The 50,058-nt window shown below is 42.5% G+C and carries 34 protein-coding genes and 1 tRNA gene; 13 read left to right on the top strand and 22 right to left on the bottom strand.

Annotated features, from left to right (window positions below):
- Positions 1–175: 175 nt before the first annotated feature.
- The 4 genes from lpdA to ACIQ6T_RS07420 form a co-directional block, all read right to left on the bottom strand.
- A complete protein-coding gene (gene lpdA, locus ACIQ6T_RS07435; RefSeq protein ID WP_395785265.1) occupies positions 176–1,582 on the bottom strand; it encodes a dihydrolipoyl dehydrogenase in 1,407 nt (468 codons plus the stop codon).
- 45 nt (positions 1,583–1,627) lie between these two features.
- Positions 1,628–3,154: a 2-oxoglutarate dehydrogenase complex dihydrolipoyllysine-residue succinyltransferase gene (odhB, locus tag ACIQ6T_RS07430; RefSeq protein ID WP_395785264.1), complete on the bottom strand. Its 1,527-nt coding sequence runs from the start codon at positions 3,152–3,154 to the stop codon at positions 1,628–1,630.
- A 9-nt stretch (positions 3,155–3,163) separates the two neighbouring features.
- Positions 3,164–5,893 carry a 2-oxoglutarate dehydrogenase E1 component gene (locus ACIQ6T_RS07425; RefSeq protein WP_395785263.1) on the bottom strand — a complete coding sequence of 910 codons (2,730 nt, stop codon included), beginning with the start codon at positions 5,891–5,893 and terminating at the stop codon, positions 3,164–3,166.
- Positions 5,894–6,142: 249 nt separating this feature from the next.
- Positions 6,143–7,018, bottom strand: a complete 876-nt coding sequence (locus ACIQ6T_RS07420) for a type IX secretion system membrane protein PorP/SprF (RefSeq protein WP_395785262.1) — start codon at positions 7,016–7,018, stop codon at positions 6,143–6,145.
- A gap of 89 nt (positions 7,019–7,107) precedes the next feature.
- Here ACIQ6T_RS07420 and htpG point away from each other — a divergent pair, with 89 nt between their 5' ends.
- Positions 7,108–8,925 carry a molecular chaperone HtpG gene (gene htpG, locus ACIQ6T_RS07415; RefSeq protein WP_395785261.1) on the top strand — a complete coding sequence of 606 codons (1,818 nt, stop codon included), beginning with the start codon at positions 7,108–7,110 and terminating at the stop codon, positions 8,923–8,925.
- A gap of 248 nt (positions 8,926–9,173) precedes the next feature.
- Here the strand turns inward: htpG and ACIQ6T_RS07410 are convergent, their stop codons facing one another.
- Positions 9,174–9,551 (bottom strand): T9SS type A sorting domain-containing protein, encoded by a 378-nt coding sequence (locus ACIQ6T_RS07410; protein WP_395767286.1) that lies wholly within the window; start codon positions 9,549–9,551, stop codon positions 9,174–9,176.
- Positions 9,552–9,644: 93 nt separating this feature from the next.
- Positions 9,645–11,168 carry an OstA-like protein gene (locus tag ACIQ6T_RS07405; RefSeq protein ID WP_395767285.1) on the bottom strand — a complete coding sequence of 508 codons (1,524 nt, stop codon included), beginning with the start codon at positions 11,166–11,168 and terminating at the stop codon, positions 9,645–9,647.
- A 32-nt stretch (positions 11,169–11,200) separates the two neighbouring features.
- Here ACIQ6T_RS07405 and tilS point away from each other — a divergent pair, with 32 nt between their 5' ends.
- Positions 11,201–12,523: a tRNA lysidine(34) synthetase TilS gene (gene tilS / locus ACIQ6T_RS07400; RefSeq protein ID WP_395785260.1), complete on the top strand. Its 1,323-nt coding sequence runs from the start codon at positions 11,201–11,203 to the stop codon at positions 12,521–12,523.
- Between the two features lie 86 nt (positions 12,524–12,609).
- On the opposite strand, the gene ACIQ6T_RS07395 is transcribed toward tilS, so the two are convergent.
- The 8 genes from ACIQ6T_RS07395 to ACIQ6T_RS07360 form a co-directional block, all read right to left on the bottom strand.
- A complete protein-coding gene (locus ACIQ6T_RS07395) occupies positions 12,610–13,518 on the bottom strand; it encodes a DUF4835 family protein (protein WP_395785259.1) in 909 nt (302 codons plus the stop codon).
- Between the two features lie 22 nt (positions 13,519–13,540).
- On the bottom strand, positions 13,541–13,858 hold the full coding sequence (locus ACIQ6T_RS07390) for a DNA-directed RNA polymerase subunit omega (protein ID WP_395767391.1): 318 nt from the start codon (positions 13,856–13,858) through the stop codon (positions 13,541–13,543).
- A gap of 61 nt (positions 13,859–13,919) precedes the next feature.
- A complete protein-coding gene (locus tag ACIQ6T_RS07385; protein WP_395767282.1) occupies positions 13,920–14,810 on the bottom strand; it encodes an outer membrane protein assembly factor BamD in 891 nt (296 codons plus the stop codon).
- Positions 14,811–14,829: 19 nt separating this feature from the next.
- Positions 14,830–16,584: an ABC transporter ATP-binding protein gene (locus ACIQ6T_RS07380; protein ID WP_395767281.1), complete on the bottom strand. Its 1,755-nt coding sequence runs from the start codon at positions 16,582–16,584 to the stop codon at positions 14,830–14,832.
- Positions 16,581–16,727 carry a FeoB-associated Cys-rich membrane protein gene (locus ACIQ6T_RS07375; RefSeq protein WP_395767280.1) on the bottom strand — a complete coding sequence of 49 codons (147 nt, stop codon included), beginning with the start codon at positions 16,725–16,727 and terminating at the stop codon, positions 16,581–16,583. Before ACIQ6T_RS07375 ends, ACIQ6T_RS07380 begins: the two co-directional genes overlap by 4 nt.
- A complete protein-coding gene (locus tag ACIQ6T_RS07370) occupies positions 16,715–17,515 on the bottom strand; it encodes an inositol monophosphatase family protein (RefSeq protein WP_395785258.1) in 801 nt (266 codons plus the stop codon). Before ACIQ6T_RS07370 ends, ACIQ6T_RS07375 begins: the two co-directional genes overlap by 13 nt.
- Before the next feature lie 2 nt (positions 17,516–17,517).
- Positions 17,518–19,599 carry a carboxy terminal-processing peptidase gene (locus ACIQ6T_RS07365; protein ID WP_395767278.1) on the bottom strand — a complete coding sequence of 694 codons (2,082 nt, stop codon included), beginning with the start codon at positions 19,597–19,599 and terminating at the stop codon, positions 17,518–17,520.
- A 1-nt stretch (position 19,600) separates the two neighbouring features.
- Positions 19,601–20,362 (bottom strand): FKBP-type peptidyl-prolyl cis-trans isomerase, encoded by a 762-nt coding sequence (locus ACIQ6T_RS07360; RefSeq protein WP_395767277.1) that lies wholly within the window; start codon positions 20,360–20,362, stop codon positions 19,601–19,603.
- A gap of 223 nt (positions 20,363–20,585) precedes the next feature.
- Between ACIQ6T_RS07360 and atpA the strand changes: the two genes are divergently transcribed.
- From atpA to ACIQ6T_RS07325, 7 genes are all read left to right on the top strand, one after another.
- Entirely contained in the window at positions 20,586–22,166 is a 1,581-nt protein-coding gene (gene atpA, locus ACIQ6T_RS07355; RefSeq protein ID WP_395767276.1) for a F0F1 ATP synthase subunit alpha, read from the top strand.
- A 13-nt stretch (positions 22,167–22,179) separates the two neighbouring features.
- Positions 22,180–23,058, top strand: coding sequence for an ATP synthase F1 subunit gamma (gene atpG / locus ACIQ6T_RS07350; RefSeq protein ID WP_395785257.1), 879 nt, complete (start codon positions 22,180–22,182; stop codon positions 23,056–23,058).
- 4 nt (positions 23,059–23,062) lie between these two features.
- On the top strand, positions 23,063–23,884 hold the full coding sequence (locus tag ACIQ6T_RS07345) for a DUF2911 domain-containing protein (protein ID WP_395785256.1): 822 nt from the start codon (positions 23,063–23,065) through the stop codon (positions 23,882–23,884).
- A gap of 62 nt (positions 23,885–23,946) precedes the next feature.
- Positions 23,947–25,221 (top strand): GTPase HflX, encoded by a 1,275-nt coding sequence (gene hflX / locus ACIQ6T_RS07340; protein ID WP_395785255.1) that lies wholly within the window; start codon positions 23,947–23,949, stop codon positions 25,219–25,221.
- A gap of 223 nt (positions 25,222–25,444) precedes the next feature.
- Positions 25,445–25,516, top strand: a tRNA-Arg gene (locus ACIQ6T_RS07335).
- 349 nt (positions 25,517–25,865) lie between these two features.
- Positions 25,866–26,381: a hypothetical protein gene (locus ACIQ6T_RS07330; RefSeq protein WP_395785254.1), complete on the top strand. Its 516-nt coding sequence runs from the start codon at positions 25,866–25,868 to the stop codon at positions 26,379–26,381.
- A gap of 392 nt (positions 26,382–26,773) precedes the next feature.
- The gene (locus tag ACIQ6T_RS07325; protein ID WP_395785253.1) at positions 26,774–27,358 is read left to right on the top strand and encodes a Crp/Fnr family transcriptional regulator; all 585 of its coding nucleotides are present in this window, start codon (positions 26,774–26,776) and stop codon (positions 27,356–27,358) included.
- Between the two features lie 59 nt (positions 27,359–27,417).
- Here the strand turns inward: ACIQ6T_RS07325 and ACIQ6T_RS07320 are convergent, their stop codons facing one another.
- Positions 27,418–27,690, bottom strand: a complete 273-nt coding sequence (locus ACIQ6T_RS07320; RefSeq protein ID WP_395785252.1) for a hypothetical protein — start codon at positions 27,688–27,690, stop codon at positions 27,418–27,420.
- 109 nt (positions 27,691–27,799) lie between these two features.
- Here ACIQ6T_RS07320 and ACIQ6T_RS07315 point away from each other — a divergent pair, with 109 nt between their 5' ends.
- Positions 27,800–28,924: a GNAT family N-acetyltransferase gene (locus tag ACIQ6T_RS07315; RefSeq protein ID WP_395785251.1), complete on the top strand. Its 1,125-nt coding sequence runs from the start codon at positions 27,800–27,802 to the stop codon at positions 28,922–28,924.
- Positions 28,925–28,982: 58 nt separating this feature from the next.
- Positions 28,983–31,658 carry a bifunctional YncE family protein/alkaline phosphatase family protein gene (locus tag ACIQ6T_RS07310; protein WP_395785250.1) on the top strand — a complete coding sequence of 892 codons (2,676 nt, stop codon included), beginning with the start codon at positions 28,983–28,985 and terminating at the stop codon, positions 31,656–31,658.
- Here the strand turns inward: ACIQ6T_RS07310 and ACIQ6T_RS07305 are convergent, their stop codons facing one another.
- The 7 genes from ACIQ6T_RS07305 to ACIQ6T_RS07275 all read right to left on the bottom strand — a co-directional run bounded on the left by ACIQ6T_RS07305 (position 31,659) and on the right by ACIQ6T_RS07275 (position 44,413).
- Entirely contained in the window at positions 31,659–33,638 is a 1,980-nt protein-coding gene (locus ACIQ6T_RS07305; RefSeq protein ID WP_395785249.1) for a TonB-dependent receptor plug domain-containing protein, read from the bottom strand.
- 1 nt (position 33,639) lies between these two features.
- The gene (locus ACIQ6T_RS07300) at positions 33,640–36,069 is read right to left on the bottom strand and encodes a bifunctional YncE family protein/alkaline phosphatase family protein (protein ID WP_395785248.1); all 2,430 of its coding nucleotides are present in this window, start codon (positions 36,067–36,069) and stop codon (positions 33,640–33,642) included.
- 73 nt (positions 36,070–36,142) lie between these two features.
- Complete coding sequence (locus tag ACIQ6T_RS07295) at positions 36,143–37,408, bottom strand: metallophosphoesterase family protein (RefSeq protein WP_395785247.1); 1,266 nt, start codon at positions 37,406–37,408, stop codon at positions 36,143–36,145.
- A gap of 55 nt (positions 37,409–37,463) precedes the next feature.
- The gene (locus ACIQ6T_RS07290) at positions 37,464–39,140 is read right to left on the bottom strand and encodes a RagB/SusD family nutrient uptake outer membrane protein (protein WP_395785246.1); all 1,677 of its coding nucleotides are present in this window, start codon (positions 39,138–39,140) and stop codon (positions 37,464–37,466) included.
- Positions 39,141–39,159: 19 nt separating this feature from the next.
- Positions 39,160–42,174, bottom strand: coding sequence for a SusC/RagA family TonB-linked outer membrane protein (locus ACIQ6T_RS07285; protein ID WP_395785245.1), 3,015 nt, complete (start codon positions 42,172–42,174; stop codon positions 39,160–39,162).
- Between the two features lie 183 nt (positions 42,175–42,357).
- On the bottom strand, positions 42,358–43,710 hold the full coding sequence (locus ACIQ6T_RS07280) for a 3-oxoacid CoA-transferase (protein WP_395785244.1): 1,353 nt from the start codon (positions 43,708–43,710) through the stop codon (positions 42,358–42,360).
- A gap of 10 nt (positions 43,711–43,720) precedes the next feature.
- Positions 43,721–44,413: a 6-phosphogluconolactonase gene (locus ACIQ6T_RS07275; RefSeq protein WP_395785243.1), complete on the bottom strand. Its 693-nt coding sequence runs from the start codon at positions 44,411–44,413 to the stop codon at positions 43,721–43,723.
- Positions 44,414–44,494: 81 nt separating this feature from the next.
- Between ACIQ6T_RS07275 and ACIQ6T_RS07270 the strand changes: the two genes are divergently transcribed.
- A complete protein-coding gene (locus tag ACIQ6T_RS07270; protein ID WP_395785242.1) occupies positions 44,495–45,214 on the top strand; it encodes a hypothetical protein in 720 nt (239 codons plus the stop codon).
- Positions 45,215–45,227: 13 nt separating this feature from the next.
- The coding region (locus ACIQ6T_RS07265; protein ID WP_395785241.1) for a beta strand repeat-containing protein at positions 45,228–50,058 on the top strand (4,831 nt) is incomplete at its 3' end.

Here is a 50,058-nt window from a genome sequence, read left to right as displayed (position 1 = left end):
TGATGATCGTCAATAAATGCTTTAACACTTGAAAGCTTGAGATCGTAGGAGTACTTGATTTTTCTTGACATAAAAAAACACCCAATAAGTTGTCCAACTTTTTGGGTGCAGTTCATACCTCGCGTCTTAAATACAAATCAAAAAAATAGACGCGAAGTATCGCGTCTCTACAATTTTACGAATGAATAGACCTCTTCGCCGTTGCAGCCAAACAAGCCTCTTTCAAAGCTTCCGTGTACGTCGGGTGCGCGTGTGACATGCGAGCGACATCTTCTGCTGATGCGCGGTATTCCATCGCTACCACCGCTTCTGCAATAATATCTGCTGCACGTGCGCCGATGATATGAACACCTAAGATTTCATCTGTTGTGGCATCTGCTAGAACTTTCGCCAAACCATCCACATCGCCCGATGCAATTGAACGACCCAAAGCTTTGAACGGGAATGAACCTTCTTTGTAAGCGATACCTGCCGCTTTCAATTCTTGTTCCGTCTTCCCTACCGAAGCCACTTCTGGCCAGGTATAAACGACACCTGGAATCAAATTATAATTGATATGCGGCTTTTGGCCTGCAATAACTTCTGCTACTAAAGTTCCTTCTTCCTCTGCTTTGTGAGCCAACATCGCTCCACGAACCACGTCACCAATCGCATAAATTCCCGGAACCGATGTTTGAAGCGTATGCTCATCTACCGCAACCCGACCACGCTCATCGGCCGTTAAACCCGCCGCAGCTAAGTTCAATCCATCCGTGTACGGTCGGCGACCGATACACACCAAGCAATAATCTCCTTTTATCTCGACTTCCTTACCCGACGCATCTTGTGCTTTCACCGTCACTTCTTTCCCCTTCACCGATGCACCTGTCACTTTGTGCGACAAGTAAAAATCAGCGCCTAATTTGGCAATCGACTTTTGCAATTCCTTGCCCATCGTCTTATCCATCGTGGCAATCATGCTATCCGCAAATTCCACAAAGGAAACTTTTGATCCTAAACGTGCGTAAACAGAACCTAATTCAGCGCCGATTACCCCAGCTCCAATCACGATTAAGTGCTTTGGAACTTCCTTCATTTTCAAGGCTTCGGTCGACGTGATAATACGCTCTTTGTCCACCGGAATGAACGGCAGGATCGTTGGCTTAGAACCCGTCGCAATCACAATATTCTTTCCAGCAATCACCTCTGAAGAACCATCTTCTTTGGTCACTTTAACTGTTTTCGCTGAATCAAATGATCCCAAACCATGGAAGGTCGTGATCTTATTTTTCTTCATCAAATACGCAATTCCCGCGTTCAAATTCGAAACCACACCCGCTTTGCGTTTGATCATTTGGTCCATATTGACTTTCGGTTTTGAAATATCAATTCCATGATCTTGGAAGGTATGCACCGCATTGTGGTAGTGCTCAGACGAGTCCAACAATGCTTTCGAAGGTATACATCCCACGTTCAAACACGTTCCACCCATCACGGCATATTTCTCCACGATGGCCACTTTGAAACCCAATTGGGCCGAACGGATAGCCGAAACATATCCACCAGGACCCGAACCAATTACGACAACATCAAATTCTTGCATAAGGCGATTGAAAGCGAATAGGCCCCGCAAGGCCTATTCTAGTCATTAAATATCTAATAATAAACGAGCTGGATCCTCCAATAGTTGCTTTAAGCGAACTAAGAAACTCACCGACTCCCGGCCATCAATGATGCGGTGATCATACGATAATGCCAAATACATGATCGGACGAATAACGATTTGACCGTCAACCACTACCGCACGCTCAACGATATTGTGCATACCTAAGATCGCAACTTGTGGCGCATTGATGATTGGCGTAGAAAGCATCGAACCAAATACCCCACCATTCGTGATCGTAAATGTTCCGCCACTCATTTCTTCCAAACTCAATTTATTCTCACGTGCTTTTCCCGCTAAACGAACTACTTCAGATTCGATACCCGCAAGCGACAAGTTCTCTGCTGAACGAATCACCGGTACAACCAAACCTTTTGGTGCAGAAACCGCAATCGAAATATCGCAATAATCGTGGAACACGATTTCATCGCCATCGATCTTCGCATTTACCGAAGGGTATTCCTTCAAGGCCACGCAAACCGCTTTCGTGAAGAAGGACATAAAGCCTAAGCCCACGCCATGTTTCTCCTTGAATTTATCTTTGTATTTTCCACGTAAATCCATAACCGGCTTCATGTCTACCTCATTGAAGGTTGTCAACATCGCCGTTTCATTTTTCACAGCCACCAAACGACGGGCCACTGTTTTACGCAATGAACTCATTTTCTCACGACGTGTTCCGCCTTGTGCTACCGCTGGTGCAGAAGCCGGAGCTGCCGGAGCTGCCGGTGCAGCCGCCGCTGGTTTCGAAGCTGCTACGGCATCTTCTTTCGTGATACGTCCACCCACACCTGAACCCGCAACCGATGCTGCCGCAATTCCTTTTTCATCTAATATTTTTGCTGCTGCTGGAGATGGATGACCTGCTGCATACGTTGCATCTGAAGAAACTGCCGGAGCCGCTGCCGCTGGAGCTGGTGCCGCCGTTGGCGCTGCTGCTACGGAACCACCTACGGTGATTTTTGCCAACAAGCCTCCAATCGGAACAACAGAACCTGGCTGCGCAATCACCTCTAATACACCTGCTGATTCAGCTGGCAATTCGAAGGTCGCTTTGTCCGACTCTAATTCGCAAAGAACTTCATCCAATGAAACAACATCACCTGTTTTCTTATTCCAAACCGAAACGGTTACTTCGGCAATCGACTCACCTACTGCAGGAACTTTAACTTCCAACACGGTCGTTGGCCCTGCTGCTGGAGCCGGAGCTGCTGCGGGTGCAGGAGCGGCTACTACTGCCGGAGCGGCGTCTGCTACGGTAACCGATGCAGTTGCACCGCCCGCCTCAATCGTGCAAATTACTGCACCGATCGGCAAAACATCGCCTTCTTTTGCCACAATGTGCAAAATACCTTCAGCCTCAGCTGGCAATTCAAACGTGGCTTTGTCCGACTCTAGTTCGCACAATACCTCATCCAATTTCACGTGATCGCCTTCTTTTTTGTTCCAAGTGGCAACCGTTACTTCCGTGATTGATTCGCCCACCGCGGGCACTTTCATTTCTATAGCCATAATATTCGATTATTCAAATGCTCTGTTTATCAATGCTGCCTGCTCCTCTCCATGCACCTTCAAGAATCCTGTCGCCGGTGAGGCCGATTTCTTACGTGCGACTAATTTGGCAAAACGTGACCAACCAAACTCACGAATCACATACGACCAATAGCCCATGTTTTCCGGTTCTTCTTGCACGTAGAAAATTTCTGCCGATTTGTATTTTGCCAATTCCGCTTCCACTTGCTTCGTTGGGAATGGATGCAATTGCTCCAAACGGATAATCGCCACATCCTTACGCTTATCTTTTTCTTGACGATCCATCAAGTCAAAATATACTTTACCAGAACAGATCAAGACGCGTTTCACTTTCGCTTTATCTGCATAGTCATCCCCAATCACCTCTTGGAACGAACCTTTCGTAAAGGCTTCCAATTTCGAAACTACTTTCGGATGACGGAAAATTGACTTTGGCGACATTACCACGAGTGGCTTACGGAACTCCCAAGTTAATTGTCGGCGCAGCGCATGGAATATATTCGCTGGCGTCGTCAAATTCGCAATCACCATATTATTCTCAGCCGCTAATTGCAAGAAACGCTCTGGACGGGCATTCGAGTGCTCCGGTCCTTGACCTTCATAGCCATGTGGCAACAGCATCACCAACCCATTTTGTGTCCCCCACTTCGATTCGTGTGAAGAAACAAACTGATCAATCATCGTCTGCGCGCCATTGGCAAAATCACCAAACTGTGCCTCCCAAATAACTAAAGCATTCGGATTCGCTAAGGCATAACCAAATTCATAACCTAGTACGCCGTATTCCGACAATAATGAGTTATAAATCTGAGCTTGCTCCTGCTTATCTGAAATATGATTTAAGGAACTGTAATTTTCATTTGTATTGGCATCGTGCAATACCGCATGGCGGTGTGAGAACGTACCACGTTGGACATCTTGTCCCGATAAACGTACCGCTTTGCCTTCAACTAATAATGAACCATAGGCTAACAACTCAGCCGTAGCCCAGTTTAATTCACCTTTTTCGAAGAATACTTTACGATCAGCAATTACCTTTTCAATTTGCTTCAAGGCAACAAAACCTTTTGGCAAGGTCGTAATTGCTTTCGCTACCTGATCTACTACGGCTTGAGAAATGGCCGTTTTAGGCGATTTTTCGAAGTCTTTTTCGGTTGAGTAGCGCAATGCCGACCACGCATTATCTAATTTCAAAGGAATGTAAGGAGGGCGAACTTTTTGCTTCACTAAATCCAAGCGCGCTTGTAGCTCTGCCTTGAATTCAGAATCCATTTGCTCGGCTAATTTTGCCTCAATTTCACCCTGCTTGATTAATTTTTGAATGTAAATTTCGCGCGGATTTGGATGATTGGTTATGTTGGCATACAACGTAGGCTGCGTAAAACGCGGCTCATCTGACTCATTATGACCATTCCGACGGTAGCAAACCATGTCGACAAATACATCCCGACCAAATTCCTGACGAAATTCAGCAGCGATACGCGACACGAAAACCACCGCTTCTGGATCATCTCCGTTCACGTGGAATACCGGTGCGTCGATAATCTTCGCTACATCCGTGCAATAAATCGCCGAACGCGCATCTTCAAAATCGGTGGTAAAACCTACTTGGTTATTAATCACAAAGTGGATGGTGCCACCGGTTGAATACCCTTTTAATTTCGCCATTTGGGTCACTTCGTACACGATACCTTGACCGGCTACCGCTGCATCTCCGTGAATCAAAATCGGCATTACTTTCGAATAATCACCATTATAATGGGCGTCAGCACTTGCCCGACAGAAACCTTCTACTAATGGATTTACCGCCTCGAGGTGGGATGGATTGGGCGCTAATTTCAATGAAATTTCGCTACCGTTTGGTGAAATATGCTTCGAAGAATAGCCTAAATGATATTTTACATCACCATCGCCATGAATTTCATTGGGCACATTTCCTTCGAAACCATCAAAAATCGATTCGTATGATTTGTGCATGATGTTGGCCAACACGTTCAAACGACCGCGGTGCGCCATACCAATCATCGCTTCCTTCACGCCCAGATCCGCAGATTTGTTGATGATCGCATCCAAACCCGCAATGGTAGATTCACCACCTTCAAGTCCGAAGCGCTTTTGGCCTAAATATTTTGTACCTAAGAAATTCTCGAAAACGACTGCTTCGTTTAATTTCTCGAGGATATGTTTTTTCTTTTCAATGGTTGGGTTGAAAGCCAAAGCTTCCTTTTCAATCTTGTTGCGCAACCATTCCTTCGTATCCACCTCGCGGATGTATGAATATTCAAACCCGATGGTACCTGCATAGATTTTATGTAGGGCGTCTTGGATTTGACGCAACGTCGCTGGCCCGATTCCGAGGAAAGTACCTGCTTGGAAAACGGTATCTAAATCAGCATCTGACAGCGCGTAATCGGTTAAAGCCAAACGAGGCTGTCGATCTTTACGTACGCGGACAGGATTGGTATTGGATAACAAATGACCACGGGAACGGAAGGCTTTGATGAGTGAAATCACCGCCATTTCCTTCTGAATGTGACCTGAATCTGCAGATGCAGCGCCGGAAGACGCACCTTCACCTAACCAGGTTTGTGAAAAATCGAATCCCTTAAAGAAATCTCTCCAAGAGTTGTCTACGGAATTAGGGTCTTGTTTGTAGTTTTCATACAGGTCGGCAATGACCTGTGTATCTGCATTCGCAACGTAGGAAAATGGATCCATAATGTAAAATTCTAGCCGGTGACTAGAAAAAGTTTCAAACGTTATTGATTTGGTTAAGCACGCGTGTTTATCTCTGAAAAAAATCCCCGCAATTTACTATACTCTTTTGTATTTATTTCCAAAAAATTGGGTTTTTTACCTTATAAAGGCACAAATTTCTTTCGAAAAAATTCAATTTAAACATGATGAAAAAAAATCTTTATTTATTCCAATAATATCCTCTTAAAGTCAAAATAATTTCCTACTTCCTTAGGGTCTAAACTCGGCAATTTTCCCATTCCCGGTATCGATCTCATAGCGAAGAAAAATTTGATGAAATCCTGAGGCTACACCGGAGCTCATGGGCGTGGCCAAGGCTACTTGTTTTCCTAGTAAATCGTATGCATAGCCCACGCGGAAATTTCGTCCGAGTGCTACTTCTGCACTCAACAGTAACGCAGCATCGCCAAATTCCGATCCCGTTCCTTGATACCAAAGACCCGCACCCACTTTTTCGTGATACCATACCGTGGCGTGCGCGTCTACTTTTGTTTCACCCGATCCGAATCGAATCACGGATCCGAATTTGGTAGTAAAAGAATCATCTAAATTCATGGTATAGGTAGCACGAACATAGGTGGGCGCCTCGCGGGTGGGTTTACTAATGCCTACAACTAATTGATCATGTGTATACATCAGCCCCAGCCCAAAGCTGCTGCGCAGTACAGCGGTACCTGTTTTATCCAAAATAGGATATTGATCTATCCCTACTTGTCCTCCGAAACGCAGGGTATTCCCCCTTCCCCAATCGACAGCATACGATCCGACGGCCGATAAACCGAGGTTGGCCGCCAGTCCACCTTGTGGCAACAAATAGGATTGGTCGGTATTATAAGCCAAAAACCCAATCCCGCCTTTTCCTTGCGCGATGGGCATGTCGAAGCTGAAATATTGCTGCGAGGAACCTCCGAAATTTTGTTGGAATAGCGGTTTTTTGCGATAAATACCGGTTATTGACGCTACACCCCGTAGACCGGCTTCCGCAGGATTAATCCCCATGGGAATAAATGGATACACCATCCGCAGGGATTCTTGTTGGCCCAACGCCACCTGCACCATCAAAACGAGGAAAATAATTTTTTTCATAAAATCTGACAATATGACATTTCCAATCGGCTTGGAATATCATTTGATAACTAGTGGTTCAAATTTATGATTTTTAATCTCAATTAAACATGAAAGAAACAGGTAACATCTCCATTCACACCGAGAATATTTTTCCCATCATCAAAAAATTTCTCTATTCGGACCACGAGATTTTCCTTCGTGAGTTGGTTTCCAACGCAGTAGACGCCACCCAAAAAATCAAACGCTTGAGTTCTATTGGTGAATTCAATGGTGAATTGGGTGAGTTAAAAGTTAAGGTAAGCTTCGATAAAGACAAGAAGACAATCACGATTTCAGATAATGGAATCGGAATGACGGCCGAAGAAATTAAAAAATACATCAATCAAATTGCGTTCTCTGGCGCCACAGAATTTGTGGAAAAATACAAGGACCAGGGTGATGACAAAGGAATCATCGGTCATTTTGGCTTAGGCTTCTATTCCGCATTTATGGTTTCAAAAGAAGTTGAAATTATATCAAAATCGTATCAAGATGGTGCCGAGGCGGCGCGTTGGATTTGCGACGGATCCACCGAGTATTCCATCGCATCAGCGAAAAAGAAGACCCGCGGAACGGATATCATTTTACACATTGCGGAAGATTCTGAGGAGTTTTTAGAGGAGTACCGATTGAAATCAATTTTAGATAAGTACGGCAAGTTTTTGCCAATGCCGATTGAGTTTCAAGAGAAAATCATCAACAACCCAAGTCCGATTTGGACTAAATCACCCGCTGATTTAACGGATGAAGATTACTTGCAATTCTATGATGAATTGTACCCAATGCAAGAGAAACCGTTATTCTGGATTCATTTGAACGTTGATTATCCATTTAATTTAACGGGTATTTTGTACTTCCCGAAAGTGAAGAATGAGATGCAATTGCAGCGTGAGAAGATTCAATTATACAGCCGACAAGTATTCATCACGGATGAAGTAAAGGATATCGTGCCTGAGTTTTTGATGTTATTGCATGGGGTAATCGACTCACCGGATATCCCATTGAACGTATCGCGTTCGTTCTTGCAGGCGGATTCGAATGTGAAGAAAATCAACTCGTACATCACGAAGAAAGTGGCCGATAAATTGGCCGAATTATTCAAGGCGGATAGACCAGCGTTTGAGGAGAAATTCGCAAACATTGGCCTATTCATCAAATACGGTATGATTTCCGACGAGAAATTCATGGAGAAAGCCAAGGATTTCTGTTTGGTACAAGACATGGCTGGAAAATATTTCACGCTGGATGAATATGCGGAGGAGGTTCAGGCGGCACAGACCGACAAAGACGGCAATAAAGTATATTTATATACGACGGATGTTCAGCAACAAGATGCCTTTATTCAATCCGCCACACAAAAAGGCTATTCGGTGATCCGTTTAGATTCCTTGATTGACAGCCATTTTATTCAAGGGATGGAGGCCAAATTGGAAAAAACACAGTGGAAACGTGTGGACGCTGACCGCATTGAAAAGTTGATCGACACCGGTATCAATCTGGAAGCAATTCTGAGTGATGCGCAAAAAGAATCCGTAAAAAAGGTTTTCGAAGAAACCTTAAATGACAAACAAAAAGTCGTGGCGGTGGAAGCGATGTCACCAGACGAATTGCCTGCAATTGTAACGCAAAATGAATTCATGCGCCGCATGAGTGAAATGTCGAAGAATGGCGGTGGCGGTATGAGCATGTTTGGTGCGATGCCTACGACTTACAACATCACGGTGAATGCGAATCACCCGTTGATCAGCAAATTAGCTGAGCTTACTTCGGAGGATGAGCAAAAAGCGTTAGCGAAGCAAATCTCGGATTTGGCGCTCTTGTCGCAGAATTTATTGACAGGTGCTGATTTGACAGCGTTTATTAAGCGCACAATCGCCAAGCAATAAAATGTAGAGACGTGATACCTCGCGTCTAAAAAAGTAGAGACGCGATACCTCGCGTCTGAAAATGTAGAGACGCGATACCTCGCGTCTGAAAATGTAGAGACGTGACACCTCGCGTCTGAAAATGTAGAGACGTGACACCTCGCGTCTGAAAATGTAGAGACGTGACACCTCGCGTCTGAAAATGTAGAGACGCGATACCTCGCGTCTACAATAAAAAATCCCTGGCCGAAAGACCAGGGATTTTTTATTTACATACCCTTACGAACAATTAATTTCTTGGTGGCGACGGATCGACCATCGATCGTCAATTGGTACATATACATACCGTTATTAAAATCACGCATCGGAATTCGTGCGGAACGCTGATCACGTTCTAAGGTAATTTCTTTTATTTCTTGACCTAAAATATTGTAGAAGGTAAGCTTAACATCTTGCACACCCGCATTGATCTGAAAATCAATTTCCGCATAATCAACGGCCGGGTTGGGATATAAATGAGAAACTTGAACACGATCATTGACAAATAAATAATTCTCACCTGACTTAGCTACTTGCGCCTGTGCAGGCTTAGCTGCGGTCAAAAGACCTAGCACCAATAACCCTAAAAGTAAAAAGCGTTTGTTCATCGTAGAATTTCTAAAACGAAAATAGGGATACTTTATTGCAATGCAAACAAGGAAAAGGCCAAACAGGCCATTTACAGGATAAAAGGCCAAATTTTAAGGTTTTTTAACAGTACGAACCCGATCCAAGACCATCGGCAAGGTAATAATTTCTTTCGCACGCCAGTTGAACCCATCTAAATATTCGAGTTCCTCTTTCCACTCTTTAGGAGGCGCAAATTTGGCTTCAGGCTTCGTAATAAAGGCAATCCGTTTCACTTTATTATCATCGAAAAAAATGTTCATTCGGCTGCATTCAACGCGATTTAGTCCAGTGGTGACTTGTTTGTCGTCCATCACATAATAAACACTTTCTCCATTTCCATCCACTTGCACGCGCTTCAATTTAGAATCATCAGCAAAATGCACCCAGACTTTTCGGCCTTTAATTTGATTATAATGAGCCACAGAGTCTTTGGTAATGATAAAGGAATGTCCGCGCAAGCGCATCTCGCGCAGCTTTTGGTTCGTCATAAATAATGACATGGAATCCGCTTGCATCTGCGAGCCATTGGCCCAAAGAATCGGCTTTTGGTAAAAATGAATGGTTGAATCCTTCACATCGTAACCCAGAGAATCGCACTTCCCGGAGAGATCCGATTTATAAATCAAGACGTTTTTATAGGCAAATAATTTCCGGATCGAATCTTTCTGTATGTTGATGGACACCAAGGTGTCCGCCGTCAAAAACAAGGTGTCTTTCTCCAAAATATTCTTCATTAGCGCATGGCCAAACACACGGGTCACACCCGACTTCCCCGCATAACGCCCATGATCCCCCGTCAAAATCACCTTTTCTTTTTGACTCAAAAACTCCACATTTCCGCGTGCCACCCCAATCTGCGTGGGACTATCATAGAAAAGTGTATCAGCCGATAAAATATATTCGGCAGTACGCGCGGTAGACCGACCGGTAAAATTGGAGACTTTAGTTTGCGTATTATAAAAACCAGCTGTCGTCAAAACCGTATCTTTTTGGGTAATTATCTCCGTAGGACAAATGAAATAGGCCTCTTTGGAAGTGGTGTTATAGCGCAAAGAATCAGCTCGTACGAGCCCGCCTTCTTTGTCAACGACACGGACCTTTTCCTTAAATAAGAAGTTTTTCGTCACCGTATTATAGAAGCCTTCGCGACTTGTCAACGTAGATTTCTTGTCAATAATCTTCGCCCCCGTATGATAAATCGCCATACGCGAATTCATATCATAATCCAGTTTGTTGGTCGTTAAAATAATGGTATGATCATCCAACTTCACGCGCCCAGTGATAAAGGCTTGTCGGCTATCGCCATTATAAATCGCCGTATCGCCAAGTATCGTCACGGTATCCGCTTGCACAATTTTAACGTGACCATACGCCTCAACATTATTGGTTGTGCTATTTAAAACCGCTTGATCGCAACTTAACAAGGTCGTTCCTTGACGCAATTGCACACGACCAATTAAGGTTTTGCGCATAATTAATTCTTGTTGGACCCCATTCAAACTATCCGCCCGAATGACTTCCAATTGACTTTGCGCCTGCAGGATTGCAGGGAACACCAACAAGAAAAGCAGGAATATTCGGTATCTTTGCCGCATAGTAAAGTTTGAACGCGCAATTTACCAATTTTATGCTGGAAGATTTCATCCAATTTATCCAAAAAGAGAATTTATTTAAACCGGAAGATAAAATCCTTGTGACCGTAAGTGGCGGGATTGATTCCATGGTTTTGGCTAAATTATTTGCCCAAGCCAAATTTAATTTTGGCATAGCTCACGTGAATTTCAGCTTGCGCGGCGAGGAGTCAATTGCGGATGAGGTGTTCGTCAAAAAGTTTGCCAAAACCCTGAAAGTCCCCTATCATTCCATCGTTTTTGATACAAAAGCCTTCGCAGAAAAAGAAAAGATTTCGACCCAAATGGCCGCGCGCTTATTGCGTTACAATTGGTTCGAAGAAATTAGACAACAAGAAGGATATTCATACATCGCTACGGCGCACCACCTGATGGATAGCGCAGAAACGGTACTCATAAACCTGACACGCGGCAGTGGATTAGCTGGTTTTCACGGCATACCCCTTAAAAATGGGCACGTGATTCGTCCTTTGGCCTTTGCCACACAAGAGCAAATTTTTGATTTGGTAGTTGCGAATCGGATGGCTTGGCGGGAGGATTCGTCCAACGAATCCACGAAGTACCAACGCAATTTCATTCGCCACGAAATCGTTCCCAAGTTTCAGGAAATGAATCCATCATTCGATCAGACCTTGGCCCAAACGAGTGCGCGCATTCGAGCTGTCGAAGATTGGATTTCAGATGAATTTGACGCCTGGAAATCTACTAATTGTACCACAGATACCTCCAATAATCAGTTCGTCAAATTAGCCGAATTAAGCTCCAAAGAAAAAGTTATGCAGCAACGCTGGTTGCAAGGCTTACATTTTCATCCAGATCAAATCGAGCAAATTATTCAGCACCCTGCCGACAAAGTAGGTAAGATTTTCGAATCACCTTTGTTTACCTTGAACATAGATCGGGCGCAATGGGTGATCAGTCCGAAAGATCAATCCGAATTTAAGCCGATTCTCATTCAAGAAGAGGACGAAGATATTCAAGTAGGGAATAAAATGCTGCACATTTATGTGGAAGAAAAAACACCTGATTTCAAAGTGCCCACCGATCCGAATATTGCGTGTTTAGACGCAGATAGCCTGACTTTTCCGTTGGAGATCCGCAAGGCGCAGGAAGGCGATTGGTTCTGCCCACTCGGTATGAATAGCAAAAAATTGATTTCGGATTTTTTAACGGACAAAAAGGTGCCGGTGAATTTGAAAAAGAAGACAAACTTATTACTTAGTAAAGGTTCCGTTGCCTGGATAGTTGGGCAGCGAATTGACAACCGATTTAAGGTAAGTGAAAAGACCGAAACGGTCATGATTTTCGAGATCAAATAACTGATTACCACCTACCTTTGGCAAACCTTGGAGGATTGCCAAAGGTAAGGGGGAAAAAGATTTTTTGGGAGTAAAAAACTGATATTCTATCGAATCAGTTTCCGATACATTTCCGTACGAATCGGATCCAATAAACTCAAATAAGCAAAGGCCTGCTGCCGCTCAGAAGGCGACGCTTCATCCATAATAGAAAAAATCTCATCCGATTTGGAATCGAAAAACACGCGAATGGAAGCGGCACCCGGCCGAACTTGATTAATCTGACGAATCTGCATTAACAATTCTAAAATCCCTTTCCGCGCATCATCGGGCTTATCCTTAAACGCATCTAAATGAATGCGATGGTACGTATAATAAACCTCACGCAAGCCTTGCATTTGTTGGTTCAGCAAACCTTCCGCAATCGCAACCCGCGATCGTATATCATTCATGGTTCCCCAGCCAGAACCTGAGTTTTGGGCGAGGTTGGTTAAATTTGTCAACTTCTGAACAAAAAAATCACCGCCACGTAAACCCATCGAATCGTAATGATAGGCCAGGGATAGATTCGCGTAATAGGCCAACATCGAACTAAAATTATCCATATAACTATTATCGTTATAGGTGATCGGCGTTCCAGTCAAGTATTTGAAATTAAAATTCTTGTCAATGACATTCAAAATCACCGTCTCATACGAAGTGCCAAAAACCGGCCGCAAAACTTGCAAACGCGCATTGGCCTCAAAGTCTCCTTGTGAGCTGGCTTTCGTCAACAATAAATTAAGATTCACCTTAACTTTTTCCTCGGGAGAAAAAACGTCATTAGACCAACGTCTACTCGATAAAAATTCTTGGATGGTACGCTGCAACTCCGCATAAATCTGGGACGTGCCACGTTGCTGATCGAGCTGAATTTGCTCCGTATTAATTGTAACAGAAACTTCAAGTTCTTGGGCACATAGCACCCAAGAACCGAAGCATAAAATACTTACTAGAAAAGCGCGGAAAGATTTCATATTGAAATCAAACGAAGAAAAATTAGTTTCCGTCTGTAGATTCCTCGCGTGCTCTATAATCAATCTTGTCTGCCAAAAACTCATCAATCGCCAAAGCGCTTGGTTTAGGCATACGCTCATAATATTTTGAAATTTCGATCTGCTCACGGTTCTCGAAAATCTCTTCCAAGTTATCAACCGAAGAAGCAAACTCCGACAATTTGCCAGACAATTCCTCTTTCATTTTGCTTGAAATTTGACGCGCACGCTGGCCAATAATCGAAATTGACTCATACGTATTCCCCGTCTTAATAGCAATTTTATCTACATCACGCGTAATGATGGATGGATTTGTTTGGATCTTAGACATCTCGTTAATTTTAAATTAAGGTTGCAAAAATAAAGTATTTTTTCGAATAAAACTATTGTGGACTCGTCGTCACCTTCGACGTATTCGACTGCTTTTTCTCCTGCAAAGCTTTCTGCTCCGCCTCCACAGCCGTCAAACGAGCCACTTCCTTCAAACTAGTCGTGTACATCTTTTCAGATAACTTCAAATAAGCACTACTAGGATATTTATCAATTAATTCTAAATAGAATTTTACTGCATCTCCATAACGTTCCCGCTGCCTCGACTCAATCGTACTCTCCGCCAAATCAAATTGCGAAACGACCTTTAAATACGCGATTTCTTCACTGTAATCCGAATCCGGAAAATCACGTTGGAAATTCGTTATCTCAATAACCGAAGACTTCAACGACAAAATATTAAACGGCGATGTCTTATAGTACAACTTCGCCTTCTCATACGCTTTCCGCTCCAACTTCTTACGCAAATCCTTAATCATCTGCGTACACTCATCCTTGTACTTTGTCTCCGGATAATTATTCAAATAACCCTGCAACTCATTAATGGCTGCCAAAGTCCCTGTTTGGTCCAAATTGTAATTCGGAGAGTCTTTGTAGAGGGAGAATGCCGACATATATATCGCCTCCTCCGCAAATTCACTACGCGAAAAAACTTCGGCAAATTTCTTAAAATGAGAATTCGCAACCGCATAATTACTCAAATTGAAGTCACAATAAGCTTGATAAAATGTAGCCAACTCCTGCGTCGAATCCCCCTTCAATACAGGTAGAATTTCATCAAATAAAATTCCAGCCTTATCAAATTCCTTCTTCTTGTAGTAATCCATCGCAGCCTTGTACTTCAAAGGAACACTAGCGCTTTTTCTAAATTTCTCAAACTTACCGCATGAACTCAACCCGATCACTGCGATTAATAGAACCAATAAATAATTTTTCAACTTCATAAGCGCGCAAAGATAAGGATTAATTACGACTAAATTGTAAATGATACAGCGTCGAATATAAGCCTCCCTGATTCAATAACTCTTCATGATTTCCCCGCTCTTTAATTTCCCCTTTATCCATCACCAAAATTTGATTCGCATTCCGAATCGTCGACAATCGATGTGCAATTACCACCGCTGTGCGCCCCTTCATCAAGGTTGCTATGGCTTGTTGGATCATTAACTCCGAATCCGAATCCACCGATGACGTCGCCTCATCCAACACAATTATCTTTGGATTACGCACCATCGCACGCACAAACGAAATCAATTGACGCTGCCCCACACTTAACGTAGCCCCACGCTCCATTACCTCATAGGCATAGCCACCAGGTAAACTCATGATAAAATCATGTACCCCAACTGCCCTAGCCGCCTCTTCCATCTTTTCCTGCGTTATCCGGTCATCACCCAAATGAATATTATAAGCAATCGATGAACTAAACAAAAACACATCCTGCAACACAACCGCAATATTCTCCCGCAAACTTTCAATCTCATAATCCGGCAAAGCAACCCCATCAATCTCAATGACGCCTTGTTGGCAATCATACATACGAGCCAACAACCCAATTATGGACGATTTCCCAGCGCCAGTAGCGCCCACAATCGCCATCGTCTTTCCAGCCGGAACAGTAAAATCAACGTGCTTAACAACCCATTCAGGCTCTTGGTACGCAAAACTTACCTCGTTAAATTTAATTTCACCACGTACTTCATCGGCCAATACAGACCCATTATTTTGGATGTAATCCGTCGAGTCCAACAAAGTCAAAATCCGCTCCGTTGACACAATCCCCATCTGAAGCGTATTAAACCGATCCGCAAGCATCCGAATCGGACGGAAAAATAAATTTATGAACATCACAAACGCCGTCAGCGTCCCTAATGTTATCTCCTCACGTAAAATATAAGTTGACGCCATCCAAACCACAAACCCTGAACCCACCGCCGAAATCACATCCGCCACGGGAAAATAAACCGAATAAGCCAAAATCCCCTTAATATTCGCATCGCGATGCGCTTGATTAATCACATTGAATTTGGCCAGCTCACGCTTCTCCGCATGAAACAACTGCACAACCATCATCCCAGAAATATGCTCCTGTACAAAGGAATTCAAATTAGCGACTGCTAAACGAACCTCATTAAATGATTTTTTGATATACTCCTTAAAAACATACGTCGAGAAAAACATGAAGGGCAAGGTGGCTAAAATCACGCAAGTCAACCGCCAATCCGTGTAAAACATAACCCCAATAATCAAAAATAATTGAAGCAAATCTCCAGCAATCGAAGCTAAACCCTCTGAAAACACATCGTTCAAAGTTTCTATGTCCGATACCGTACGAGTTACCAAACGACCAATCGGAGTGGCGTCAAAAAAAGCTAAACGCAAATGGACAATTTTAGCATATAACTGAACACGGATATCACGAATGACTGTTTGGCCTAAAAAGCCCGCTAAATAACTCGTTGAAAATTGAAGGGAAGTTTGTACCAATAAGACAAGAATCATCAGCATAAATTGCTGCAACAACTCCGCCATGTGACCCAAACTCACATAGTTGTCTAATGTAAATCGAATCATCAACGGGATCACCGGCGAAACACTAGCTGTCCCTAAAATCAATAAAACTAAAAACCAAAAACGAATTTTGTACGGCTGAATAAAGCCGTAAATGCGGCGAATAATATGCCAGTCAACAATCTTGCCAATCTCCTTTTCGTTCATTTAATTTCAGTTGGCATCGCCGCACACGTCCCACAGCCTTTGGCACATTGACCAGCCGACTTACCCCAAAACTGTTGATAAACCAGTCGGCCTAAATACACCAAAGCTCCCACAAAAATCAGCGCAATAATTACGGTTTCCATTTCGATTGTAGTATGCGTAAAAATTCATCAAATATAGGCCCAGCCCCAATAATCTCCCCACTAAAAATTACCTCATCCCCACCCGAAAAATTCGTCACAGATCCACCCGCCTCTTCGATAATAATTTTTCCTGCCGCCACATCCCAAGGTTTTAAATTTGCCTCAAAAAAGCCCTCAAAACGACCACATGCCGTATACGCCAAGTCGATTGCCGCAGCACCCATCCGACGTAAACCGTGACTTTTTTGCATCAATTCCTTTAGCAAAGCTAAATATTGATCCTGATAAGAAAAATCATAATACGGAAAACCTGTTGCTAACAAGCTCCGACTTACCTGATTTTGATCTGAAACATGAATCGATTGATCATTCAAAAAAGCCCCAGTTCCCTTCGCAGCGCAAAATAATTCATCTCGATTAGGCTCATAAATCAACCCCAATATCGGCTGTTTCTGATAAATTAAGCCCACAGATACCGCATAAATAGGCAGTCGATGCAAGAAATTTGTCGTACCATCTAACGGATCAATCACCCAATAGTAGCCATCACCCACCTCACTGTAATCTGAGGCCGACTCCTCTGCCACAAATCCTGCTTCCGGAAAAACCCTTCCCAAGCCCTCTTTTAGCCGTTTTTCAGCCGTCTGGTCCACATAGGAAACCAAATCATTCGTTCCCTTATATTGAATATCCTCCTGCCCGATGTCATTCACCACCGACTGAATCCAGCGCCCCGTTTCCAAGACTACCGGCTTCGATAAGTTTAGCAAGTTGGCCAGATCCAACATATCTACTTAGGTTGTAAGGCCAACCAATCCGCAAGGATTTGTTGGGTTTCTTTTAAATATGCGTCTTTGGCATGTTTATCTGCCGCGTTCTCCTTCTTGTCTTTGTCGGCAGTCGACTCATCCGCTCCACCCAGCGCATCCATCACCGCCTGAGACTCATCCGGTTTTTTCTTCTGCTCATCCAATTCCTTCTTTCGCTTTTCCATGTTCAATGAAATGGAATTGGTCTCTTTGATTTTTTTCCAACGCTCAAAATCGGCCCGCAACTTGATCAAGTCCGGCTTGGTTTTTAAACGTGTCGCATACGCCGCTTGCATTTTACTTAGTACCGCAGGCACAACATTGTTCGTAGGCTGATAGCTCGTTGATGCAATCATATCCCAAGGCAACGCACTAGGCTGCGAACTTTCGCCAAACTCCTCCGCAGAGAAAGCTGATGGTAACGCAAAATCCGGACTAACTCCTTTATGCTGCGTCGAACTACCATTTACACGGTAAAACTTCTCCAACGTAATTTTCAGTTGGCCCGCCGGCTCCTTCCCATCCCCTAAATAATTATCTAAGTCCACCACTGATTGAACCGTACCTTTTCCATAAGACTGCTCCCCGACAATGATTCCACGTTTGTAATCTTGTATGGCAGCGGCAAAAATCTCGGAGGCAGAAGCTGAAAAGCGATTAATCATAATAACTAATGGACCGGCATAAACTTGTTCGATATCGCGATCTACTTCTTGCGAAATCTTACCGTCGGCCTGCTTGCGCTGTACAACCGGTCCTTTCGTAATAAATAAACCCGTCAAATCGACGGCTTCAATTAAGGAGCCTCCCCCATTATTTCGCAAATCAATCACTACGCCGTCGACGCCCGATTGCTTAAAAGCCGTTAAAAACTTACGGACATCCGAGGTTGTTGAATTAAAATCAGCCTCACGCTTACGCGCTCCCTCGAAATCCCGGTAGAACATGGGAATGGTAATCAAACCAATCTTCACATTTTTATCTCCCTGTTTGAAATTCAATACCTCTTGTTTCGCTTTTTGCTCTTCAATTTTAATTTTCTCACGTACAATGCGTACCTCCGAAGTAGGGGAACCCGTTACTCCATTCGCTGCTAAAATTTTCAACCGGACAACGGTACCCTTGGTACCCCGAATTAACTTGACGGCATCGTCGGTAAACCAACCGATCACATCGACAAACGCGCCTTCGTCACCTTGAGCTACACCTACAATGCGGTCTTTGGGATTGATCAATTTACTACGGAACGCTGGACCACCAGGTATTAAATCCTGAATGGTTACATAATCACCTTCTAGACGAAGTGTGGCTCCGATTCCCTCAAAACTTTGGGACATGTCCTTGTTAAATTCTTGCGCCGCTTTCGGAATCATATACGACGTGTGTGGGTCGATACTTTCCGTGTAGGCGTTCATAAATACTTGAAAAACATCTTCCGACCGGGTACGAGCCATGTATTTGGCAGAACGCGCATACCGCTCTTTCAATTCCCGGATGGCAGTTGTGTCTGCTTTGCCCCCAATTTTCCAATCTAGCAATTGACGCTTTAAGTCTTTGCGCCAATAATTATTTAGCTCCTCAGCCGTTTCGGCCCATTGCGCTTTTTCACGATCAGGCTGATAAGTCTCATCCGAGGTAAATTCAACCGGTTGCTTCATTAGTTGGTCGATGTAAGCATAGCGCTCTAACATGCGCTTTTGATACCGGTTATACATCTGAAAAGCAGATGTCAAATCCCCCATATTCAATTGCTCATCGATTGTGAGCCTATATTTCTCCATTTCCGCGACATCAGCTGCTAAAAAGAAGACTTTATTGGGATCTAGGTTTTTGATATAGGCATCAAAAATCTTGGATGATAAGGAATCATTCACAGGAATCTTCCGATAATGGTAATTGCTTAAAATACCAAACACCAAACGCTCTACCTTCTTTTGCGTTTCCGTTGGCTGTAAATCACCTTGCTCATATGTTGCCTTTACCTGGGTATCCTGCGTTTTCCCGTGCAGGAAAACAACTACCAATAAAGACAAAGGAATTAAAATCGGAAGTATCCTTTTCATGTTATTCTTTTTCGATCGCTAATAGTTCCACATCAAAAATAAGGGCTGCGTAAGGCTTGATCGTTTGACCACCTCCTCGAATGCCGTAAGCTAATTCTTGAGGAATGTATAATTTAAATTTAGACCCAACGGGCATTAATTGCAGCGCTTCAACCCAGCCAGGAATCACGCCTGACACAGGGAAAGAAATCGGTTCGCCGCGATTCACTGAAGAATCAAAAATTTCTCCATTGATTAATGTTCCATGATAATGTACTTTCACCTTATCGGCTGCAGAGGGCTTGGGGCCATCCCCCATTTTAAGTACTTTATATTGTAAACCAGAAGCCGTCGTGATCACAGAATCTTTCAATTTATTCGCTGCCAAGAACTTCTCTCCTTCAACGCGATTTGGCTCATATTGTTTTGCTTGCTCAGCCGCTTGGGCTTGTTGGTTCTTCATCATGAAATTATTCATGACACTCTGACATTCTTGCTCGCTGATTAATAGTTTCCCACCTGATGTCACAGAAGCAAAGCCTTTGGCAACCATTTCTGGATTCAAGGTTACTTTTTGAGATTTAAAATTTTGAGCAACCAAAACACCTACGGCATAGGAAACCGAATCAATAGCGGAGTTAAATGGCTTAACCGGAACTTTTGTTACGGAAACGGTCAATTTAGGTTTGGTTTTAAGTGGAGCCTTAGGCTTGGTTTGTGCAAACGAAGAAAAAGTAAGTAAAGAGGCGGCTGTTAGGTATGCCAATGGTTTTAAAAAGTTCATGAAAATCTGATTTGATTCAAAAATAAAGTTCCTAAGATACACGAAAATTGCGGCTCGCTCAATAAAATTAACGGCATTTAACAGGCGTCATTTTTGCGCTAAAAAAACAATCTAAAAAAAGTCTTATAAATAGGCTGATTTTTTACCAAAGTTATGGGAATATTGAAATTTCCTAGCTAATTTTGCACTCGAAATTTTATAATAAAAAACATAAAACTTTAGTATGGCATCAGTAAGACCAGATGAGGTTTCGGCAATTTTAAGAGAGCAGTTATCTCAGGCGAAAACTCAAACAGAATTAGAAGAAATAGGCACTGTACTCCAAGTGGGTGATGGTGTGGCTCGTATTTATGGCCTTTCCAATGTACAAGCGGGTGAATTGATCGTTTTTGAAAACGGTTTAAAAGCCTTAGCCTTGAACTTAGAGGAGGACAATGTAGGAGCTGTACTTTTGGGCGATTCTAGCCAGATTAAAGAGGGTGATACGGTAAAGCGTACGAACTTAATTGCGTCTGTACAAGTAGGAGACGGAATTTTAGGTCGCGTTGTGAATACATTAGGTGAGCCTATCGATGGAAATGGTCCTATCACTGGAAAGTTATATGAGATGCCATTGGAGCGTAAAGCACCAGGTGTAATCTTCCGTCAACCGGTAACAGAACCATTACAATCAGGTATCAAGGCAATCGATGCGATGATTCCAGTAGGTCGTGGCCAGCGTGAGTTGGTAATCGGTGACCGTCAAACTGGTAAAACAGCTGTTTGTATCGATACGATCATCAATCAAAGAGAATTTTACGACAAAGGCGAGCCGGTATTTTGTATCTATGTAGCCATTGGTCAAAAAGCATCCACTGTTAAGCAAATCGAGCAAACGCTTCGTAAGGCTGGCGCGATGGATTATACGGTTATCGTTTCTGCATCTGCGGGTGATCCTGCACCGATGCAATTTTACGCACCATTTACAGGAGCTGCGATCGGAGAATTCTTCCGGGATACCGGTCGGCCTGCCTTAGTTGTTTACGATGATTTATCGAAGCAAGCGGTAGCATACCGTGAAGTATCTTTATTATTACGTCGTCCACCGGGACGTGAGGCATATCCAGGAGACGTTTTCTACTTACACTCTCGTTTATTGGAGCGTGCGGCGAAAATCAACAACTCGGACGAGATTGCGCGAAGCATGAATGATTTACCTGATTCCATCAAAGGGATTGTGAAAGGTGGCGGTAGCTTAACGGCTCTTCCAATTATTGAAACACAGGCAGGTGACGTTTCGGCATATATTCCAACCAACGTAATTTCGATTACGGATGGCCAAATCTTCTTAGAAACTAACTTGTTTAATGCGGGTATTCGTCCAGCGATCAACGTAGGTATTTCGGTATCACGTGTGGGTGGTAATGCACAGATCAAATCGATGAAGAAAGTGGCGGGTACATTGAAATTGGATCAAGCACAATTCCGTGAATTAGAAGCATTCTCGAAGTTTGGTTCCGATTTAGATGCATCTACGAAGTTAACGATTGACCGTGGTCGTCGTAACCTAGAAATGTTAAAGCAACCTCAATTTGCACCACAGCGTGTAGAAGAGCAGGTAGCTATGATTTATTTAGCAACTACAGGTAACTTGGATAATGTTCCGGTAGAAAAAGTTCGCGAATTCGAACAAGATTTCATTCAAGTATTGCGCGCGACGGAAAAAGCTACTTTAGAGGCTTTAGGTCAAGGAAAATACGATGATACCCTAACTGCTACATTGAAGCGTGTGGGTAATGAAGTTGCAGCTAAGTACAAAGCATAAAATTTAGACTACTATGGCTTCCTTAAAAGAAGTAAGAAATAGAATTGTATCTGTCAATTCAACGCAGCAAATCACGAAAGCTATGAAAATGGTTTCGGCAGCTAAGTTGCGTCGGGCACAAGATGCCATTCAACAAATGCGCCCTTACGCAAGCAAATTAGCTGAAATGATTTCCACCGTCTCTGCTCAAACAGAAGCTGGTGCGGAAAATCCATTCACGGAAGTACGCGAAGTAAAACGGGTTATGATAATCGTTGTAACCTCAGATCGTGGTCTTTGTGGTGCTTTCAATGCCAATGTAGGTAAAGCAGCTATGGCTTTGGTGCAGGAGAAATACGCGAGTTTACACGCAGCGGGCCAAGTAGAAGTTTTATCCCTGGGTAAAAAAGGGGGTGAATATCTATCAAGACGTGGTTATAAAGTTAATGATGCGCATGTAGATATCTTTTCGCGTTTGAATTTCTCAAACGTTCGGGAAATCGGTGAATTCATGTTGAATGCGTTCATGGAAAAGCAATTCGATGTGGTTGAAATATTGTTTAATTACTCCAAAAACGTAGCCACGCAAATCATCCAAACGGAGCAATTGCTTCCTTTGGTAGCGGCTGAAACGAGTGTAAAATCAAGTGCAGTCGATTATATCTTTGAACCTTCTGAGGAGCAAATCATTTCAGAGTTAATTCCTAAGTCAATTAAGTTGTCCATTTTTAGAGCATTATTAGAGTCCAATTCATCTGAACATGGCGCTCGAATGACTGCCATGGACAAAGCGACAGAAAACGCGGGTGAATTAATCAAAGCATTAAAATTAGAATATAACCGCTCACGTCAAGCTGCGATTACCAAGGAAATCCTTGAAATCGTAGGTGGAGCCGAAGCCCTTTCAGCCTAAAATTATGAAGCAATTATTCGTTTTTATCTTCGTTTTAATCTCGTTGCAAACAATGGCACAGGGCATTAAAATGCCGGCACCAAGTCCTGGTCAAACGATCAAACAAGATTTTTCGCAGTCCTTCATCGAAGTAGTCTATTCGCGTCCGATCATTAAAGGACGTACCATCTTTGGTGATATCGTTCCCTTTGGTAAATTATGGAGAGCGGGAGCGAATAACCCAACCAAAGTGACTTTTGGCGAAGATGTCAAAATTGCGGGTAAAGAACTGAAAGCGGGTTCATATCAGCTAATGATTGTTCCTTCCGCTAAAAGCTGGGAAATCATTTTCAATAAAGGAACAAATGGCGTTTTCAATTACCATCCAGAGGAAGACGTGCTAAAAGTATCAGTACCTACCATTTCGCTTGCTTCTAGCGTGGAATCATTTACGATTCAGTTGGGCCAAGTGATTGCCAATACATGTGAAATTCAAATCATGTGGGAAAAAACAAGTGTATCCATTCCGGTAACCACGGAAATTGATGCTAAAATTGCTGCTTCTATTGAGAAGGCAATGAGCGTTGATACCAAACCTTATTTTGAATCGGCGTCTTATTATTACGAGACTGGTCGTGATTTGAAAAAAGCATTGGATTGGGTGACCAAAGCGTCTGAAGCTAATCCTTCAGCCTATTGGGTCATGCATTTAAAAGCGAAAATTCAAGCCAAATTAGGAGATAAAGTTGGCGCTAAAGCTACTGCCCTAAAATCCATCGAATTAGCGAAAGCTGGAAAAAATGAAGATTACGTGAGCTTAAATCAAAAATTAATTGATGGCTTATAATTGGAACTAAACAGAGCAAGAAAGCCTTTCTTAATCGGAAAGGCTTTTTTTAGCTTAAAATTATGAAGGAAGAAAACGGATATAGTACGGGAGAGGAAAAAGAAACGGCAGTACTTGTGGCTGTAACTACGCAGAAACAAAATGCGGTACAAACGTCGGAGTATTTAACGGAGTTGGCCTTTTTAGCCTCAACATCAGGTGTATTGACCTTAGCAAGTTTCACACAAAACTTAGCTAAACCTGATAACCGCACCTACGTGGGTAAGGGGAAATTAGAAGAGATTATTGCTTATCTAATCGCGAAAGATGTAGATATGCTCATTTTTGATGATGATTTAAGCCCCTCACAAGTCCGTAACATCGAATATGAAATCTCACTCTTGGGCAGAGAGATGAAAGTATTAGATCGTAGTTTATTAATTCTCAATATTTTTGCCCAGCGTGCTAAAACAATTCAGGCCAAAACCCAAGTTGAACTAGCCCAATATCAATACATGTTGCCCCGATTAACGCGCATGTGGTCGCACCTTTCAAAGCAGCGCGGTGGCGTGGGAATGCGTGGACCAGGTGAAAAAGAATTGGAGACGGATCGTCGGATTGCCAACGACCGCATTTCCTTTTTAAAAGATAAATTAGAAAACATCGACAAACAGTCTTCGACCCAGCGGAAGAACCGGGACCGCATGGTTCGTATTTCGCTCGTGGGATATACCAACGTGGGCAAATCGACGCTCATGCAGAAATTAGCTAAAGTGGATGTTTTCGCTGAAAATAAATTATTTGCCACGGTGGACTCTACGGTTCGCAAGGTGGTTTGGGATAACATTCCATTTTTATTGACAGATACGGTAGGATTCATTCGCAAGCTCCCTACCCTATTGATTGAATCCTTTAAATCTACGTTGGACGAGGTTCGAGAGGCGGATATCTTACTCCATGTCGTTGACATTTCGCACCCAAATTTTGAAGAACAAATTGAAGTTGTACAAGGGATTTTGAATGAGATGGGCGCGGGTGATAAGCCAACGATCCTGGTTTTCAACAAAATTGACCTATATAACGTCGAAGATGTTTTCTTTGAAGGAGCAGCAGTGGATGAAGATGGCAATCCGGAGTTAACAAAAATGGAGCGTGTGACGCGCTTTTTGAAGCAATCACATTGGCAAACGAATACGCCTAAAACCGTATTTATATCAGCGGAACAACGCTCAAATTTGGGTGAATTACGTGGTATGGTGATGGAAATTATTAAGGAAAAACATTTTCAGATATTCCCAAATTGGTTGGATACTAATCACTTGATGGGGTATAATGATGGGGTGGTTCCGGAGAGTTGAGATGTGAGAGGTAAGAGTTAAGAGGTGAGAATTAAGAGGTGAGAATATTGGCGCTGTAGTTCAACGGATAGAATAGGCGTTTCCTAAAGGTTCCAGTATTGATTATACTAAAAGATTGTCAATAGTAAATACAGGACTAGATTTGGGATAGATTTAGAAAGTGAAAAAGTGTAAGTGTGTAGTAAAAGTGTGTAGCAGTATAGTATATTTGAAATAATACTAACGTCCCATAGTTTAATGGATAAAACAAGAATTTCCTAAATTTTAGATGCAAGTTCGATTCTTGCTGGGACGACACTAAAAAACCCTTGCATCAGAGCGAGGGTTTTGTTTTATGACTTTCGGGAATATTCCTCTAACTTAAGACTTAACTATGTTTCCCTAAACCCCTACAAGTAGAATTCTTAAACTGATAGTTCCCCAATTCTAAGATGTCAAGAGTTGATTATCGGGGGTAGGTTTATTTGTTAAAATAAAATAATTCATTTGAATACGTATAATAATTTTATGTTATGGTGACATTGAATAACACGCTAATTTATAGCGACAATCTACCTATATTTGGGGTGATAGGAGAATGTTTATAGCGCCTATATACTAGTTAGCTGCAAGTGTACAAACTGACAATAAATAAAAACAGAAAAATGACAAAAAAAGATTTAATAAAACGGTTAAATTGGTATTATCCAATGGAACGGATGCACGCATTTATTACTTTCCCATTAATTGCAATCTATTTGCTCTTTACTAATTCATTTCTTGATATAATATTTATTTTATATGGCTTAGTTCTGTGCATTTTCATATTGTTTCAAGGACAACATTATTGGAAGCTAAAACTTAATAGGCTTACAGGAAAGCCATTTGACCAAAACAAGAATCTAATATTTTTTAGAAAATCGAAAAAAAACAACCTTTTTATGATAGGCTTAATTCCGTTAGTATTTATTATCCAGCTATATTTTAACAATTGGGAAGTGAAAACAGAGAATTTGATATTTTGGGCAATCATTGCAAACGTTTTTGGCATTCTTGAACACATCAATTATTATAATAGACAATTAATGATTGACAACACATCTGATTTAAACTATGTAATTAGAAACCGAAAACTTAAAATTGCAAGTTTGGCTAAGGACTTGTCGGAAAATGAAATTTAAAACACCAGCAGCTAACAGCCGTTTTGCAAAAGCGGGGGTTTGGTGCTTCTATGAAAGTGAAGTGCTAAATTCAAGCTTTGGACTTCTATTGTAGTTTTGCAGTAAAAGTCGCGCCCGACTCGATTCCCGCCGGGGCCACAAAATAGACGTTAGACGTTAGACGTTAGACGTTGGACGTTGGACATTGGACGCAAGACGTTGGACATTAGACGCTTTGTCATGACATTTGTAGAGACGCAAAGTGTCGCTCCTTCATAAGTTCTACAAATCACCAGCGTCTAAATCAAATATTTGCTAAGACCGGGGATCTATCCGACACCTCTAATGGATATTTGTATTTCCAGAAAATATTTTTGAATTTTAAGGCAATTCGATACTCCTGAAACTAAACCATGAAATTAACTGAACGATTAGCTCAAAGTCCTTACTTTTTCAAAGGAAGCAATAATGTGTTTTTCGAATGGTTTTTAAAATTAGTTTATTCAAAAAAAGTAAACAAGGGAGAATTCATCATCGAAGCTGGAGAAATCTGCGATAAATTATTTTACATCGAGAAAGGGCTTATAAGAATCTACCGTTTGGACGATGAAAAAGAAGTAACAACTTGGTTTACGAAGGAAGGTGATTTTGTTACTACAGTAAATAGTTTTCATTTTGGCCAACCGTCAAAAGAGTATTTTGAAGCAATCGAAGATTCAGTAGTTTATTACATCAATAAAAAATCATATTTATATTTAGTTGATTTAAGTACAAATTTCGCAAAATTTTCAATCCATGAGCTTTTAAACAATCTCTGCGAATACCAAAATCAATGTGAATTTTTAAGAACATTATCAGCACATGATCGATTAAAGTATATTGAAAAAGAATATCCATTTTTACTAAAGCGGGTTAAACAAAAATACTTGTGTTCATTTTTAAATATCGAAGCCACCTATTTGTCAAAACTATTGAATCAAAAGGTAGAGGTTGGATAAAAAAAATCCCTGATTAAAATAATCAGGGATTTGCAAAACTCCTTGTTCTAAATATAATTTCATTTTATTTGCAACCAATCAGACAAATCAAAGTAATAATCTTCATTTGCTTGAAACCTTTCCCTCCTCAATTTAAATTTCTCAAAATGTGATTCATCACAACGTAAGCACAAGGCCAACTGCCCTCCTTTTTGAAATTTTAACTGAATAACAGCTTCCTTTTTTAAGGGCGAAAACGATAAACTAAAATCGAAAATATCCTTAAGTAAAACGATATCGAATCGACTCAAATTTAAAACATCATCACATGTTTTGATTCGTAATGCCTTCATAAGACCCAAATTTGATTTTTTAACAATAGAAAAAATTGGGTAATCACAACTTTATCCACTGGGAACAAAACACTTTGATTCACGGTTTACTAGTTGTAAACAATAATTTTTGAACTACCAATACCGCATTTTCGAGTCCGCTTCCGCCCTTCCAACAGACTGGGATCAAGTAGCCGCACAAAGTATATTTCTACAATCGACCTACCTACGTGTCCTTGAAAATTCAGCACCGGGAAATATTACCTGCCAATTCATCGGTATTTATCAAGCAAACGAATTAATCGCAACAGCCATGTTGCAGCATCTCGATCTTGGAAAATTAGCCAGCTTCGGCAATCGAGATCATGGCGCTTTAACCCTACTCCGAAACTTTCTATTTAAACGCTATTCATCGAAACTTGCGATTATTGGGAATAATATGTTGACAGGCCAACACGCCATTTCGTTTAGTCCAAGCGCCAACAAACCCGAAATCCTCGCAGGCTTAAAAACCTTCGTAACAGAACTAACTCCAACGCCCCACTTGAACATATTCAAGGATTTCGAAGCCATTGATCGCCCACTTTTTGACCAAGCAGCCTTCCAAAAAAGCCTTCAATTCAGCTCCCAGCCTAATATGTTCATCGACCTTCGCCCCGAGTGGACGAAAGAAACTGATTACGTACAAGCGCTAACCAAAAAATACCGAGATCAATATAAGCGCGCACGCAAAAAGGCCATTGGCATAGAAAAGCGCCAATTAACATTAGACGAAATTGACCAGCTAGAAAACGAAATTTATACGCTGTACCGTCACGTCGCGGACCACGCGCCTTTCAACACCTTTTTCTTAACCAAGAATCACTTTTATTCGCTCAAAAAAGAATTAGGAGATAGCTTTCGGTTTTTTGCCTATTTTGAGAGCGGAGAATTAATTGGCTTTAATACACTCATCCACCACGACGAAATTCTAGAAACCTACTTCCTCGGCTACGACGAAAAAATCCAAAAGGAGAAAATGCTCTACCTAAATATGCTTTATGATATGCTTGGGTGTAGTATTCATAACGGATTTAAGCGCATCAACTTTGGACGAACTGCGATGGAAATCAAAAGCTCCATAGGCGCCAAACCCGAACAATTATTCGGATGGATGCAACATAAAAATACCATGGTCAATCGAAACCTAGGCTTTATTTTCAACCTACTCGAACCAAAAGCCAAATGGATTGAACGAAATCCATTTAAATCTTGACCATTTCTTAACTGTCAAAAGCGTTGAATTAATTACCTTTCGGGAAATATTTCAATTCATGAAGAACCTGATACTCCTTTTAGCCTGCTGCACAAGCCTATTTACATCACAAGCCCAACAAATCCTCGAAGTCCCCGGCCTCAATGAATTTGCGAAAATTGATACAAGTTCATATTCCGTCCTTCCTAGCGGACGCTATGTGACACCAGCTGGAAAAACCTTACGAATAACAGATGACCCTTTTGGCTTATCCATCAGCCCAGACAAAAAATGGGCAATTACCATACACAATGCCGCATTTACGCGCATAAATTTAGGAAATCAAACATCAAAAAGATTTCCGGAATTTGGTACACCCGATAAAAATTCACCCTATGGAAAAAGCTCTTTTTTAGGAATTGTATTTGCCTCAGATAGCCAAAGTTTTTACCTCAGTGGAGGTGATGCAGGTAACGTATACCACGTAGATATTCAATCCGGAAATGTGCTAAGAACCATTTCACTCGATGGGAAAATTGGCGAAAAAATATTTAATGATAGTTTCGCATCCGATATGGCCATCATGCCAGAAAAAAATGAACTCCTCGTTTTGGATCAAGCAAATTACCGCATGGTGCGCTTGGATTTAACATCCGGAAATATCAAATCGAGCACGCCCACAGGTCGCCTGCCCTTTGGCATTAGCCTTAGTCCCGATCATCAATATGCATTCGTGGCGAATGTGGGCATGTATGCCTATCCGCTAGTCAACGGAACGACACCTGAGAATATTCAATCTCAATATATTCCCCACCACCCTTATGGAAATGACACGAAAGAATCGCGCGAGGGAACCATGGTAGCAGGTAAATCCATACCCGGTGTGGGAGACCCACGCGTTAACGAAGCCATGAGTGTTTACCAGATTGATCTGCGAACTAACCAAACAATCGAAATCTATAAACCCGGTTTTCAAATCGGTGAAATGGTTGAAGAAATGGAAGTTGTCGGAGGATCAAGTCCTAATTCCATCGCCGTTGGCTCGCAATATATCTTTGTCAGCAATGCGACCAATGACAACATCGCCGTCATTGACTACAAAACAAAAAAGATTAAAGCGCATATTCCGATCCAATTTTCCCCATTATTAGATAAACGCAGAGGCTATTTACCTTTTGGTTTAACACTTAGTAAAGACGAAAAGAAACTATATGTTACGTTATTAGGCTTAAATGCCGTCGCGGTCATCGATGTGCCTACCCAAAAAACAAGCGGATTTATTCCAACCGGTTGGGGGCCCACGCGCGTAAAATTAGCAGCCGACGAAAAATCACTCTACGTCACCACGTGTCGCGGATACGGTGCCGGACCCAATGGTGGCGTCGGTTACAAAGCTCCGAAACAAGGAACATACATTGGAGATGTCCAATTAGGTACATTCCAAACGATTTCCATGCCGTCAAAAATAGAATTAGCTCAATTTACCACCCAAGTTAAAAACAATACATTCGTCATTAAAGATGGTTCTAAGCGAGGAAACAGCACCTTCTCCATCACGAAACCAGGTCAAACACCCATTAAACACATCGTCTACATTACCAAAGAAAACCGTACGTATGACGAATTTTTTGGCCAATTTAAAGGTGCAAATGGAGATTCAACTTTAGCGCGTTACGGGCTTAACCGCACAGTCTACGAGAAAAACAAAACATTTAGGAATGTTGACGTATCTCCTAATCACCACCAAATCGCCAAAGCATTTTCCATGAGTGATAATTTCTACTGCGATAGCGACGCTTCCATCCACGGACACCACTGGATGATGGGCGTGATTCCCAATGAATGGGTTGAAACAAATTCCAGCGTAAGCAAGACTGCTAAATTATTCTCCGAAGCGCCGGGTCGCCGACTTCCAGGATCAACCGGAAGTATGGATCCAGAAGATTATGCGGAGATTGGTGGAATTTGGGAGGCACTCGAACGCCAAAACATATCGTTTTACAATTTTGGGGAGGCAAACGAAACTGGACACGTACGTGAAGATTGGTCAGATACTCTTACCGGAGCTGGGCACATCGTCATGGTTCCCATGCAAAAAGCGCTCTTTAAGAATACAAGCCACAACTATGCCGGATTTAATACCAGCATTCCTGATCAATTTCGCGTGCATCAATTTGAAACTGAATTCACCGAAAAATGGCTTAGTGGCAAAGACAAAATGCCCTCATTGATCACGGTACAATTGCCGAATGACCACGGTGGAGATTTGGATTCTACTGCAGGATTTCCATATAAGGCCTCATTTATGGCCGATAATGACCTAGCACTAGGCCGTATGTTACAATTTCTCTCACATACACCTTATTGGAAAAATATGCTTGTCATCGTAACCGAAGACGATCCGCAAGGCGGTGTGGATCACATCGACGCACACCGAAGTATTTTGATGATGGCTGGCCCGTATGTGAAACGCGATTATGTATCGCACCGACACGCTAATTTTGGGTCAATATTGCGCGTCATCTATACCTTACTTGGAATTCCGGCTGTCAACCACTACGACCAAACAGCCAGTATTTTAGATGATTTCTTTACGGAAACGCCCAACTTCACGCCCTACCAATTTAGCTTCCCGGACAAACGGATTTTTGATGCAGACAAAACCATGATTCGCTATAACCGAACGATTGATTGGAGAAAAATAAAGAAGACAGTTGAAATGGATGACGAGGCTGACCAGCGGAAAAACCATTAATTACCACTGATAGCCAATTTGCATGTGCAAACTGCGTCCCATGCCATCAATCCCTGAACCATGCATGCGGTACAAGACATGACCTAGATTTTCTCCCTGCAAGGCAACGCGCAAGTGAGCATTTAGCTGATAAGCTAGGTGTAAACTTACGATTCCCCAACCGGGTGTTCCTTTCGGATTCATTCGATTATCGGCGCGATCACCGGCACTTAAACGGTCCTGGCGCGCTGCTCCCTGCCAGAGCATGCTGGTTTGTACTTTCTTTACCTGGTATGTCACGGAAACATGGCCAAATAATGGTGGAATGCGCCGCATCGGTTCATTTTGACTTACATTTTGCCCATAAACATAAGATACTTGATTTGCCATTGACCATCGCTCCCCCAATTGAAGCTGTTGGCCCCACTCGAATCCCCACATATATGCCTCTACCGTATTTTCCTTCTGATACACCGGGTAATTCTGAATGACATCCGTTGTTTTTATACGCGTAATTAAATTGGTCAAATTGGAGTGAAAGAATACAAGCTCCGACTTCCACACAGGCGTATGCACACGAATTCCCACATTCTTATTCCAGGAAATCTCCGGTTTTAAATCATAAGCTGGTAATTCATACCGAAAATCCACAATCCCTAAACTGCCCAAATCATCTAAATTAGGAGCGCGAAATCCGGAGGCAACGGAAGCAAATACTGTTAAATTCCGACCCAACGCATAAGACAAACCAGCATCGTACACCAGCGCACCCATGGAAATTTTCGATTGACCTACCGTCGAATCCGGCAAATCAGCCATTATGTGCTGGTAACGCAAACCCATGTGCACCTGCACATCTTTAAGTGACCATTCATGTAGACTGAAGGCCGATAAGGTTGAATAGCGCGAATTGTTAGGGTATAAACCGCGTAAATTAATCCGCTGGGCGCCTTTTTGATCCACGCGCGTACTCTGAACGCCATCTATATACGACTCAAGTCCCGTAGAACTGGTCCAGGTAGATGAAAGCCTGCTTTTCACCTGGCCAATCAAAGCCAAGGTTTGCACTGCATCATTTTCCGTACGCAAAGTGGCACTCCCATTTTTTTGAAGGGAGCGCTTTTCAACACTCTCCTGCACCGAGGCCGTCAATTCGACTTGATCCAACAGCGCATTGGTCCCCTGATATGTTAAGCGACTAAATGCCCGACGATAAATTTGGGTAGTCATTTCGTTCAACGCAAAATTTTCCAAACGCACTTTATGAAATACAGGAACGTTCGCTTGACTATTTTGTTGGACCAAATTCTCCCAAATAATCCGTTGGCCTAATTTCTGCCGCGCATGAACCAATATATTTTGCTCCTCAAAGCCAGTTGGCCTTTGAAATCCCCCTCCACCCCGCGTGATATCTCCGAATTTTTTCGCCGCCGCCAGGACAGAAATACTAAATTTTGGGGCTTGATAACTAACTTTTCCTAAGGCACTGGTTTCCATTCCTTGGCTGATGGCCCGGGTTAATACATGTCCTGCCCAGCGGGATGTCTGACTAAACTGAGGCTTGCTGGTGGACAAATGAACAACACCACTCAGTGCATCAGAGCCATATTGTACTGCACCTGAACCACGTAGCACCTCCACCTGATCTAAGGAAAATGGATCAATTGTATTTAAATATTGATTAGGGCCGAAACGAAACGTTGAATTATTGAATCGAATTCCGTCCAACACCAACAAAGTTTGATTCCCGGTTAATCCGCGAACAAAAGCTGAACCACCACCTTGATTCGTACGTTGCAAAAAAACACCCGGAACGGTTCGGAATAATTCAGGGGTATTCGGTAACTGACTACTTGGGACTTTAGCCTGAAAAATTGGAAAAGCCACCCGATTTCGCTCGATGGGTTGTCGGCTTGCGCTCACAACCACCGTAACCAACGTGTCCGACAGGCTCGCAAAAGCCAATCGGGCACCTAATAAACTAACCAATAGAAACTGCATGCTAATCGATATCAGTACCAGAAACAGCTAAAATGGCTGCTCTACGCGGTGCTGGCATCACCGAATTTTCGCCTTTAACAGCCTTCCAAATCACTTCACTAAATTCCAAATCGGGAACGGAATCCTCTTTACTAAAATCAAATCGAGCACTTTTTTGCGCACTTGGGGTATCTAATACATTCGTATCGAATAAATTCGTACGCGGCAATAAAGCATCAAATGAACTTAAGTTAGCCACCGGTGAGAAACTTCGGAACATCGGCGTAGCTGCCGCGTCGTATTGGCTCATTGGAGGCAAGCCTAAAATTAATTCCATCGTACGCAACATCGAGGAAGTGGAATACGGTGTATGGTCGACAAATCCACGTTTCACAAAACCACCTGCTAGGTAAGCAGTCGTCCGGTGTGCATCTACGTGATCAGGTCCATTTTGCGCATCATCTTCGACAATAAAAACTGCTGTCTCTTTCCAAATAGGTGATTTAGACAAGTGCTCAACAAATAGACCAACGGCATAATCATTGTCGGCAACGTAAGCAAACGGAGTCTTTTTCCCTAATCGTTGGCCTTCTGTATGGTCATTTGGAAAACGCAACGAGTTAAATCGAGGCACCTGATTTAGCGCTAGCAAGCGATCAAAATCTCTCTTCCAAGCATGAAAACGAGTTGTATCCATTATATTTTGATCAAATGAGGCAAAATCAGGACAAAAATGGTCTGCAATAGCAGGAATATTTGGTTTAAAATCATCCGCAAATTCACCGTAGGTTCGGTAAGAAACACCGGCTCGTTGGCAGTAATCCCAAATAAATCCATTCTTTGGGTTCGCAATCAAGCGGTTCCCTTCCCCATCATACTTACCCCCGCGTCCACCGTAAGATGTTGGCCACGTCTTTTCCAAATAGTCCGTTGCATGTGCCGATGTGGACCAATTGTGTCCATCTGAGCTCACTTCGCCATCAACATAAAAATTATCTAACAACACGAAATCCTTCACAATTTTATGTTGGTTAGGCGTATATTTCTCTCCAAACAACAATAACGTCGTATCGCCATTTCCACCAGCAACATCCGCCAAAACTTGGTCATAGGTGCGATTTTCCTTCAAAACATAAAACACGTATTTAATCGGTGAGGCATCTCCTACCTTCATGGGAATGGGATTTCCTTTTTCACCTGAGGGATTCATTTCAATTTCTTTGGTATATGGCGTATTTTGATAAACGGCAGCTGAAAGTATAGCTAATTGAGGGCCAGTAGGTTCCTGAAAAATGGACATCGTCCCTTTCATTAATCCGCCAATATAACCTGTACGAACCTTTTTATTGTTGTCCGATTTCTGGTACGTAACTGTTTGTTTTTTCTCAATGGGATTTGGGCCATCTGGATTCGCAAAGGAAGAAAAACCTTTTCCGTTGGCGACAAACAATTTACCCTTCACAACTTGTAAGGATGTTGGGTACCAACCCACCGGAATAAAACCTAAGGATTTTGATTGACCTGGTTTTTCAACTTCAAAAACTGCTAAGCAATTATTATCTGCATTGGCTACATATAAGCGCTCTTCATTGGCCGACAATGCTAATCCGTTGGTGGAACTACCCGCTAGGGCGTTAGGAACCAAAGCCGCATTCAGTACTTCTATTTCTTTTGCAGTGCGCGTGTCTATGACAGATACCGAATTGTCATTTGCATTGGCGACATATAAATGTTGGCCATTTTTTGTCAAGACCATTTCATTGGGGTGATCACCAACAGCTATAGATGGCGCGAATTTATTCGAGGAAATTTGAAATGGAAGAACTTGACGAGCTCCCCAAATCGATATATACAAGATATCCTTTTTAGGATTCAATAGACATGTAAAAGCTTCAGCCGGTAATTTATGAATGGCCAGAATTTTTTTCGTTTGGGACTGGATGACATACAAGGAATTATTATCCTTCGTAACTACGTAGAGAATACCAGTTGCATCATCGTATTCGATACCTGATGGCGAAATCACCGCTTTCTTTTCTGTTGTTAAAGCAATACTTTCCTTTTCAACTAGCTTGCCTGCTTCAATTTCAAATACCAAAATGACATTGTCATTCCCCCCCGAAACAAAAACTGTTTTATTATTGGCTGCTACTTTTAATCCATACCAAGATTTTGGTAATTCTTTCGAATCTAAGACCCGACTTGTTGCGACATCAATCAATTGTAAACTCTGAACACTTTGGCCATTATTCGTGACAACCAAATATTTTTGGTTTGGAGAAACAGCCACGTGCAAAGGCAAATCCCCTAACGGAATCGATTCTCCATGAGGTGATAACTTCCATCCGTTCGGAAGTGTGACACGCTTTGATGTTAATTGAGACTGTAAATCGGATTGTGCATTTACTTGTAAGGTCAATAAAACAGCACAAAAAATTAGTAGGTGGCGCATATGTTTTTTTTCTTGAAATTAATCCAAATGTATGAGCAAAGTAAGGCTCAAACAATGATTTAACAATTTGATATTACCGCTTTTCGATCACAAATTCATCACCAACTACCCCATCGGATTGGATCCATTTTAGGTTGAAGGTACGCTTGTCAACATCCAAGATGACGGATCCACCGATTTTATTGTTGGTGTACACCGACGACTTCATGGGAAAACCGGGACGCTGACCGCCTACTCTCCCACCTGATCCATTCACGACATAAATCACTCCTTGGCCCTTTGGTCCTACAACATAATGATTAGGTGAGGTAGACTCAGCCACCACGTGCGTTGCCGCATCAAATGTCTCATTTATGCCAAAATGCCCGCGCATTGGGTAACTACGTTCATATACATGGCTATGCCCGGCAATGACTAGGTCAACTTTATACTGCTCGAAAAGTGGATTTACGTTTTCGCGTAAATGCTTCATGTTCAATTCAGTATCCGAATCATGCGAGCCTTTGGAATAAGGAGGTTTATGAAAATAGACAACCACCCAAGGTAATTTATTCGCCGCTAAATCAGCCTTTAACCAATCGTATTGCAGACCTTTACCATCCATTAATTGCAATCCATTCACATCGCGCATTTCCGTGTCTAAGGCAACTAAATGTACTTGCCCGTAATTAACAGAATAATAAGATTCCGATTGCGAAGGAACTCCGCCTGCTTGGCCTGCTACGGGCATATTAAATATCTTAAAATAAGGAGGCAAACTAGGATCGTGTTTACCTGCATAATCATGATTTCCAGGAGAAGGATAGATAGGAAGGTTTTGCAAAAATGCTGTTTGATAAACATCAAATACATATTTTTGATATTCTTCATCCTTTCCGTTGTTGTACGCATTGTCTCCCAACCAAATCCAAGCATCTGGACGATTTCCTTGCGTATACGATTCAATCGATTTCATGACAGCCTTTTGGCTTGCTGAGCCATCGCCAAAGTCACCCAAAGCCCAAATCCGTACGGACTCTTTCGACCCAAATGCAGGAGCGGTAACGACATAGCGATTGGAATCAAAAGATTGAGAATCAATTTGATAAGCATACTTCGTCGCCGGTTTTAATTTAGTTAATGCGAGCACGTGATCGACTACGTGGGCTGTATCCTGAGCAACTAAAATTTTTCCTTTTGCCTGATAAAATACACGGCTAGGAGCTGGAATATCAGTCCGCCAATGTACTAAAACAGAGTTGGGTGTGACAGACTGCAAATAAGGTCCACGAACAATTTGTGCTTTTTGGCCAAGGCAAATAGTCGCTTGAAGTAAGAATAAAAAGACGATTTTTTTCATAATAGGTCAAAAAAAAAGGCGCCAAAAAATATTGGCGCCTTAAAGATAAAAAAAATTAGTAACCTGCGTTTTGTTTTAAATAACCTGTTAAGTTAGACGCTCCATCAATCGCCGTTTGCGGGATTGGGAAAACACGCCTATTCTTATTTTTATCTGTTTTCTCAGTCCAGCTGTCCTCATACTTTTCGAAACGAATTAAATCCGTCCGGCGTTGTAATTCCCAATACAACTCAAAACCACGCTCACGAAACAACAAATCTAAGTTGATGCTTGCAAGTGCCGTTGCAGGGGAATTAGCTGTACGAGACAAGCGAACTTTATTCACATCGGCAAGCGCCCCAGCTGCATCATTTGACTTACGCAACTTAGCCTCCGCACGCATTAAATAAACATCTGCTAAACGAACGATCATGATATCTGCTTCGCCGAAATTACGGCCAGATGCCGACTTGTTCGAGAACTCATATTTCAACACACGGAAACCAGAGCTGTAATCACTACCCTCTGTTGTATAATCAACCTTTTCGTTATGAATGACCATGGGATTTCCTTTACCACGCGAGTTGACAATTTTACCCACCTGCATTGATTTTCCATCTGCACATCTCACAAAGGCACCGCTTTTGAAGATCAATCCGTATTGTTGGCCACGCAATATTCCACGGTCAATTTTATATGTTGCTGGATCAACACATTGATTATCTTCCTTCTTTACATTTTGCTTGTAAAAACGAGGATCTGCAACTGCTGGATCCACGGAACCATACGCAGAAACCCATGTCTGATAAAAAGTAGGTGTGATTGCTGGACCGTCAGTACCATTTGCTGCAGGAAATGCTGGCAATGGACGCTGATCATTCGCTAATGAGAAATAAGAAAGTCGGTTATGTCCATTCAATTCTGCGCGCTGATCAACCGCAAAAATCAACTCCTTATTTCCGTGATTCGCATTGCTGAAGATATCCCAATAATCAGTTGACAAGGCATATTGGCCTGAGTTAATGATCTTATCTGAATACTCAACCACTTTATCCATATCCTCAGCCTTGTGCGTTGGCGTTCCATAAGGATCACGCCAAACTGCCGAATTCAAATGCAAACGAGCTAATAAACCCCAAGCGCCTCCTTTGGTTAAGCGACCTGGGCCAACTGAAGTAGACAATAAAGGTTCTACCGCTAGTAATTCACTTTTGATATAAGCGATAGCTGCTTCACCGCGAAGAATAGTTGTTACCTCACTTAAATCATCCTTTGAGAAGGCTAATCCAAATAAGTCTAACATGACCATGTTGTAATACGCGCGCATACCTCGAGCTTCAGCTGTGTATAATTTAGCATTGGCATCCGTATTCAATTTCAAGGAATTGATTGCCGTTACGGAACGCGATATACCCGCTAAGGTTGCATTCCATGTATTTCGTACGTTTGGATCTGTACTCGTTGTCTCGTGTTTGTGTAAAGACAAAAAGATTCCATTATCACCCCAATCTGTTCCACCACGGTAAGGCAAAATTGCTTCATCCGTTGAGATTTCTTGCAACGCGAACAAGGTCGTATGTTGGAAGATCGTTGGCAATAAAGCATACACCGGAGCAATCATTCCATCGGCTGCTTGCTTATCTGTCAAATTCGCTGCATTGTATTCATCTAATACAACTTCATTCAAATCGGAGCAACCTACTAAGGCTGTCATCCCTACCATTAACATGGCTATATTTCTTAACTTTTTCATTTCTATGTAGGTATTCAAATTAGAATGTAAGATTTAAACCAACAATCACTGATTTCGCTTTCGGGTAACTTAGGTAGTCAATACCGTAAGATAAAACACCGTTAATCGAGTTATCCTTATTTACTTCTGGATCATATCCATCGTACTTCGTTTTCACCCACAGGTTTTGTCCTGTAACGGATAAACGTGCACTGGAGATAAATTTGCTTATGCCTAACTTGGCTGTTGGGATTTGATATCCAAGCGTAACGTTATTCAAACGTAAGAATGCACCATCTTTCAAGTAACGTGTTGAAACTGGCGCCGCGTTATTGATGGACTCTTTCGCATCTGCATAAGCAGCTGGCGTCACGTTCGTGTTTTTTGAGATTCTCAACTTGTAAAACGATGAATTAGCTGTGTTATCGTAGATTTTATTCCCTGACACACCGTTAAACTGCATGGAAACATCGAATCCTTTGTAAGATGCATTTCCAAAGAAATTGTACATGGTCGTAGGTAAAGCCGTTCCTGCCGCAATTCGATCTTTGTCAGTCACAATTCCGTCACCATCTTGATCTTTGTACTTGCTAATTCCCTTCTCATCAAAACCAATGAATTCACGTAAGAAGAAGGTACCAATCGGCTGTCCGTTGATATATCCGTTGATCGTCGCTGATGTCAAACCTGAACCTGATGCAGATCCTGAAGGAATAACAGTATACGGAGAACCTGTAACTTCATTATTGATCAAAGTTAAGTTACCCCCCACATTAAATTTAATGCCTGATTTCGTTTGGAATTTATAATCCAAATCCAATTCCACACCACTGTTGACAATTTCCATATTCGCCACATTAGTCCAAACTGAACTCGCTGGCTGAACTGGATCTGCTGGAATAACCTCCAAAAGCATGTTGGTGGACACCTTTCTAAACGCATCAACCGATCCAGATAGTGCGCCATTTAAGAAAGCAAAATCCAAACCTACGTTCATCTGTGTAGAAACCTCCCACTGGATATCCGGATTTGCTAAACGCGAGTAGGTAATTCCTGCTGGGAATGAAGCAGATTCATCCAATGGGTACGAGGTAGATGCACCCACCGTCGCTGTAAATAACGGCTGTGTGATTTTTGGTGGAATTTCTTGGTTACCTGTTTGTCCCCAACCTCCACGTAATTTCAAGTTGCTAATCGACGAATTTTTCAAGAAAGGTTCTTCAGAAATACGCCATCCCAATGAGAATGAAGGGAAAATGCCATATTTATTATTGGAACCAAATTTGGACGAACCATCGGCACGCACTGTGGCAGTTGCCAAATATTTATCTTGATAATCGTAATTCAAACGTGTGTAAAATGATTGCAATTCATTAATGAATGCATTACCCGCTGGTCTGTTCGTAGCAAGCGTTAACTCTTGTCCGATGCCTGGGTTGTAAATTGGCTCCGTAGGAACAATTGGAAAACGGTTGATGCTGAACGTACGCCACTGATATTCAATTTTTTGAAATGAATGACCCACCAAAGCTGCAAAACTGTGATCTCCTAAATCTAGGTTATACGTCAAATAATTTTCAATCAACTGATTCATGTTACTTGTATTATACGTATCTAAGCGACCATCAATTTTAGGAACATTACTTGCTAATGTCTGTACATCGCGTACGGATGTAGAATTGTCATAACCGAAGTTCATTCGATACACCAAGCCTTTCGTCAATTTCAAAGAAGGTGAAATATTTGCAATAAAGCGATTGGTGGTATTCACATCCTTAAACAATTGTAACGTTGTCAATGGATTTGACTGACTGATAAACGTTGCAGGTGTTTTACCATCCTTTGCGTATGTGGGCAAGGTAGGATTATTTGCAATCGCTGTTCCTAATAAATTTTCAATGGCAGGACGCTCATTTACTGTATTGGAGAAGGATATATTGGCATCTAGGTTCAAACGATCATCCCAGAATTTTTGATTCACATTCATGCGGCCAGTTAAACGGTCCAACTGATTGTTTTTCAAAATACCTTGTTGCATTTGTGCACCAAAAGCAGCGTAGTAGGTTAATTTATTGGCACCACCACCTAAACTTAGGTTGTAGTTCTTGGTCATTGCTTGGCGCGTAATTTCTTTTTGCCAATCTGTTTCCGAGCCAAAATCCTCTAGTACACCACTATTTGCCACTACTTGCTTGCGGAATTCACTCGCAGATAGGACAGGTAAGGGACGTGTGATGGAACTAACACCAATCGTCGACGAGAATTCAATTTTTGACGTTCCTGCTTTTCCTTTTTTAGTTGTTACTAGGATGACACCATTTGCACCACGAGAACCATAGATGGCAGTCGCAGAGGCATCTTTCAATACGTCGATTGTCTCGATATCTTGTGGGTTAATGAAGTTTAATGGATTACCACCACCTGTAGATGAGTTATCCAAAGCTAAACCATCGATTACAAATAAAGGAGTTGATCCTGTACGAATTCCACCAGGTCCACGAATCGTGATTCCTTGAGAACCACCAGGCTCACCTGTTGCTGAAGTAACGTTTACACCCGCAACTTTACCCTGTAATAATTGCTCCGGGGAGTTGATGATACCCTTGTTGAAGTCGGCACTTCCCACGGATTTAACAGAACCGGTAACATCTGTCTTCTTTTGCGTACCGTAGCCTACCACAACAACTTGTTCTAAGTCGGATGCATTAGGTGCTAAGGACACATTAATTGTGGATTGATTACCAACAGTTACTGTTTTGGTGGCATAGCCAACAAATTTAAATTCCAGTACTGTATTTCCAGAAGAAATGGAAATGGAATACTGACCATTAGCATCAGCGGTGGTTCCTTTGGTGGAACCTTTAATGGAAACTGATCCTCCAGCAAGGGGTTCTTGCGTGGTGGCATCGGTTAGCTTTCCAGTAATTTTAGATCCTTGCCCGTAAACCGTATTGGTTTGTAAACAAAGTAAGAGGATGGCGCTAGTTAATAGGAAAACCGCATGACGACTTTGAGCTAGTAACTGGTGCGCACGCGTGCGTACGAGTAATCTCATGAATGGATTGTTTAATTGATTAAGGGACAAAAGTATATTGGTATAATGTTGATTAGATTACATCCATGTTAAGCTAATGTTATCTAATTAATTCTCCGAATTTTGCCATTTTATTTTTGTGCTCCAAAAGTTTGCACATAAAAAATGTGAATAGTGCCCTAATTTTGACAGAAAAGAAGCTATTTAAACAACTAATTTTCCTTCAGTTGCTTGATGAATGGCGGCTATCGTAACACCTGGCGCACATTCAATTAATTTAAATCCCCCTTCGGGAATTATATCAAAAACACCCAAATCTGTGACCACACGTTTCACGCATTGAACTCCGGTGAGCGGCAGGCTACACTGGCTGACCAATTTAGATTTTCCGTTTGGCGAGCGATGCATCATGGCCACAATGACGTAATCAGCGGAAGCTACTAAATCCATGGCACCTCCCATGCCTTTGACCATTTTTCCAGGTACTTTCCAGTTAGCCAAATCGCCATTTTCGGAAACCTCCATCCCACCCAATATGGTCACGTCGATGTGATTACCGCGAATCATCGCAAAGCTAGCTTCAGATCCGAATACAGAACCTCCTGGATTTATCGTGATTGTTTGCTTGCTGGCATTAATGATATCCGCATCTTCTTCCCCCGGTTCTGGAAATGGACCGATGCCCAACAACCCATTTTCAGATTGTAAGATAACTTTCAGATTAGCCGGAATGTGATTTGCCACGCGCGTCGGAATGCCAATCCCCAAATTCACATAATCACCATCTTTGATTTCTTTCGCAATCTGTTCAGCAATCCACTCCTTTTTTAGTTCATCTGGACTGAGGTCAGCAGCGATGAGCTGATCGTGATGAGTTGTTAGATGTTCAATGGGCTTGAGGTAATCCTTACCTTGAAAGATCCGTTGGACATAAATTCCTGGCGTATGTATTTGATTGGGATCTAAGGTTCCCGCAGGCACTAATTCCTCCACTTCGGCAATGGTGATTTTTCCTGCGGTGGCGATTACTGGATTAAAGTTTTGGGATGTCCCTTTGTAAATCAAATTACCATCTGTATCCCCTTTCCACGCTTTGACAAAAGCAAAATCGGCTTGAAGGGCAGTTTCTAATAAGTACTCGGACCCAGAAAACGTGCGTTTTTCTTTGTTTTGACCCACTTCCGTGCCTACACCTGCCGGTGTATAAAAAGCGGGGATGCCTGCACCTCCTGCGCGAATCCGTTCGGCGAGTGTACCCTGCGGAACCAGTTCTACTTCCAATTTCCCGTCGATGAGCAATTGTTCAAACACATGATTCTCGCCGATGTAGGAACAGATCATGCGGGAGATTTGGTGATTGCCAATCAGCAATCCTAAGCCAAAATCCTCCAGGCCTGCTTCATTGGAAATGCATGTGATGTTTTTGGTTCCCTTTTTAAAAAGCGTATTAATTGCGTTCTCAGGGACACCTGTTAAACCAAAACCGCCAAACATGAGCGTCGACCCATCCGGTATATCTTGTAAGGCAAGCGTGGAAGATGGGAATACTTTATGCATGAATTTGGGGTTAGTTAACCGTCGTATAACACTCCACATTGGGGTGCAACCACAAAAATGACGCTGGACAATCCGTGGTAATTTGCTTCGTCATAATTTGTTTAAATGCAGCTTCTTTACCGTTTCCGGTCACCAAGAAAATAATCTTTTTCGATTGCAAGATTTCCTCCATGCCCACACATAAACCAAATGCCGGTTCAGCACCCTGTGATAGCGCTGGGTCATGTTGGATCGTCGATTCTGCCAAGGAAGCCTTATGAAATTTGGCATTTAAAAACGATGCCGGCTCATTAAAAGCGATATGCCCATTTTTACCTAAACCCAAAATACAAATATCAAAAGGACCTTCTTGCGCAATAATTCCTTGCATCCTAAGGCATTCTGAATCCGTATCCGACATATTCGTATCAAATCCGAAATACCTCGATTCAGGTATAGCCAAAGGTCCTACTAAATGTTTATGTAAATACGACTCACACGAATCTGGATGTTCCGAAGGAATAATTCCCCACTCATCCATTTTCATGACGCGCATCTGCGTAAAATCCGCCGCATTTTTCGCCATTTCTGCATACATGCCTGTAGGTGATCCTCCCGTAGCGGCACAAAAAAATAAAGAAGGGTTTTCGCGCACTGAACTCAAAATACTCGCGCTGGCCAATTGGCTTAATTCAGCATAATCAATGGCAGTCGTAATTTTCATATCAATTATCAGTTTATTTCTTTTTTACATGTTAAAATTCGCTAATTTCGGCCAAGCAACCTAGTTCTAAAAAACACTTTAATGAATTTATCCTCCCCAGCCACATGGACGCATGTCGTCTCCGTAGGCATTATCTGGCTTTTTGCCATTTCCCCTCCCCTTTACGCACAAAATTGGTCCATTCGCTTAGGTACTAACGTGTCAACGTATCAATTTACGAATTCGGTTGGTGGCTCTTTGGAATCTTTGCGGCCGTCATCTGGTCGGCATCTCGAAATCAGCTACCAAAAAATTCTACTTGATACGTCCAAATTACTCCTTAAAACCAATCGGTCCGCTGTTTATTTTACCAATCACAGCACCCAAGCCAAATTGATTAGTATGCTTCGTGTAGGGGTCCAACTTTCCGCTGATCAATTCAACACCTCAGGTAATATTAATAGTAGTCAAATTGCCTATCAAACGGATTTTATTGGCGTCGGTCTGCATGGAGGTATGCAAATTCCGTTCAGTAAAAAAACATCGCTAGAAGTACAGGGTAAGCTACAGGGCCAACTACTTATAGATGGGGTACAAACTATTGATACCCAATTTTTGGATTTACAAAATGATTCCCAATTTAATGGCTTACAGACATTGGCGGGATACGTTGTCCAACTAAACCATCGCATAAATTCGTATACTGGAATTCTGCTTGGATTTCAATCCATGAAAAGTATCGGGGTTTCTGCCGTAAACAACACCACCTTGGCATTTCAGCCTAACGCGCTATTTATTGGCATCCGCCTTTTCCCTAATTAAATCCCAAATCGCTATGAAAAAACTTATCAGCACGCTGATTGTGCTATTCCTGGGATGGAACAGCTTGGCGCAAAATACAGGTATCAATTACCAAGCGGTGATCTTGAATCCCAAACCCGTTGAAATTCCCGGAACATTTATTCAAAATCAAGTCATGGCAAAGGCCAATGTAACGATTCGATTTACGATTAAGACAGGGAATGTCGCAGACTTCGAGGAGATACATGAAACGAAAACGGATGATTTTGGCTTGGTCAATTTGACGATTGGTACAGGAAATACGCAGTCAAGTACCGCGATAAATCGCCAGTGGAGTGCATTAGTATGGGATTCAAAAGTTAAGTCGCTCGTCGTGGCTGTTAAATTTGAAAATACATCCAGCTTCGTTGAGGTTAGTAATCAGACATTTAACTACTCCCCATATGCATTGTATGCCGCATCTGTAGAATACGCGAATGTGCAAAATGCTCCTAAAAAATTATCCCATTTTGAAAATGATCCTGGGTATTTACTTAAGCAAGATTTAAAACCCTTAGAGGATAAGTTACTTGCTAATGTGACTCAAACGAATAATCAATTTGCTGCGGTGGAAGCACAACGAATTAGCTTGGAAAAGCGTGTTGATTTGCACGAATCACGCTTAGAAACTCAGGAAACCGGTCTGATTTCAGTTAACAAAACGAATACGACTATCCAAAATCAAGTGAATCAAAATTTCAATACCTTGAGTGCTCAGTTAAATGATCAGCGGGCGCAGACAATAAATCAATTCAATAGTTTAGGTGGTTCGTATGAGTCGTTAAGTAATAAATCGACTGCCACAGATTTAGGGAGTGGAAGTCCCAGTAATCAGGCTTATCCGAGCCAACAAGCCGTTAAAACGTATGTGGATCAAGCGATTAGTCAAGTGGTGGTTTCCGGCGCACCGGATGCGACAACACTTGCTCCCGGTAAAGTTCAGCTTTCTGGGGATCTCGCTGGAACAGCGACAAATCCAACCGTGCCAGGACTTGCTCAAAAAGAAGTATCGAGTAATAAAACCGTGGATTTGACAGCAGATGGCGCTTCGGATACGAAATACCCATCGGCGAAAGCGGTAAAAATCTATGTAGATCAGGCCACGTTGGGTACGGCATTAGCCGCGGATTTGAATGCCAAAGCAGATAAAAATTCACCTGTTTTCACCGGTATACCCCAATTACCCAGCACAACCATCGCGATTACTCAAAGCAATGGAACAAATTCAACTCAAGTGGCAACCACAGCCTTTGTTCAAAATTCAATATCCTCCTTATCCGTAAATGATGCGAGTTCGAGTGCAAAAGGCATCATTCAATTAGGAGGAGATTTGGGAGGGACGGCTTCCGCACCCTTAGTACCCGGCTTAGCTAGTAAAGAAATTTCAAGCAACAAATCAAATAATATCGTTGCAGATGCACTTTCGACGACCAAATACCCATCAGTCAAAATGATTAAAGATTATGTGGATGGTCAAATTAGTAGCGGCGGAGTGTCAGATGCCAGCACGAGCGTTAAAGGTATTGTCCAATTAGCAGGGGATTTGGGAGGAACTTCGGCCTCACCTGTTGTCATTGGTTTGGCAGGCAAAGAAATTGCAACCAATAAATCAATTGATATCAGTGCGGATGCATTGTCTACGACCAAGTATCCTTCCGTAAAATTGATAAAAGAGTATGTAGATACACAAATTACAAATGTGCGTGTTTCTGATGCGAGTTCGAGTGCAAAAGGAATCATTCAATTAGGAGGAGATTTGGGTGGTACGGCGACGGCGCCCTTAGTTCCCGGCTTAGCTAGTAAAGAAATTTCGAGTAATAAATCGAATAACATGGGAGCGGATGCGCTGTCTACGACCAAGTATCCTTCTGTGAAAATGATCAAGGATTATGTGGATACTCAAATTACTAATGGAAGCGTTTCTGATGCCAGCACAACGGTTAAAGGTATTGTCCAATTAGCAGGGGATTTGAGTGGAACATCCGTTTCTCCTTCGATTTCGACTAATGCTGTCACGACAATTAAAATCTTAAATGGTGCGGTGACAGATGAAAAAATTGACCAAGTAAGTGGGTCGAAAATTTTGGGAAACATTAGCGGAAATGCAGCTAACGTGACTGGAACGATTATTGCCTCACATGGTGGAAGTGGAACAGCGGGAACATTGACCGGTTTTTTATATGGAAATGGAACTTCAGCCTATACGGCGACAACCAGTATACCTGTGGCACAAATTTCAGGGGCGGAATTAGTGGCCAATAAATCCACAGCGACTGACCTAGGAAATTCAACGCCTAGTGACACCTATTATGCGAGTCAAAAAGCGGTAAAGACCTATGTGGATTTAGCAGTAAGTGGTTCGGTAGGTGGTGCAACACTAACAGCACTAGACCTAAAGGAAAATACAGCCAATAAATCGGATGCGGCTTTAGGGACAAGTACGACTTTATTCCCGACACAAAATGCAGTTAAAACCTATGTGGATGACAAATTTGGTGTTGCGAATTACATTACCTTAAGCAATTTGCCTTTGATGGCCAACGGTACAGTTTTGGGGAATTTCAGTGGTGCGACGGCTAGCCCATCAGCATTGAATACTTCTGGTAGTGGAAATTTGGTACGGGCCTCCAATCCTACGATTACCAGTCCAGTCTTGAATGGGACGATATCTGGATCGACGGTTTTTGCTGTTGCTAATGGAGGATTAGGAACAAATAGCATGAGTTCAGGCTATGTCAAGGCGGGAAATCCTTTCTTTTCGATCAGTGCGATTCCTGTAAATGACGTCACGGGTGCGGTTCAAAAAGTGAATGGCATCACGCCAGATGGTAGTGGAAATGTAGCTATTCTATATGGCAGAACATATACGGGAACATACAACGGAGGAGCTTTTACAGCTGTTGGCTCCCCCACAAATAGTGATATTTACATTGTTTCGGCGGATCCGACTTCCTCCAATAATGGTCGAACTTTTATTTACGACGGTGCAATCTGGAATGAGATAAGTACAGACCAAGCGGCGCTGGATGCGCGTTATGTCCGGCTTTCTGGAGGAAACATGGGTGGCAATTTAAGTTTTGGAATAGGTAAAAAAGTGATTTTACAAGATGCCCCGTCGGCCGATACGGATGCCGTAAATAAGGCTTATGTGGATAATACCGTTAGTACGGGTGGAACACCGGATGCTTCATCAACAACCTCTGGAAAAATTAGATTAGCCGGCGATATCACGGGAACGGCAACAAGTCCTAGCATTGCGGCGAATGCCATTAGTACTTTAAAAATCGCAGATGGAGCTGTGACAGATGCTAAAATTTCAGGCATTTTATCAGCTGCCAAAGGTGGTACAGGTGTAGACAATACAGGTAAAACGATAACAATGGGCGGTAATTTGGTATGGAACGGAGCTTATGCAACTAACCTGACAGTGACTGCAGCTACTTCATTGAATTTGCCAACTGCCGGAACATTGAGTACGTTGGCAGGAGCCGAAGATTTAACTAATAAATCCGTGAATGGTGTCCGGCCAAGTAGTTTGGGAACAGGATTTAATCTAGTTGGCGGAACGATTTCAAAAACATTAACGGTCGGAAATGATGCCTCCATTATCGGGTCAAATACTGGGGATCAAACCATCACGTTAAGTGGCGATATGACGGGTTCTGGTACAGGTGCGATTAGTGCGACGTTAGCGAATAGCGGCGTAGTAGCCGGAGACTTTGGAAGTGCAAGTGCTATTCCAATTATTACTGTGGATACAAAGGGGCGAATTACCTCAATTACTACGCAAACAGTTTCATCTACTAGTCCAGCAGGAACCGCATTAACAGATGGTAAAATTTGGATTGGGAATGGGTCCAATGCCGCATCAGCACAATCCATTACGGGTGATATTAGTTTATCCAATACGGGTGTTGCAGCTGTAGGTACGGGCAAAATAACGAATGGTATGTTGGCCGGCGCCATCGACCTAGGCTCGAAAGTAACCAACGTATTACCTGTTGCTAACGGGGGAACGGGATTAAATACGCTTACTAGCCAAGGAATACTTATTGGCAATGGAACGAGTAGTATCAACAGTTTATCGGGTACTACGGCTGGGGATATAATAACTTATTCGGGAACCGCTTGGGTAGCCGGTCAGCCCATTGCGGCAGATGCTTCTACGGGTGGCATTATGACAACAGGAACGCAAACATTGGCTGGAACGAAAACCTTTGCCAGTCTTACATCGAGCGGCAATTTATCTGTTGGCGGAAACCTCGAGCTAACCGGATCGCAAACAAATAATGCTTTAACAGCCTCTAAAGTAATCTTTACGGATGCCTCTAAGGTGCTTACCTCCACAGGGACCGTGGGCGTTGCCCAAGGGGGAACGGGTGCTACTACCCTGACAAGCGCTGCCTTACTCGTGGGAGCCGGAACTTCCGCTGTCACGGCAATTAGTCCAGGCACTGATGGCCAAGTTTTAATTTCGCGTGCGGGAGTTTGGGCGGCAGAAAATGCCTCGCCAGCTGTGACGCTTGGGACAGTCAATGCAAGTGCTACGGCAAAAGGCCTGACGATTACGGCTGGGGGTGAAATCAGTCTCAGTCCGGCAGATGGTACAAATCCGGGCATTATGACAACAGGAATACAGACAATCGCTGGAGCGAAAACCTTTTCAAGTGTGAATACGACTGGAAATGTAGAAGTTGGTGGAAACCTTTTACTCACCGGCTCACAGACAAATAGTACGCTAACAGCCTCCAAAGCAATCTTTACGGACGCCTCGAAAGTACTAACTTCGACGGGAACTGTGGGCGTTGCTCAAGGGGGAACGGGAG

Source organism: Aquirufa sp., from assembly GCF_044377215.1.
GTDB lineage: Bacteria > Bacteroidota > Bacteroidia > Cytophagales > Spirosomataceae > Aquirufa.
This window is presented reverse-complemented; position numbering and strand designations above follow the sequence as displayed.

Coding starts and splice junctions, on each gene's coding strand:
- lpdA (WP_395785265.1), bottom strand. CDS start 1,582: ATGCAAGAATTTGATGTTGTCGTAATTGGTTCGGGTCCTGGTGGATAT.
- ACIQ6T_RS07395 (WP_395785259.1), bottom strand. CDS start 13,518: ATGAAATCTTTCCGCGCTTTTCTAGTAAGTATTTTATGCTTCGGTTCT.
- ACIQ6T_RS07425 (WP_395785263.1), bottom strand. CDS start 5,893: ATGGATCCATTTTCCTACGTTGCGAATGCAGATACACAGGTCATTGCC.
- ACIQ6T_RS07300 (WP_395785248.1), bottom strand. CDS start 36,069: ATGCGCCACCTACTAATTTTTTGTGCTGTTTTATTGACCTTACAAGTA.
- ACIQ6T_RS07410 (WP_395767286.1), bottom strand. CDS start 9,551: ATGAACAAACGCTTTTTACTTTTAGGGTTATTGGTGCTAGGTCTTTTG.
- ACIQ6T_RS07280 (WP_395785244.1), bottom strand. CDS start 43,710: ATGCATAAAGTATTCCCATCTTCCACGCTTGCCTTACAAGATATACCG.
- ACIQ6T_RS07370 (WP_395785258.1), bottom strand. CDS start 17,515: ATGTTGGATCTGGCCAACTTGCTAAACTTATCGAAGCCGGTAGTCTTG.
- ACIQ6T_RS07310 (WP_395785250.1), top strand. CDS start 28,983: ATGAAGAACCTGATACTCCTTTTAGCCTGCTGCACAAGCCTATTTACA.
- ACIQ6T_RS07320 (WP_395785252.1), bottom strand. CDS start 27,690: ATGAAGGCATTACGAATCAAAACATGTGATGATGTTTTAAATTTGAGT.
- odhB (WP_395785264.1), bottom strand. CDS start 3,154: ATGGCTATAGAAATGAAAGTGCCCGCGGTGGGCGAATCAATCACGGAA.
- ACIQ6T_RS07375 (WP_395767280.1), bottom strand. CDS start 16,727: ATGGAAACCGTAATTATTGCGCTGATTTTTGTGGGAGCTTTGGTGTAT.
- ACIQ6T_RS07275 (WP_395785243.1), bottom strand. CDS start 44,413: ATGAAAATTACGACTGCCATTGATTATGCTGAATTAAGCCAATTGGCC.
- ACIQ6T_RS07385 (WP_395767282.1), bottom strand. CDS start 14,810: ATGAAGTTGAAAAATTATTTATTGGTTCTATTAATCGCAGTGATCGGG.
- ACIQ6T_RS07290 (WP_395785246.1), bottom strand. CDS start 39,140: ATGAAAAAGTTAAGAAATATAGCCATGTTAATGGTAGGGATGACAGCC.
- hflX (WP_395785255.1), top strand. CDS start 23,947: ATGAAGGAAGAAAACGGATATAGTACGGGAGAGGAAAAAGAAACGGCA.
- ACIQ6T_RS07325 (WP_395785253.1), top strand. CDS start 26,774: ATGAAATTAACTGAACGATTAGCTCAAAGTCCTTACTTTTTCAAAGGA.
- ACIQ6T_RS07420 (WP_395785262.1), bottom strand. CDS start 7,018: ATGAAAAAAATTATTTTCCTCGTTTTGATGGTGCAGGTGGCGTTGGGC.
- ACIQ6T_RS07405 (WP_395767285.1), bottom strand. CDS start 11,168: ATGCGGCAAAGATACCGAATATTCCTGCTTTTCTTGTTGGTGTTCCCT.
- ACIQ6T_RS07305 (WP_395785249.1), bottom strand. CDS start 33,638: ATGCAGTTTCTATTGGTTAGTTTATTAGGTGCCCGATTGGCTTTTGCG.
- ACIQ6T_RS07285 (WP_395785245.1), bottom strand. CDS start 42,174: ATGAGATTACTCGTACGCACGCGTGCGCACCAGTTACTAGCTCAAAGT.
- ACIQ6T_RS07345 (WP_395785256.1), top strand. CDS start 23,063: ATGAAGCAATTATTCGTTTTTATCTTCGTTTTAATCTCGTTGCAAACA.
- atpA (WP_395767276.1), top strand. CDS start 20,586: ATGGCATCAGTAAGACCAGATGAGGTTTCGGCAATTTTAAGAGAGCAG.
- tilS (WP_395785260.1), top strand. CDS start 11,201: ATGCTGGAAGATTTCATCCAATTTATCCAAAAAGAGAATTTATTTAAA.
- htpG (WP_395785261.1), top strand. CDS start 7,108: ATGAAAGAAACAGGTAACATCTCCATTCACACCGAGAATATTTTTCCC.
- atpG (WP_395785257.1), top strand. CDS start 22,180: ATGGCTTCCTTAAAAGAAGTAAGAAATAGAATTGTATCTGTCAATTCA.
- ACIQ6T_RS07295 (WP_395785247.1), bottom strand. CDS start 37,408: ATGAAAAAAATCGTCTTTTTATTCTTACTTCAAGCGACTATTTGCCTT.
- ACIQ6T_RS07365 (WP_395767278.1), bottom strand. CDS start 19,599: ATGAAAAGGATACTTCCGATTTTAATTCCTTTGTCTTTATTGGTAGTT.
- ACIQ6T_RS07330 (WP_395785254.1), top strand. CDS start 25,866: ATGACAAAAAAAGATTTAATAAAACGGTTAAATTGGTATTATCCAATG.
- ACIQ6T_RS07360 (WP_395767277.1), bottom strand. CDS start 20,362: ATGAACTTTTTAAAACCATTGGCATACCTAACAGCCGCCTCTTTACTT.
- ACIQ6T_RS07380 (WP_395767281.1), bottom strand. CDS start 16,584: ATGAACGAAAAGGAGATTGGCAAGATTGTTGACTGGCATATTATTCGC.
- ACIQ6T_RS07270 (WP_395785242.1), top strand. CDS start 44,495: ATGAATTTATCCTCCCCAGCCACATGGACGCATGTCGTCTCCGTAGGC.